Source organism: Rhodanobacter sp. G1 (assembly GCF_055397855.1).
In genome coordinates this window covers 3,932,566-3,988,342 of record NZ_AP039674.1, presented here as the reverse complement: position 1 = coordinate 3,988,342, position 55,777 = coordinate 3,932,566, and the positions used below count along the sequence as shown (strand labels likewise).

Here is a 55,777-nt window from a genome sequence, read left to right as displayed (position 1 = left end):
CGCTGGCGCGCCTCGCAGCGCGCCCAGCTCGCCGAGATTCCCGCGCTGGTGAAGGAGGTGCCGGAAGTCGCGGTGCCCGCGATGGCGCTGATCGAGAACATCCAGCGCCAGGATCTCACCCCGCTGGAAGAGGCCGACGCGCTGAAGCGCCTGATCGAGGACTTCGACCTCACCCACCAGCAGGCAGCCGAGGCGGTGGGCCGCTCGCGCGCCGCGGTGTCCAACCTGCTGCGCCTCACCGAGATGCCCGAGCCGATCAAGAAGCTGCTCGACGAGGGCAAGCTGGAGATGGGCCACGCGCGCTGCCTGCTCACACTCGACGAACCCATCGCCGTGCAGCTCGCCCGCCAGGCGGTGACGCTGGGCTGGTCAGTGCGCGAGTTGGAGGATGCCGCGCGCCGCGCGCAGGCCGCGCCCAAGGGTAAGGCCAAGCGCGCCCCCGCGCAGGATCCCAACATCGCCGCGCTGGAACGCGAGCTGGCCGAACGCTTCGCCACCAAGGTGGAAGTGGCGCACGGCAACGGCGGTCGCGGCAAGCTGGTGATCCACTACCACAGCAACGACGAGCTGGACGGCATCCTCGGCAAGCTGCGCTGATGTACTGGATTGAAAGATGAAACGCCTCGGGCCGGTCTCCTTGTTTGTGAGTCCACGACAACGGCAATTCGAGGCCTTGACCCGCGCCCATGCCGGCGATCTGTACCGTTTCGCCTACTGGCTGTGCGGGCAGGATGCGCTGGCGCAGGACCTGGTGCAGGAAACCCTGCTGCGCGCCTGGAAGGCTCTCGATTCGCTGCGCGAGGCGGAGTCGGCCAAGCCCTGGCTGCTCGCCATCCTGCGCCGCGAACATGCGCGCATCCACGAACGCAAGCCGCTGGACACGGTGGAACTGGACGAAGGCATCCCCGAGGAATCCGCCTGGGCCAGCCCGGAGCGTCACGGCGATGCCGCCGAGTTGCGAGAGGCCATGTCGAAACTGCCGCACAAATACCGCGAACCGTTGCTGCTGCAGGTGCTGGGCGGCATGAGCTGCGAGGAGATCGCCGTCGAGCTGGGCCAGCAGCCCGGCGCGGTGATGACCCAGCTTTTCCGCGCCCGGCAGAAGCTCAAGTCCATCCTGCAGGGCGGCCGCCCGGAGGCGCAGCATGGACTGCCTTGAATTCCGCCGCCGGCTCGGCGCCGAACCGCAGTCGCGCGATCCCGCGCTGCTCGCCCACCGTCGCGACTGCGCGGCCTGCGCCGCCGCGTGGGAGCGCGCGCAGGCCTTCGAGCACGAACTGCTGGCTGCGTTCGACGTGGCCGTGCCCAGCGGCCTGGCCGAACGCGTGTTGCTGGCCCAGGCCACCGGCGAGCGCCGGCAGCAAACCGCGCGCCGACGCTACGCCGGCTATGCGCTGGCGGCTTCGCTGCTGCTCGCGCTGGGCGTGGGCGGCTACGCCTGGCGCCGGCACGACGCGCGTTCGCTGCCGGCGCTGGCGGTGGCGCACATGCCGGGCGAGATCCGCTCGCTCGACCTCGTCCGGCCCATTCCCGCGCAGGCCATCGCCGCCGGCTTCGCCGATCGCGGCGTGCAGTTGCGCGGCCCGTTGCCCGCCGGGGTCACCTACGTGCATGACTGCCCGGTCGGCCCCTACAAGACCGTGCATCTGGTCAGCCGCGTGGGCGGCATGCCGGTGGCCGTGCTCTACGTGCCGGGCAAGCAGGTGGCGAAGGCGCGCGATTTCCGCCGCGGCGGCTGGCAGGGCCGCATCGTGCCGCTGCAGCACGGCACCCTGGTGATGCTTACCGACCGCCAGGGTGCGCGGCCGTTCGACGCGGTTGCGCAGGGCTGGCGGGTGGCCATCGACGGCATGGGCGGCACGGCGCAGGTGGCCGGCGGGCCGGAGCGGCCATCCGGCCTGCAGGCGCCCTGACGCCCGCCGGGGGTCAGCGCCGCCCCAGCGCGCGTCCGAGCAAGGCATCCGCCGATATCCGCCCCGCTCCCAGCGCCACCAGCGCGAGCAGCATCAGGCCCCACGCCTTGTGGTCGTTGAAGTCGGCGCCGAGCAGGCCGTGCCACAGGCCGTTCGGCCACAGCGCGGGGTAGGAGATCACGGCGACGATGTTGTAGACGAACAGCACCGCCGCGACCACGCGGGTGCCCAGGCCGAGCGCGAGGAACCAGGGCAGCACCAGTTCGGTCCACATGCCCAGCGCGGCGGCCACGGCCGGGGCGAGCAGGGGCACGTGGTATTCGTTTTCGAACAGGTAGGCGGTGCCGCTGGGGTCGCTCCACTTCACCACGCCGGCGCGCCAGAAGGCCAACGCCACGAATACGCGGAACAGCAGCAGGGCGAGCGGGGTGAGCAAGGCCAGCCGTGCGGTGAGGCGCGACCAGCGGTCGATGATGGCGTGCATGGGTTTTCCTCGTGGATCGATGGATGGGTCAGGCGGTGAACAGCGCGTGTTCCAGCAGGGGTTGCAGCAGGGCTTCGGGGGGCGTGGCCGCGTCGACGGCTTGCGCGTCGGCCAGCGCATCGGCCAGCGGCGCGCGCTGGCACAGCGCCTGGGCGAAGGCGGCTTGCGCGGGGGCGAGCGCGCGCATCGCCACCTGTGCGCGCTCGCGCCACAGCAGCACGGCCTGCGGCATGGCGGGGTCGGGCGCGGCGACGTCCGGCAGCGACGCGTGGCGCCACAGATCCAGCACCGCCCAGTCCGAACGCAGCACGCGCACGCTCGGGCGCAGGCGCAGCGTGCCGTGCGCGTGAGCCAGCGCGGCAAGCAGGGCATCGGCATCGGCGGGGGCTTCGTCGTCGGACAGCACGACCTGCTGGCGCAGCCATTCCAGCCGCGCCACCTCGCCCAGCCACGGCCAGGCGGCGGTTTCGGGCTGCAGGGCGACGAAGCCGGCGAAGTCGGCGCCATGATCCTGCAGGTTGCCGCTGCGGTTGCCGTGGCGGGCGGCATGCCGGGTGGCGAGGCCGTCGAAGCTGTCCTCGCCGAGCAGCCGGCGCAGCGCGGGGAAGGCGGTGGCCAACGCGTCGACGTGGATGGCGTAACCGGCGTGGCGGTAGATGCGCAGCCGTGCGGCGGGATCGATGCCGCGCGCGGCGATCCAAGGGTGCAGCGCGGGCGCTTCGCCGCCCTGGAGCGCGCGCGCGAAGGCGTGTTGCAGCTCAGGCAGCGAGGGCGGCGCAGGCATCGAGATGCTCCGTGGCGAGCCGCGCCTCGTCCTGCAGCACGGTGAAGTCCGGCAGATCCTGATCCCATTCGATCAGGGTGGGGCGCGCGCCGAGCCGCGCCAGCGCGTGTGCGTACAGCGCCCACACGGCGGGGTCGATGCGGCGGTCGTGCGAGTCGATCAGCAGCGGCTCGTGGCTGCCGTCCTGGCGCAAGCCGTCTTTGCGCGTGAAGCCGGCCAGGTGCAGTTCGCCCACCGCGGCGGCGGGGATGCCGGCGAGATAGGCGTGCGGGTCGAAGCCGTGGTTCACGCTGTTCACGTAGACGTTGTTCACGTCCAGCAGCAGGCCGCAGCCGCTGCGCGCGGCGAGCGCGGCGAGGAACTCCCACTCGGACATGGTCGAATGGGTGAACTGCAGGTAGCTGGACACGTTCTCCAGCAGCACGCGTCGGCCCAGCGCGTCCTGCAGCTGGTCGACGTGCGCCGCCATCGCGTCCAGCGCCTCCTCGGTGTAGGGCAGCGGCAGCAGGTCGTTGTAGTGGCGTCCGCCGATGGCGCCCCAGCACACGTGCTCGGACACCAGCGCGGGCTCGGCGTGGCGCACCAGCGCGCGCAGCGCGGCAAGATGGCCGGCGTCCAGGGCCTCGGCCGAGCCCAGCGACAGGCCCACGCCATGCAGGCTCACCGGGTAGTCGCGGCGCACCGCGTCGAGCAGCTCCCACGAGGCGCCGGGGTGGAAGAAGTTCTCGCTGTGCAGCTCGAAGAACGGCACGGCCGGCCGCTGTTCCAGCACGTGGGCGACGTGCGGCGGCCGCAGCCCGATCCCGACCGCGGTCGGGATCGGCTGCGCAAGCATGGCTTGCGGGGAGCTCACGGCTCAGCTCTTTTTCATGGCGTCGTGCGACATCGCGGCCATCGGCTGCAGCGAACCGCCGTCGATCTTGGAGCACAGGCCGGCAGGCACCGCCACGAAACCCTGCGGATCGCGCGCCTTGCTGTCCTGGCCGGCGCAGGAATGGCCGGGGGTCTGGCAGTCGTTCTTCATCGCGGCGTTGATGCCGTAGCACTTCTCCATGTTCATGTGGCCGGCCATCTTGTCGGCGGCGTGGGCGTTGGCGGCGGCGCCGAGCGCGCCGGCGGCGATGAGGCTGAGCAGGGCGGAGCTGAGGATGGTCTGGGCTTGCATGGGGTTCTCCCGTGGTTGCCGGAGGATTCCGGCTGCCACAGGTGACCCGGGCTGGCGGGATTTCCTTACAGCGGGCCGTGCGCGGCAAAACCGGCGCAGGCGGTAAACTGCGCGCTCGCCGTTGCCGCGGCGCCCCGTTTCCGCTGAAAGGCCGCCCCATGCCGCAACTCTCCGTGGTCGTCCCCGTGTTCAACGAGCGCGACAACATCCCGCCCCTGCTCGCCGAGATCGCCGCCGCGCTGCGCGGCAAGGTGGACTACGAGGTGGTCTACGTCGACGACGATTCCAGCGACGACAGCCGCGCGGTGCTCGATGCGCAGAAGGCGCAGCACCCCGAGCTGCGCGTGCTGCACCACGTCACCCGCAGCGGCCAGAGCACGGCGGTGTGGAACGGCGTGCGCGCGGCGCGCGGCGCGTGGATCGCCACGCTGGACGGCGACGGCCAGAACGATCCGGCCGACATCCCGAAACTGCTCGCCGCGCGTGACGCCGCCGCGCCCGGGGTGAAGCTGTTCGCCGGCTGGCGCACCACGCGGCGCGACAGTTTCAACAAGCGCATCTCTTCCAAGATCGCCAACGCGGTGCGCTCGCGCATGCTGAAGGACGCCACGCCCGACACCGGCTGCGGGCTCAAGCTGTTCGAGCGCGAGGTGTTCCTGCGCCTGCCCTACTTCGACCACATGCACCGCTACCTGCCCGCGCTGGTGAAGCGCGCCGGCTTCCAGAGCACCAGCGTGCCGGTGGGCCACCGTCCGCGCACCGCCGGCGTGTCCAAGTACGGCATGCTCGACCGCCTGTGGGTGGGCTTGGCCGACCTGCGCGGCGTGGCGTGGCTGATGCGCCGGGGCAAGGTCACCGGGGTCGAGGAGCTTTGACCCGGATCACGTCCATGTAATGGCGCGGGCGTATGCTGAAACGCAATTCCTGCGGGAGTTGCGCGCATGAGCATCGCCGTCAAACGTGTCTACGAGCCGCCGGCCAAGTCCGACGGCTACCGTGTGCTGATCGACCGCCTGTGGCCGCGCGGCCTGAAGAAGGACGATGTGCCGCTGGATCTGTGGGCCAAGGAGCTGGCGCCTTCCACCGCGTTGCGCCAGTGGTTCGGCCACGACCCTGCGCGCTGGGAAGGTTTCCGCCAGCGCTACGCCGGCGAGCTGGACAAGCTCGCCGAACACTGGCGTCCGCTGGCCGGGCGCGCCGCGAAGCATCCCGTCACCCTGCTCTACGGCGCCCGCGACGAGGAACACAACAACGCGGTGGTGCTGAAGTCCTACCTCGAAAACTGGCTGCGCACGCACGGGCCGCGCTGAGCTTTTGCGTAGGAGCTTTTAATCTTGCTCGTCATTCCGGCGCAGGCCGGACAAGCGCGAAGCGCGCAGAACGCCCGCAGGGCGGCCCCGAAGGGGCGAGCGAAGCGAGTCATCCAGTGGCCGTGCGGCCTGAGCGAACATGGTCGCTACTGGATCCCGGCCTTCGCCGGGATGACAGTCTGGATAGGTGGTCGTTATCGGAAATGAAGTCGCCTTCCCGCAATGCTTCGTGCAAGCGGCGCGGGCCTTCATCCTTCGACACCATCCCCGGATTATTCCGGACAGCAGTGGGCCTGCGCCGGGATGACGAGCGAAAAAGCGTCCGCATGCAGGATGAACTCCTACCGGGAATCCGCGCCCGATCGCGTCAACGACGTGGTGCGGCGCGGCCAATGCGCCAGCGCCTCGCGAGCCTGCTGCCGGCCCAGCTCGATCAACTCGCGCGCACGATAGAACTCGTAGGCATTGGCCATGTTGCGCGGCAGCTGGATCAGCAGATCCGGCTCGTAGGCGGACAGGCGCAGCCGCGCGAGGTTGGCCTGCATCAGATCCATCGCCTGGGTGAGCAGTTCGAGCGCGCCGGGTTCGCGCGGTGCGTCGGTGCCATCGCCGTGCGGCATCAGCCGGCTGATGAAGGCGCCGACGCGCTGGCGATAGCCCGGCGCGTCGTCCGCTTCCAGCTTGATCGGCGTGGCGGGCGGCGATGCGACGGCCGAGCCGTCCACGCTCACCGCCATCAGGTAATCCGCCGTCTCGCGGATCAGCGGCGTCACCGGCACGGGATTGAGCAGGCCGCCGTCCACCAGCCGGCGGCCGTCGATGTGGTGCGGGCGGAACACGGTGGGGATGGCGATGGAGGCGCGGATCGCGTCGAACAGCGGGCCGCGCGACAGCCACACCTCGCGCTCGCGGTCGATGTCCACCGCCACGGCGGTGAAGGCCAGCGGCAGTTCCTCGATCAGCACGTCGCCGACCAGGCCGCGCAGCGTGCCGATGATCTTCTCGCCCTTGATCAGGCCGCCACCGGAGAAGCTCCAGTCCACCAGCTTGAGCACGTCGAACTTCGCCAGCGCGCACACCCAGTCGCGGTACACGTCCAGCTTGCCTGCCGCGTGGATGCCGCCGATCAGCGCGCCCATCGAGCTGCCGGCGATGGCGGCGATGCGGTAGCCCTGCGCTTCCAGTTCCTCGATCACGCCGATGTGCGCCAGGCCCTTGGCGCCGCCCGCGCCCAGCGCCAGCGCCACGGTGGGTTGGCGCGTCGCGCCGGTGGCTTCGGTGGAGAGTGGAGTGTTCATGCGTACATTCTGCCCCTGCCGCGATGAATGCGTCGTGCGGTTTTGCGCTCGCGCCGCCGTCGCGTAGCATGCGGGTGAAGCCGCTGGGGACAAACCGATGCAGACACCGTCGCCGATCGCACGAACCGGAGCCAGCGCGTGAACTGGCAGGCCTGGGCGGTGGTGGCCGTGGTCGTGGCGGCGATGGCGCTGTTCGCCAGCGAGAAGCTGCGCATCGACCTGGTGGCCCTGCTGGTGCTCGCCGCGCTGGTGGTGCTGGGCATCGTCAGTCCGGCCGAGGCGCTGTCGGGCTTCAGCAACGAGGCCACGGTGACGGTGGCGGCGATGTTCGCGCTCAGCATCGGCATCGAGCGCTCGGGCGTGCTGGAGCCGCTGAGCCGGCTGCTGATGCGCATCAAGCGGCCCTGGCTGCTCACGCTCACCATGATGCTGGCGATCGCGCCGCTGGGCGCGTTCGTGAAGAACATCGCGCTGGTCGCCACCTTCCTGCCGCTGGCGCTGCGCGTGTGCCAGCGCACCGGCACCTCGCCGGCGCGCGTGCTGATGCCGATGGCCTACGCCGCGCAGATGGGCGGCGTGTGCACCCTGATCGGCACCTCGTCCAACCTGCTCGCCGATTCGCTGGCGCAGAAGAACGGCCTGCCTGCCTTCGGCGTGTTCGAGTTCACCGGCATGGGCACGCTGCTGGCGGTGGCCGGCATGACCTACCTGATGCTGGTGGGGCGCTGGCTGCTGCCGCGGCACATCGACGCCGACGAGATCGAAGAGGTGGAGATCGGCAAGTACGTCACCGAGCTGGCGCTCACCGAGCAGTCGCCGCTGCTGGGCAAGAGCATCGGCGAGGCGCAGCTCGGCGAGCGCTACGGCGTGTACCCGTTGGAGCTTTTGCGTGGCGAGCGGCGCATGTGGTCGCCGCGCTCGCAGCAGATGGAGGAAGGCGACGTGCTGCTGGTACGCGGCGACTGGGCGAAGATCGAGGATTTCCAGCGCCGGGCACATCTCACCAACGTGCCGGAAAGCCGCTACGCGCGCGACGCCAGCCATCCGCGCGTGCTGGCCGAGATCATGGTGGCGCCGGCCAGCCTGGCCGAGGGCCGGCGGTTGGACGAGACCGACCTCGGCCGCTGGCCCGGCGCCGCGGTGCTGGCCATCCACCGCCGCGGCCAGGTGCTGCGCGACAAGCTCAGCGACGTCAGCCTCGCGGTGGGCGACGTGCTGCTGGTACTGGTGGACGAGGACGGCATGCCGCAGCTGCGCGGCGACGACGCCTTCATCGTGCTCAGCGAGCGCGACGACGCGCGGCGCATGTCGCGCAAGGCGATCGTGGCGGCGGCGATCATGGCCGGCGTGGTGGCGGTGTCCGGGCTGCACTGGCTGCCGATCCCGGTGGCGGCGATCTGCGGTGCGGCGGCGATGGCGCTCACCGGCTGCTTCGGCCGCAAGGACGTCTACGAGGGCATGGACTGGAAGATCATCGTGCTGCTCGGCGCGATCCTGCCGCTGGGCACCGCGATCGAGAAGACCGGCCTGTCGCAGGAAGTGGTGCAGGCCGGGATGGGACTGGTCGGCAACCATGGCCCGCTCGCCGCACTCCTGATGGTGTACCTGCTCACCGCCCTGCTCACCGAGCTGATGGGCCACAACCCCTCGGTGGTGCTGATGGTGGGCATCGCCGCCAGCGTGGCGCACGCCGTGCACGCCGATCCGCGCCCGTTCGTGGTGGCGGTGGCGTTCGCCGCGGCGACTTCGTTCGCCACGCCCGTCGGCTATCCCACCAACACCATGGTGTACTACGCCGGCGGCTATCGCTTCACCGACTTCATGAAGGTGGGCATCCCGCTGATCGCGCTGTTCTGCGCGCTGTCGATGTGGCTGATACCGCGGTTCTGGCCGTTTCATCCGTAGCCTCGCGCGGCGCCGTCCGCCGCGAACCGCATGGAGGCGCGCCGCTAGTCGTCGTAGGGGCTGACGAGCCCGTGCCCCGACCAGCGCTTGTACTGCCACTGGTACTGGGCGAAGGCCAGCTCCACGCAGGCTTCCACGCCGCCGTTGAGCGCGCGGCAGGCGGTGGCGAGATCGGCGTCGGCCAGACCCTCCGGCGCGGGCAGGAAGTGGATGCGGTAGCCGGCGCCGTGCGGCAGGCGCTCGGCGAAGGCGTACAGCACGGTGGCACCGGTGCGTGCGGCCAGCCGTGGCAGCAGCACCATGGTCAGCGCGTCGCGGCCGAAGAACGGCACGATCTCGCCCTCGCCGGCGCGCGGCTTCTGGTCGGGCAGGATGCCCACCGTGCCGCCGGCGGCCAGCCGCTTGTACAGCGTGCGCACGCCCGCGCCCTCGGCGCGCACCTGCTCCGGCGCCAGCGCGCCGCGCACCTTGCGCAGCAGGCCCTCCATCGCGGCGATGCGCGGCGGGCGGTAGAGGATCGCCATCGGCGTCTTGCGGCACAGCCAGTAATTCAGCAGTTCCCAGCAACCCAGGTGCGGCGCGGCGACGATGACACCCTTGCCCGAAGCCAGCGCGGCGTCGAACAGCGCCTCGCCGCGCACCTCGCGCACCAGCCGCAGCGCGCGTTCGGCGCCCGCGCCCCAGATCTTGATGATTTCGGTGGCCGACTTGCCGCTCTCGGCCAGCGCCTCGCGCAGCAACGCGGCACGCGCGGCTTCGTCCAGCCCGGGCCGGGCGATCGCGAGGTTCGCTGCCACGTGGCGTGCGGTGCGCGTGTGGCGCCCCAGCGCGAGGCGGCCCAGCAGGCCACCCGCGGCGTGCAGCACGCGCAGCGGCAACAGGGCGAGCAGGCGCAGCAGCAGGTAGATCAGGAACATGTCGGCACGCATCCGGCCAGTGTACGGGATCGCCATGCCGCCACCCGCGGGAGGGCGCGCTATGCTGCGCATCCCGCTCGCCAACGAGTCGCCATGATCGCCCTGATCCAGCGTGTGCTCTCCGCCCGTGTCGAGGTCGAGGGCGAAACCGTGGGCGCCATCGGCGCCGGCCTGCTCGCCCTGGTGGCGGTGGAGCCGCACGACGGCGAGCGCGAGGCGCAGCGCATGCTGCAACGCCTGCTCGGCTACCGCGTATTCGGCGACGAAGCGGGCAAGATGAACCGCTCGCTGGCCGACACCGGCGGCGGCCTGCTGCTGGTGAGCCAGTTCACCCTCGCCGCCGACACCCGTTCCGGCATGCGCCCCAGCTTCACCGGCGCGGCGCCGCCCGAGCATGGCCGGCGCTGGTTCGAGCGTCTGCTGGAGCTGGCGCGCGCGGCGCACCCGCAGGTGGAAACCGGGCGTTTCGGCGCCCATATGGTGGTGAGCCTGGTGAACGACGGGCCGGTGACGTTCCGGCTCGACACCGGCTGAACGAATCTCGCTTCAAGTGTGGCGCAAGCCCGCGTTTTGGCGCGATTTTTGCGTCAAGTGCGGTGATTTTTCCCGGCTTGAAATCTGGTCAAAAAAGCAGCACATCGCTATAATGTCCGGTTCTTGAACCCTGCGGCGGTCGGTAATGAACAACAAAGTCCACGAGCAACAGTCCGAAATCAAGGCGCTGATCGCCAAGGGTCTTGAGCAGGGCTATCTGACCTACGCCGAGATCAACGATCACCTCCCCGACGACATCGTCGACGCGGAGCAGATCGAGGACATCATGGCCGTGCTCAAGGGCGTCGGCATCGAGGTGCACGACGCTGCACCTGACTCCGATCCGCTGGCCGACAACGCGCCGGCCGCCAGCGGCGACGACGAGGCCGCCGCCGAGGAAGCCGTCGCCCTGCTCTCCGCCGTGGACGCCGAGGTGGGCCGCACCACCGACCCGGTGCGCATGTACATGCGCGAGATGGGCACGGTGGAACTGCTCACCCGCGAGGGCGAGATCGCCATTGCCAAGCGCATCGAGGAAGGCCTCGCCCAGGTGCAGACCGCGCTGGCCAGCTTCCCGCTGACCATCGAGCTGCTGCTGGAGGAGTACGACCAGCATCTCGACGGCAAGCGCCGCCTCAGCGAAATCCTCGCCGGCTTCCTCGACCTGGAAGCCGCCGCCGACGCCGCGCGCCTGGAGGCCGAGGAGGCCGCCGCCGCCGCTGCCGAGGAAGGCGAGGGCGAGGGCGACGAGGACGACGCGGACGAGAGCGATTCCGAGGAAGAGGAAGCCGGTTCCAGCGGCCCCGATCCGGAAGAGGTCAAGCGCCGCATGGAACTGCTGCGCGACCACTACGGCAAGTTCCAGAAGGCCGCGCCCAAGGCCGCCGGCATCACCGACAAGAAGATCGTCAAGCTGCGCGACCAGATGGCCGAGGAGTTCCTCAAGCTCAAGCTGCCGAGCGCGCTGATCGACGGCTTCGTCAAGAAGCTGCGCGAGGTGGTGGGCGACATCCGCCACCACGAGCGCGTGCTGATGGAAATCTTCGTCAAGCAGGTAAAGATGCCCAAGGCCGAGTTCCTGAAGGCCTTCCCCAGCAACGAGGGCAACCCCGAGTGGGCGGCCGAACTCAGCCGCAAGCGCCAGAAGTGGTCGCCCAACATCAAGACCCACCGCGAGGCGATCGACGCCGAGCAGGAGAAGCTGGCCGCGATCGAGCAGAAGCTGTTCCTGCCGCTCACCGACATCAAGGAAATCAACCGCGCGATGGCTTCCGGCGAAGCCAAGGCCCGCCGCGCCAAGAAGGAGATGGTGGAGGCCAACCTGCGCCTGGTGATCTCGATCGCCAAGAAGTACACCAACCGCGGCCTGCAGTTCCTTGACCTGATCCAGGAAGGCAACATCGGCCTGATGAAGGCCGTGGACAAGTTCGAATACCGCCGCGGCTACAAGTTCTCGACCTACGCCACCTGGTGGATCCGCCAGGCGATCACCCGCTCGATCGCCGACCAGGCGCGCACCATCCGCATCCCGGTGCACATGATCGAGACGATCAACAAGCTCAACCGCATTTCCCGCCAGATGCTCCAGCAGTACGGCCGCGAGGCCACGCCGGAGGAACTGGCCAAGGAAATGGACATGCCCGAGGACAAGATCCGCAAGGTGCTGAAGATCGCCAAGGAGCCGATCTCGATGGAGACGCCGATCGGCGACGACGAGGATTCCCACCTCGGCGACTTCATCGAGGACAGCAACGCGTCCTCGCCGATCGACTCGGCCACCGAAACCGGCCTGATGGAGACCGTGCGCGACGTGCTCGCCGGCCTCACCCCGCGCGAGGCGAAGGTGCTGCGCATGCGCTTCGGCATCGACATGAACACCGACCACACGCTGGAAGAGGTCGGCAAGCAGTTCGACGTCACCCGCGAGCGCATCCGTCAGATCGAGGCCAAGGCGCTGCGCAAGCTGCGCCATCCCAGCCGTTCGGAGCAGCTGCGCTCGTTCCTCGACGTGGATTGAGGCGATCCTTCTCCCTCTCCCGCTTGCGGGAGAGGGTCGGGGAGAGGGCAAGACAACGGCCGCGTAAGCGGCCGTTGTCGTTTGCGCATGCTGAATCCGGTCAGGTTGCATGCCGCTCCCGTTGCCGGATCGTCGCGTCCCTGCTCCGGCCGGCATCCGCCTCGGACTCAGGCTTGCGCCTTGTCCACCACGGTGGAACGGGGCTCGCCGTCGCCCAGGCCCGCATCCGCCCGCTCGGCCAGCAACGAGCTGGCCAGCTGGATCAGCGAGCCCAGGCCCTGCCCGCCGCTCTCGCCGCCCAGCGCGATCTTCGGCACGATGGCGATCTGGCCGTCGCGGATCGCCTCGGCGAACTGCGAGCCCAGCGTGTTGATCAGCTGCAGCCGCGCGCCCTCGCCGGTGAGCGCCTGCGACTTGGCCTGGATCGCCGCCGCTTCCGCCTTGCCGACCGCGGCGATCGCCGAGGCGCGGCCGTCGCCTTCCGCGCTGAGGCGCCGGCGTTCGGCGTCGGCGTTGATGCCGATGACCTCGGCGCGCTTGTTGGCTTCCACCACGGCGGCCTCGCCCACGTTCTTCTTGATCGCGATCTGGATCGACGAGTTGGTCAGCTCCGCCTGGATGTCGGTGGTGGCGCGGGCCTCGCGCAGCGAGCGCTCCTTCATCGCCGACTGCTCCTGCAGCTCGTAGGTGGCCACCTGCTCGATCGCCACCTGGCGGTCGCGCAGCTGGTTGAGGATGGTGTCGATGCGCGCGCCCGAGGCGTTGCCGGCGCTGCCGTGCGGCGTGCCGATCAGCACCTCCTGCAGCTCCAGGTTGTAGGCGGCGAAACGCTCCTTCATCTCGGTGCCGGCCTGCATCTGGATCGCCGCGCGATCCTGGATCAGCTGGATCAGCGTCTTGGTCTGGCCGATGTTCTTGAAGTACGCGCTGACCATCGGATCCAGCGTCTGGTCGACCAGGCGCTTGATGTCGCCGAAGCGCTGCACCACCAGCGGCGCCTTGCGGTAGTCGATGTGCACCACCACCGACAGCGGCAGCAGCGGCTCGAACGCGTCCTTGGTGATCAGCGAAACCTCGGTGAGGTTCTCGTCGAACTTGTGCAGGTTGGTCACCTCCGGCGTCCACTTGAGGATGAAGTTGGTGGTCGGCACCAGCTGGATCTTGCCGGCGTAGGTGTTGAACGCGTACTTGCCCGGCAGCAGCGGCTCCTTCCACACGCCGCGGCAGTCGCTGTCGACCAGCTCGCCGTGCGAATAACCCTCGCCCGAGCGATCCGCGCCGGTTCTGCCGATGTAGGACACGACCACGCCCACCGAGCCCACCGGCACCACGGTCTTGGGAATGAAGTCCACCGTAGCGAACAGGCGGTTGATGTAGTACGTGCCCTCCACCAGCACCTGGTGCTGGCGGCCGCGGTTGCCGCCGGCGCGCAGGAACGCGTCGATGTTCTGGAAGTTGTTGTGGAAGGTGGCGATGCTGGTCGGATCCTGGCCCACGCGAGGCGCCACGATCTCGTCCGGCGGCAGCACCGGGCCGTCATGCACGGTGACCACGCCGAGCATGTCCTGGGTGGTGTCCTCGGTGGCGCCGCGCGCCTGGCCGCTGACGATCACCACCGGCGAGAAGCCGCGGCGCTCGTTCAGCACCGCGCCCATCTTGGCGATGGTGTCGGCCTCCTCGCGCGACAGCAGCAGGCCATGCACGCGGTTGGCGGTGATGATGGCGAACTGCGCCAGGTTCAGCGCGTAGGTGCCCTCGCGCAGGATCGTGCGCTGCGGGCCCTTCTGGCCGCCGCCGCGCAGGAACGCCGTGACGTCCACGATGCCGCCGTCCACGCAGCGGCCCAGTGCCTGGCCATCGGCCAGATCCTTGCCGTCGCGGGCGAACACGTAGCCGATCTCGCCCTGCGGGATGGTGACCAGATCCTCCTTGTGTACCCGGTACTGGAACGGAAAGAAGTAGTGCAGGCCGCCGCGCAGCACCTGCGGCTGGAAACCCACCTCGCCCTTCAGGGCGATCAGCCCCTCCGAGAGCGAAGGCGCGCCCCACAGCCGCTCGACGATGCCGACGCGGTCATTGGGGATGTAGACGATGGCGTTGGAGGCGTACACCAACAGCGCCAGCACGATGACGGCAGCCGCCGTCGCTATGAGCCAGGTCATGGTTGCAAATCCTTTTCTCGGGTGATGCCCGGCGCAGCGCCGGGGCTGGGTGGAAGGGAATGGCTTCGCCGCGCCCGCCCGACGGCGGACGCGCGTCGCCCGTCGCGGCGGCGCGTGCCATCGCGTGGTTCGTCGAGCTCGATGAGTCGGCCGCTTACCCGGTGCCGTGCACGTGCGGCTTCAGGCGCCGCATGCCGTGCACGGCATGCCGGGCCCTGGGGCATTCGAAGGTGGAGCGACGCATGGCGGTACGCCTCAGCGGATCAGTGCGGACAGCGTGTTCAGCGCTTCCACCGCGTTGCGGCCCAACACGTCGAGTTCCTCGACGATGTTGGCCAGCGGCGAGTGCGCCGAAAGCTGGCCGAACAGGATGTAGTCGTTGCCGACCAGCCCCACGTTCGACAGTGGCAGCGTCGGCCCCAGACGAAGGCAGGCCTCGTTGAAGCGCGCCGGCTGTTTCACCGCGCCCTTCTCGCAGAGCACCGTCGTCACGAAAATCTCCTCGTCGCTCACGGCGAGCCGCACCGCCTGGCCGCCGTACTGCGCCAGCGCCAGCGCCACCATCGGCGGCGCGCCTTCAAGGCGGATGTCCGCCAGCGCACCCTGTCGTGCGGCGTCCGCCTTGAGCGCCTCGAACAGGCGCGGCACGCTCCACTTGTCGTGCATGCGCGAGAAGTCCATGCCCTCGATCAGCCGCTCGGTGCGCTCGCCACGGCTGTGGCGCAGGAAAGTCCGCACCATCGCCTGCTCGTCCGCCGTCATGTAGATGCGGGGGATCGTCATGCCCATCGTGCCCATCCGCTCGCGAAAGGCCTTCTGCCGCTTCGCGCCCGGGCTGAGATGCCTGCTGCCGGTCATGGATCGGTGTTTCCCTGTATCGCCTAGTTAGGCGTAACGTTACGCCTAACTATACGCCGGGACTTTGATGCAGGCAAGAAGAGGCGGAACAGGAGAAGGCTGGAGCGTTCGCGCGCAAGGCTGCGTGGCCCCGGCGCGGCAGGGTGCTGCGCAGGCATTCGCATGAACTGGAATGAATCGGCAAGCCACGAAAGTCCCGGCCGGCGCGGCAACGCCATCCGCTTGGCGCATGTCACGTGCTCCCGCTACTATGCACGACCGCCACGCAACGGGCGGCACCCTCACGGGCCTATAGCTCAACGGTTAGAGCAGGGGACTCATAATCCCTTGGTTCCAGGTTCGAATCCTGGTGGGCCCACCAGATGGCCGTCCAGCGACTTATTTTGTGCGCGATCCAGCATTGTTTGTCCGTTTTGGACAGACTTTCATGGACATCCAACAAAATTTGTCCGTCCAGATCGGCGGTCTTCCCAGCAATGACAGTTCGCTAAGGATCGGATTCGACGCCCCCCGCTTTGAGTAGCGGGACGGCTTAGATTCGGGGAATGCAGGAACTCTCAGAACGGCGACCCTAGCCTATCGCTACTTTCCATGTATCTGGGCGCAATTCGAGGAAGTCGATTTGAACTTCGAGGAATTTTTCGATAAGTGATGCATTGGTACGCGAATGATCCGTAGGCGCGGTAGTAGTAAACGAACCGCTACCTGCCAAAGCCATAGGAAGCAGTAGCTGGTCGGCTGCATGGCAGCCCACGGCAACTCCTGCCTTGATGTAGCGCTGAGCCTGTTCGCAAACCTGTTCGGCAACCTGTTCTGCGCTTACGCCCCGCTCACCAAAGGCGGTGAAGCATTCCGTCACATGCTCAGACTCGATACGAATCATCAGTGCATTACCCGGTCCTAGCGCTGGCTTGACCTCGTGCACCTTTATCGTGCTCTCCGTCAGGCCCAGCCGACGTGCAACGACCTGCAGCTCGCGATCAGCCACGCTCGCGCTGAGATTCGAGATCAAGGCTCGCGCCGATATGACACGCAGCTCGCCCCGCTCCATCAGGTGCAGCGGCGCTAGCGCAGGTGCAGGCTGAATGTGCGCATTCAGCACGCCTCCGCCTGCCGGATAAAAGCCGTGACGTTCGAGGCAGATATCCGTCTGCACGCCCATCCTTTTGAGCACGGGTGCGAAGACGTCCACGAGAAAGTCAGCGGGCGGCGCCAGCGGATTGTGCGTACCGCCTTCCAGGCGGATTGTGGATGGCTGGCTTGCGAGGCTTAGCGCGGGCAATACCGTCTGCAATACCAGCGTGGTCGAGCCGGCCGTGCCGATAGGAAAATGGTAGTCGCCCGAGCGTATGGCATTCGGAATGAAGGTGAGTGCTTGCGAGCCCGCGTCGGCGCCAACTACTGCCGCGCCACAGACCTGGCGCGCCGCCTCGACGGCGGTCAGATGCTGGCGCATCAGGCCAGGGCGGTTTCGTTTGGCGCGAATGCCCGTCATCGTGAACGGCGTTGCCGTCACCATGCTCAGGGTCAACGCAGTACGCAGCAACTGGCCGCCACCAGCCGATCCATCTATCTCGATCATTCCCCGTTCCTTGAATCCATTTCTTGTCGCGGTGAAGCGTGTGGGCTACGCCCGCACGCCTTATCCCTTCACACATACCACCTGGCGAAGCGTGTGCACGATCTCTACCAGATCCTTCTGTGCTTCCATCACGGCATCGATCGGTTTGTAGGCCGCGGGCGATTCGTCGATCACGTCGCTGTCCTTGCGGCATTCAACATGCGCAGTTGCCTGCTTGTGCTCGTCCAGCGTAATGCGCTTGCGCGCTTCGGTGCGACTCATCACGCGGCCTGCGCCATGGCTGCAGCTGTGGAAGCTTTCGTCGTTGCCCAGGCCGCGCACAATAAAGCTCTTGGCGCCCATGCTGCCCGGAATGATCCCCAGCTCGCCAGCCTTGGCGCTTACCGCACCCTTGCGCGTCACCATCACATTCTTTCCGTAGTGGTATTCGCGGCTGACGTAGTTGTGGTGGCAATTCACCGCCTCGGCCCACGCATCGAACGGCTTGGGAATGATCTTGGCAACCGCATCGATGACATGGCTCATCATGATGGCGCGATTGGTACGCGCGAAACGTTGCGCCCATTCCACGGCAAACACATAGTCGTCAAAGTGTTCGCTGCCTTCGGGCAGGTACGCAAGATCCTGGTCCGGAAGGTTGATCATCCAGCGGCGCATGTCTTCCTTGGCCAGTTCGATGTAGCGCGAACCGATGGCGTTACCCACGCCACGCGAGCCGGAGTGCAGCATGAACCACACACGATCATCTTCGTCGAGGCAAACCTCCACGAAATGATTGCCGGTACCCAACGTCCCCAGATGGTTGAGATTGTTGGTGCGCGCCAACTTCGGCTGCTTTTCGACGATGCGGCGAAAATCCTGCTCGAGCTGCGCCCAGCCCACGATGGCCGCGGAAGGCGGCATGTCCCACGCGCCCTTGTCGCGACGTCCTACCGTACGACCATGCGGTACCGCGCGTTCGATCGCCGAACGGAGGCTGGCAAAATTGTCCGGAAGATCGGAGGCGGTGAGCGTGGTGCGCGTCGCGATCATGCCGCAACCGATGTCCACGCCGACTGCCGCAGGAACGATGGCGCCGACGGTCGGCACCACGGAACCTACCGTTGCGCCCTTGCCCAGGTGCACGTCGGGCATGACCGCCACCCAGCGATGGATAAACGGTAGCTTGGCGATGTTGATCAGCTGCTGGCGCGCCGACTCCTCGACCGGGACACCGTGTGTCCATGCCTTGATCGGCACACCGCCAGGTACGTTGATGACCTCATAAGCCGTGGTCATGCATCTCTCCTTTGTCGAACGGCGCCTTGGAGCGTTCCGTCGATTGTCTTTCCGATGAAAAGTGCGGCGACAAGTAGTTGATGAAACGCCTGCTCTACCACTGAGCTACAGCACGATAGTTGGACGTGCTGGCGAGATTCGAACTCGCGACACGGGACTTAGTATGTCTTGTAGTTCCACCGGCATTCGCCGCAACGCGAAAGCTGCTCTTCTTAAACTGGCCTGTGACGACAAGTCGGAGTGAACGACTTTGATCTTTCCCAGGCGGCTGCTTGCGCGGCTCTGGGTCGCATCAAATCTTTGACAGAGATTCCTAGTACGTTCACTGGCATTCGCAACAAACCTTCCACAAACCCTTTCTATCCATGTGAAAACAATGGTGCAGCGACAAAGAATGGTGAAACACCCTACGTGGCGTCCGCCGAAGCACACGGTCACGCAAGCGGGATTCGAACCCTATCGCCCGAAGGCTTACCATGTAGTTCCACCTGCATTCGCTGCAAAACAAACTTGTTGAAAACCTGGCCTATCAGGCGAAGCGACAACCCTGTGAGAGATGCCGGAGTCGAACCAGCTGATCCCAAGTAGTCCCTCACGCATTCGCTGCGCCCTCCGGGCCCATCCCCGATGGGCTCTCCCATCGGGGGCCGACAATCAGAGCGCTATCGCCTCGATGCGCTCCACCCAGCGACGCGCATCCGTTCCGTCGGATGCCACGCTTGCCAGCAAGTCGAACACGGCATCGCTGAAACCACCCACGTGCAGCACATCCTTGCTCTCCACGGTCTGACTTGTTGCATACGGCTGAAGGTCGATGCAGACCATCCGGGCCTGCGGGCAACGCAACTTCAGCACTTCCCACTGACGCATGGTTTCCGTCCCACCGCTGGCGCGCGTATCAACCCAGCTCTGGTTGTCCGACACGAGCACCAGCAGATCCACCTTGCTACGCTCCTTGTTCAAGCATTCCAGCGGCGCGCTCACCTTCGTTCCACCGCCGAGCATGGCCACCAGTTGTTGCGCCTGGGTCATCACGCTGTCGCGCGGGTTCAGACGACAAGGACGGACGGCTTCCGCAAACGGGATGACGCGGGTATCGGCGTTCACATGCTTCACGCATGCCGCAATCAAGGCGGCGACCTCGATACAGCGCACCATCGATGTCGCGCCGCGGCGTACCCCGGTCACCGGCGCCTGCATCGAACCCGATACATCCACTGCCACCACCACCCGCCCGTCAACCTTGGGAACGTTGCGAGTCGCGACTTCCATTGCATCTTGCAGGGCCTCAAGGATCGGTGCCGGAATACCCGGAGACGATGCACGAAACGCCATCATCAGCTGGTACGGAAAAGCGCGCGCCCGTTGAATCGCTGCTTCGCTACGCAGTCGTGCCGCGAGACGCGATGTCAGTGCGCCGTCCTCGAATACGCCATGACGTGCGAACGCGTTCAAATTCATGCGCGTTGCCTGCCACGACGCCCGGCTCGCAATATCCTTCCAATGCGCCGCCTTGAGCGGCAGGGCTGTCAGGTACTGGAACGGAAGATCCGGCACATCGTTTCCCTGCTCCTTCTTGAAGGCTTCCAGCACACGAACCTTTTCCGGCAACGCTTCCTGCTTATAGGGCTTGCCTATCAACCATGCGTAGAGCGCTTCGCGCTCGGCGTCCTGCGGCTTGGGGTGAACCATGCGAACCACATCGGCCAACGAAGGCTTTTCGCCGATGGCTGCGCTCATCACTGCGTCGACCGAAGCGTTCTCCAGCCAACGCTGCACCAAACGCTTCGGGCGCGTTCCGAGCGACTTGCGTCCCACCACGCCACTGCGAACGATCTGGACGAAGTTGCGCAACATGCGGCCGTTGTCGATCACCTGATCGAACACCTTCTCCAGGAGATCGCCATCGCGCGCGGCCAGATGCGCCAGCAGCAGCGCCGGCATGTCCTTCATGTAGGCAACCTTGCGGGCGTACAGCGCGACCTTGGCGATGTATGCCGGCGCCACCGCTTCGCAAAGCGCCAGCACCTGACGCAACTGCATGGCGGCGTCGCTGTAGTACGTACTGTTAAGACAGCCCGTCGCGGCATAGAGCGCCAGCGCCGCCTCGGCAGAACGGTTGTAGGCAACACCGCCCGCCTCGTTGCAGGCATCGGCCCTGGGAACCAGGCGGCCGGGTTGGCTGGCGAAGAGTTGTGCGTTGGCCATGGGAATCTCCTGTTGACGTTCCCATGAGTGCAGTTCGCGTGCCAATGCCGGCGACAACAAGTCAACTACATGATTTATATCTTAAATATCCGTACTCAGGCTCGCTGCGTGCCCAATTGAATTCGACAAAATAGATAGCTAGAGATAGCTATTTATCTTATCGTATCGTCATGAAACCCAAAGTCGTGATCGGTTTTCTCGGAACCCAGCTTGACGCCGGCCGCGGTGCCGGTCGCTGGGAGAAATGGCGCCCCTCGGTTTCGCTCGGCATGCACGAGGACTTTGTGGTGAGCCGGTTGGAGTTGCTGGCCGACCAGCGGCGCTATGGCGACGTGGCCGATCAGGTGCGTGCGGATCTAGCCCAGATCTCGCCGGAGACCGACGTGCGGGTGCGAGACACGTACATTGCCGATCCGTGGGATTTCGAGTCGGTCTATTCCGTGCTGCACGACTTCAGTCGCGATTATCCGTTCGATGTGGAGAAGGAGGACTACTACGTCCACATCACCACCGGTACACACGTTGCGCAGATCTGTCTGTTCCTGCTGACGGAGAGTCGCCACTTTCCTGCGCGTCTGCTGCAGACATCGCCACCGCGCAAGCAGCGTGAAGGCGTGAGTGGCGATTACAGCGTGATCGATCTGGATCTATCCAAGTACGACCGCATCGCCGAACGCTTTATCAAGGAACAGCAGACGGATCAGGCCTATCTGAAGAGCGGTATTGCCACGCTCAATCCCGCGTTCAATCGCATGATCGAGCAGATCGAAACCGTGGCGATCCGCTCGGCCGCGCCCATCCTGCTGATGGGCCCGACCGGCGCGGGTAAGAGCCAGCTGGCTAAGCGCATCTTCGAATTGAAGAAGCTGCGGCATCAGCTTCCGGGCAATTTTGTCGAGGTCAACTGCGCGACCCTCCGCGGCGACGGCGCGATGAGCGCTTTGTTCGGTCACATCAAAGGCGCCTATACCGGAGCGGTGCAGGAGCGTGCCGGGTTGCTTCGATCGGCCAACAAAGGGCTGCTTTTTCTCGACGAAATCGGCGAGCTCGGCGCGGATGAGCAAGCGATGCTGCTTCGTGCGCTGGAAGAGAAGCGCTTCCTCCCTGTGGGCAGCGACAAGGAGGTTCAGAGCGACTTTCAGCTTATTGCAGGTACCAATCGCGACCTTGGGCAGCGCGTGAGCGAAGGAAGCTTCCGTGACGACCTCTATGCGCGACTGAACTTATGGATATTCCAGTTGCCGGGCCTGGCTGATCGTGCGGAGGACATCGAACCGAACCTCGATTTCGAACTTGAGCGGTTCGCGGAAGGTAACCAGCGACGGGTGATGTTCAATAGGGAGGCGCGCGACCGTTATCTCGCGTTTGCGATGTCGCCAGATGCTGTTTGGAGTGGCAACTTTCGCGATCTTGGCGCGTCGGTGACACGCATGGCCACGCTTGCCACCTCTGGTCGTATACGCATTGAAGCTGTCGACGAGGAGATTGGCCGGCTCAAGAGACTGTGGGATCCGGCTGGCAGCCGGGACGATCATGGGCTTGCGCGGCTGCTGGGCGATCGTATGCACGACATCGATAGCTTTGATCGTGCGCAGCTGTGTGAGGTGCTCAAGACCTGCCGTAGGGCCAAATCCCTCTCTGAGGCAGGGCGCATGCTCTTTGCCGCCTCGCGGAAGCGCCGGTCGACCACAAACGACGCCGACCGGTTGCGTAAGTACTTGGCGCGCTTCGATTTAAGCTGGGAGGAAGTCGCCGTGCGCGTCTAGCCATGGTGTTGGCCAAACTATGCAAGACGTCTGCGGCCAAACTTTGCTAGGGAAACTCTGATCAACCGCCGCCCAGGCCATCTCCGCGTTCACCTGAGCCCAACCCGTGCGAAAAACACCCCAGCCGGCGGCCCGGGGCCGCCTCCTCGGCGCCGCAGCAGGCCCTTTCGGGCCCCTGCGGACGCAGTAACCCTACGTCGGCTGCACCAACCGCTTGCGCGCCATCCACAGATTGACCAGCGCGAACAGCGTCGTTACCTGCGCGCCATTCTTCGCCAGCCCCTTGTAGCGCGCCTTCACGTAGCCGAATTGCCGCTTGAGCACCCGGAACGGATGTTCCACTGCGGCACGGATCGAGGCCTTGGCATGCTCCAGTTGCTCCGTGATCGCGCGCAGCTTCGGATCGTCGATGGCCATCACCACGCTGCGCTTGGCGGCGATCCAGAACGTCCGGCCGCGCTTGGGTGCGCGTTTTTCCGCGCCGATGTAGCCGGCATCACCGAAGACGTGTTTCTCCCTGCCGTGCAGCAGGTTCGCCACTTCGGTCACGTCCGCCACGTTCGCCGCCGTGCTCACCACCGTGTGCACCAGGCCCGTTTCCTCATCCACCCCGATATGCGCCTTCATCCCGAAGTACCACTGATTCCCTTTCTTCGTCTGGTGCATGTCCGGGTCGCGCGCCTTGGCCTGGTTCTTCGTCGACGGGGCCGCCGCGATGATCGTCGCGTCCACGATGGTGCCTTGCGACAGCTTCATGCCGTGTCGCTTCAGGTGGTCGCCCACCGCCGCGAACAGTTGATCGGCCAAGCCGTGCTTCTCCAGCAGATGCCGGAACTTGCAGACCGTTGTCTCATCCGGTGCCCCTTCCTGGCCCAGGTCGATGCCCACGAACCGGCGCATCGCCGCCGAGTCGTACAACGCCTCTTCCACCCCTGGATCGGACAGCGCGTACCACTGCTGCAGGAAGTGCGCACGCAGCATCCGCTCCTGGCCGATCGGGCGACGGCCACCCTCGCCGGGCTCCGGATCCTTCGGGTAGTACGGCGCGATGATCGCGCACAGCTCGGCCCATGGCACCACCTGATCCATCTCCGCCAGGAACACATCACGTCGCGTCGGCTTGCGGTGCCGCTCGAAACCCGCATCGCACTGCATCGACAGGCTCATCTGCTTGGGGGACATCGACTACGATCCATCCGGGGGGTGGCCTTGAACCGCAGGGCAAAATCAGAGTTTCCCTAGATCGCGCATTGTGCTGGAAACCGTAAAGTGGCCGCCTTGGCCATTTTTTTATGATTTCCCTGAAAGCATGGAGTGACCATTCTTCGTTGCGCGGCCACCGATGCAATGTCGCTAGTTGCGACCGGCGATTTCCGGGCCATCGCGCAACGGTGTCGGATGGGTTGCTTCGTAACGAAAGTGCAAGAAAAGGGACATCCATCCGTTACATCCGGCACCCAAAGTGAGGAATGTCGTTTTGATATTCCCATCGCTTCCAGGGGCCCCCGATCATGCGCATTTCCCAGGCGTCGTCCAGGCGGCTTGCCCGCGCCTTCAGCGTGGCCGCGCTTGCGCTGGCGGCGCAGGCCCACGCTTCCGTTTCGAGTTCGCTGCCCGACGACTTCTTCCACGTCAGCGGCGACGTTCGGCTGTACGACTTCAGCAAGGACTACGGCTCGCGCAACGAGACCGACCAGCATTCATCGGCGATCGGCGGCAAGCTGAAGGTCACCACCTCGCCGTTCCTCGGCGGCTTCGGCGTCGGCGCCAGCCTCTACCACGCCAGCTCGCTGGAGACGTTCGACCACCAGGAAACCACCCTGATGGGCGCGAAGAAGTCGCTCACCGTGGTGGGCGAAGCTTATGCGCAGTTCGCCGGCGACCATGGTCTGCTGATCCGCGCCGGCCGCCAGGAAATCGATACGCCGTGGATGGGGCCGCGCGACTCGCGCATGATCCCGCAGACCTTCCGCGGCATCTGGGCGCAGATCAGCCCGGTCAAGGGCCTGCAACTGATGGTGACGCGCGTCGACCAGTACAAGAGCCGCGATTCCAGCGGCTTCTATCGCGACAACCTCTACTATCCCAAGGGCTTCGACGGCGACGACGCCCTCTACGGCACCACCAAGACCTTCCCCAAGAAGGCCGCGCCGAAGGACGCCAAGGGCACGTTTGCGGCAGGCGCGAAGTATGCCTCCGGCGGTGCGCATGTGCAGGCCTGGCTCTACGACTTCTACGGCTTCGCCAAGACCGTCTTCCTCGACGGCGGCTACACCTTCGGCAATGCGTCGCAGGCGCTGCGTCCCTATCTGGACGCACAGTACATGCGCCAGACCGGCGGCGACATCCTGGTCGACAACAAGGCCACGCTGTTCGGCCTGGGCGGCAAGGTCGACTCCACCCTGTGGGGTGCGCGCGGCGGCCTGAAGTTCGACGGCAACGACGTCTCGCTGTCGTACGACAAGCTGGAGGATCACGCCGGCGCCTACGGAGGTGGAGCCCTGGTGGTGCCTTACGGCGACTTCACCGCGATGTACGCGCAGGTGATGGCGAACAACCTGCTGAAGTTCGGCCCGGGCCAGGCCACCAAACTAGCGTGGAGCCGCGGCTTCTTCGGCAAGAAGGTCAAGCTCACCGCCGCGCTGATGCGCTTCCGCACCAGCTATGGCGGCAACTCGTACACCGAATACCTGGACGCGAGCTATGCCTTCGACGGCAGTCTCAAGGGCCTGTCCCTGCGCGACCGCCTGGCGATCGCCAACGGCGTCGCGGGCAACGACAACCGCGCGCTGATCTACAACCGCGTGATGATGCAGTACCGGTTCTGAGGCAATGGACGACGTGACCGGCCTCGGCGTCAGCGGGCTGACCGTCGAATACGACGGCCAGCCCGTGCTGAAAGACGCGAACCTGCGCATGGCGTCCGGAGAATACGCCTGCCTGCTGGGCCGCTCGGGCTCGGGCAAGAGCACCCTGCTCGGCGCAGTCGCCGGTTTCGTGCAGCCTGGCGCAGGGCGCATCGCGATCGGCGGCCAGGTGGTGTGGGACGCCGCGGCCCGCGTGCGCGTGCCGTCGCGGGCGCGCCGCTTGGGCATGGTGTTTCAGGAGCCGATGCTGTGGCCGCATCTCAGCGTGGTCGACAACATCCTGTTTCCGCTGCGCAGCCGCGGGCGTGCGGCAGCACCGGCGCAGGCCGAGGCCCTGCTCGAACGCGTAGGCCTTGCCGGCCTCGGTCGGCGCAAGCCGGCGGCGCTGTCCGGCGGCCAGCGGCAGCGCGTGGCGATCTGCCGCGCGCTGATCGCCGAACCGTCGCTGGTGCTGCTGGACGAGCCGCTGTCGGCGGTGGACAGCCTCACCCGCGAACAGTTGCGCAGTTACCTGCAGCAGTTGTTCGCCGAGACCCGAACCACCGCCCTGCACGTGACCCACGATCCGGCCGAGGCGTTCGCACTGGGCCACCACGTCGGCGTGATCGACCAGGGCCGGATGATCCAGTGGGGCACGCCGCTGGAGCTTTACCGTCGACCCGATTCCGAGCTGGTGGCGGGGCTCACCGGCGCGTTCCAGTCGCTGGAGGTGCCGGTCGAGCCGCTGGGACAGGGCGAGGCGCGCTGCTGGTTCGACGACCGCGCGTGGATCTGTCCGGCCCACCCCTTGGTGCGCAAGGGCACGGCGCGGCTGGTGCTGCGCCCCGAGTCGGTGCGCTTCTCCACGCAGGCGGGCCATTGGCGGCTGCACCGGCGGCGCTTCGAAAGCGGCCGCTTCCACGTCGAGGTGCGCAATCCGCGCGGCGAAACCATCCAGGGCCGCAGCACCGGGGAACTCGATGCCGAGGCCATCGCGATCGAGCTGTCGCCGGCCGATTGCTGGCTGCTGCCGGCACCGGCACCGGCACCGACGGTGGCCCTGGCCATCCATTGATCGAGAGGAAAGTGACCATGATCCGGAAACTGTGGGTTCTCGTGCTGGCGATGCTGGCCACGAATGCGGCCGTCGCGGGCGACCTGGTGGTCTACAGCAGCGCGCCCGGCTCGCTGGCGAAGCAGCTGGCGGCCGGCTACGAGAAGCAGAGCGGGCAGCACGTGGATCTGTTCGTGTCCAGCACCGGCAAGATCATGGCGCGCCTCGCCGCCGAGGCCTCGCACCCGCACGCCGACGTGGTGATCCTGGCCGACTGGACGGCTGGCCTGGCGATGGCGCAGCAGGGCATGGTGCAGCCCTATCGTCCCGCCGCGCTCGTGAGCCAGTTGCGGCCCAAGCTTGATGCGGCCGGCCCGTTCCTGCCGATCGGCGGCGACGTGGTGAGCCTGGTCGCCAACACCTCGGCGACCGGCGCGCAGGCATTGCCGCAGGACTGGCCGGATCTGGCCACGCCGGCCTGGCGCGGCAAGCTCACCATGCCCGACCCCACCCTCTCCGGCACCGCATCCGACTTCGTGATGGCCTTCGTGGCGGCCCACGGTGACCAGGCCTGGGCGTGGTTCAAGGCGCTCAAGGACAACGGCTGCCTGTGGCCGGGACCGAACGCCGCCGCGCTGCGTCCGGTGGAAATGGGCACGCGCAGCCTGATGGTGGCCGGCGTCGGCCACACCGCGATCAAGGCGAAGCAAGCCGGCAACACCTTGCAGCTGATCCTGCCGCGCAGCGGCGTGCTGCTGATCCCGCGCCCGCTGATCGTGATGAAGAGCAGCGCGCAACAGGCCGCCGCCGAGCGATTCGTGGACTACGCGATGTCGCCGGTCGGCCAGGCCGCGGTGGCGAAGTCGCTGCTGCTGCCGGCGGTGCGCAGCGTCGCGCCGTCGCCGGCGTGGCCCGACATCGACCGCGCCACGCTGCTTTCGGTGGACTGGTCGACGCTGGCGGCCAGGCGAAAGGCGGTGCTCGACCGTTTCAGCCACGACATCCTCGGGCGCTGAATGCGCCGGGGCGGTCTGGCGGCGCGTCCCGACGCGGCCGCGTTGATCCTGGTTCTGCTGCTGCTGATGGTGGCGCCCTTGCTTGCGCTGCTGCGCGAGGCCGCGCACCCGTTCCTGGCCGGGCAGGGCCTGCTGGCCACGCTGCACGGCTGGATCGGCATGGATGCGATGCCGGCATTGCGCGACACGCTGGCGCTGGCGGCGCTGACCAGCCTGTTCGCGATGTTGCTGGGCGGCGGTGCCGGACTGCTGGCACATTTCGCGCCGCCGCGCGGCGCGGCGGTGGTCGAGCCGATGTTGCTGGTGCCGTTCCTGATCCCGCCTTACCTCACCGCGGTGGCCTGGAGCCTGCTGGCCGGGCCCGGCGGGCTGTGGCAGCGCGTACTGGGCTTCGGCGGCGTGCCGCTGGCGCGCGGGCTGTATTCGCTGACCGGCATGGCGGCGGTGATGGCGTTGCACCTGGTGCCGCTGGTCTACGTCATGGTGGCCGGCGCCTTGCGCGGCGTGGACGAGCGCCTGGTCGACTGCGCGCGGGTACACGGCGCGGGCAGGCTGCGGGCGGCGTGGGTGGCCTACCGGCCGACGGTGGTTCCGTCGCTAGCGTCTTCGTCGTTGCTGGTGTTCCTTGCCGCCTGCGAGGAGTTCGGCATGCCGAAGGCGCTGGGCAACTATGCCGACGTGCACGTGCTCAGCGTGGCGGTCGAGCAGTCGATGAGCGTGTGGCCGGTGGATTTGTCGCGCGCGGCGGGCATCGGCCTGATCCTGGCGATGCTGGCGCTCGCGCTGTGGGTGCTGACGCGCCAGGTGCGCAGCGGCGAGCGCGTGGCGATGCACCAGCGCCAGCGCAGGCGTCGCCTGTGGAGTGCGCTGTTGCTGGCTGCGCTGGCGCTGCTGGCGGGAGGACTGCCGCTGGCCGGCATCTTTGTCACGTCGTTGCAGAAGGCGATCACCAACGGCCTGCATGCGGGCAACTGGACGCTGGCGCATTTCGCGGCGGTGCTGCGTCCCGGCGGCGCCGGCCTGCAGGCCCTGTCGATGAGCGTGATGCTTTCCGTCGTCGTGAGCTTCGTGGGCACCGCGCTGGCGCTGCTGTCGGCCTGGGTGCTGGAAACGATGCGCCAGCGCGCTGCGCGCCGGCTGGAGATCCTGGCCTACCTGCCGCAGGCGATTCCCGGCGTGGTACTGGGCACCGGCCTGATCCTGTTCTGGAACGCGTCGTGGAATCCGCTGCCGGTGTACGGCCATGCGGCGATCCTGGCGATGGCCTACCTCACCCTGACCTTTCCGTATGCGATGCGCTACGCGGTCGGCGGCCTGGAGCAGGCGCCGGCTGGCCTGACCCAGGCCGCGGCCGTGCATGGCGCGGGCACGCTGCGCATCCTCGGCCGCATCCGCCTGCCGTTGGCGTGGCCGTTCCTGCTCGGCGGCGGTACCGTGGTGTTCGCGCTGTCGATGCGCGAGGTGGCCGCGTCCAGCCTGCTGCAGCCGCCGGGCGTGCAGGTGGTGTCCACCTACGTGTTCGAGCAGTTCGACCAGGGTAATGCCGGCGAAGGCATGGCGATGGCGGTGCTCGGCGTGCTGAGCACGGCGCTGCTGCTGGGCGCGGCCAGGGCCTTGTTGTCGCGGCGCGGCGGCGAAACGGTGGCGGAGCTCGAATGAAACGTTGCCCGGCCGCGCGCGGCCGGGCACGGGCTCAATTGCCGCTGCAGAAGCCGTTGGGATAGCTCGACGACGTCCGGCTGTAGACCCAGGCGGTCTTGGTCGTGGCGGGCGACAGGTTCCAGCTTCCCAGCGTGGACATCGCCTGCATCAGCACCTGCGAGCGTTGCAGCACGGGCGTGGTGAAGTAATGGTCGTCGTCGGCCTCGACCCGAAACGACAGCTCGGCCAGCGCGGGCGTGCCGCTGCCGTTGACGTACCACAGCGTGAGCGTGAAGTCGGCGTCGGACTGGCCGAGGTCGGAACTGGGGCCGTCGTATTCCTGCTGGGTGATCTGCAGGCCGTTGACGTCCGCCAGCGACTCGCCGCCGTGGGCCGAGAGCACGCTGGCGCCGGAGAACTGCGAGATCAGTTCGTCGATGGTGGCCGGCGTGCCGCTCTTGCCCGGATCCTGCTTGGTGGAGTGCGAGTAGACCAGGCTGAGCGGGGTGACGTCGGTTTCCAGCTTGCTGCTGGCGTTCTTGCCGTTGCCGGTGACGTCGGTGTAGTACGACAGCTCCTCGTCCGGATGGCGGTACTTGAACTCGATGTCGTTGTCGTCGCCGGAGCGCGTGCGCACCGAGTAGCCGGCGTTTTTCAGCGCGCAGTCGCCCGGCGTGTCGTAGTAGGCCACCTGGTCGAGGCCGTCGGCGGCGAAGCTGCCGTCGATGCTCTTGTCGAAATCAAGCTGGTCGAGCCGGACGGCGAGCGCCTGCAGCAGGCTGTTCGCCGCGGTCTGCGGATTGCTTGCGAACTGGCCGGGATCGAGCAGCACCTTGTATTCCTTGCTGTCGACCCGGACGGGGTCGTTGGCGTGCGCGGCCATGCTGCCGCAGAGGCTGGCGAGCACGAGGGCGTAAAGCAGCGGTCGTTTCATGTCGTTGCGCCTTGATGGGTGGAAAGGGCGGTGGCAGTGCGCGACAGAACCGCCGGCGACCTTGCGCATTGCCCAGGCATCGGCATGTGCTGCGAACGGTGGAATGGCGGCGCGGCGCCGGGTCGGTGCGGCTGTCGGCGAAGCCTAGGCGGGCAACCATGACATGGGGGTGTCAGCGGCATGGCGGGCCGGCGCGCGGCCGCGGCGGGGCGTTGTCCTCCCGCCAGCGGCGGCGCGAGGGTTCAGCCGCTGTGGTCGGCGATGTAGACCAACCGGCTATCGTGCTGGCGGAATTCGCTGCGGCCTTCCAGCGCGATGGACTGGCCCGCGCGCACGCCGTTCGGCAGGTCGACTGCGAAGGTGCCCTCGAAGCGGATGTCGGCGTAGCCGCGGCCGTCCGCCTCGCGCCACGCGGTGATGGTCTGCCGGCGCATCGAGAACAGGTGGCGCGAGCTTTCCGCGAGGTGGCGCAGCTCCGCGATGCCGACGGTGCGCAGTGCCAGCACGCCCGCGGTGTAGTTCTCGAACACCACCTCGTCCTGCATCGTCGCCAGCATGGCATCCACGTCCATGCGGTTGTAGGCATCGAGGTAGCGGTCGACGAGGGCGCGCATGGGTCGGTTCCGGGGTGGCGGGCGCGCATTTCAGCACGCGCCCGCCGTGCCTGCCAGTCAGTGCTTCACGTTGTCCGTGCTCTCGATGAAGCTTGCCACGTTGTCGTGCAGCAGCTTCAGCGACGGCACGTGCGCGTACACCATGTGGCCGGACGGGTACCAGTGGTAGGAGATGTTCTGCTGCAGCGAATCGGGGATCGGCAGGTGGCGCATCTCGTACTGCGCCGCGAAGAACGGCGTGGCGAGGTCGTAGTAGCCGCCGTTGAGCATTACCTTGAGGTTCGGGTCGGTCTTCATCGCCGTCGCCAGGTCGGGCATCACGTTGGTGGACTGCTGCAGCGCCTCGTGGCTGCCCGGCGCGCGGTGCGACATGTCCCAGTGGTGGATGTCGGCGTATTCGCGGTAGGTCTGGTCGTTGCCGTACTTCAGATCCTTGCGCACGTAGTCGTTGAACGCGGCGATGTAGGCGGAGCTGATCGCCGAGGACTGCGGGTCGTAGTCGGACTCCTTGCCCAGCGGATCCAGCGCGGGGCCGGAGAAGCGCGTGTCGAGGCGACCAGTGGTGGTGTCGTCGTCCGCCTGCAGTTCGTGCTCGAACATGCCGCCGCTGACGCGCAGGTCGGCCTTCATCCAGTACGCCGCCGGCAGGCCGGTGTACTGGTGCAGCTTCTCGGCGATGGCCTGCTTGCGCGCGGCGTCGAGCTGCGAGCCGGCCATCAGCGCCTGCGCGTATTCGCCGGTGGCGAACTGCTCCACTTCGGCGATCAGGGTTTCCACGTCGGCCGGCGGCGAAGGCAGCTTGTGGTGATACCAGGCGGTGGCCGCATAGGTGGGCAGCGCCAGCCAGTAGGGCTGATCCACGCCGGGGTTGGTCGAGGGGCCGTCGATGCTGTTGTCGAAGCTGAGGATCTGCGAGAGCAGGATCACGCCGTTGAGATCCACGCTGTCGTCGTTGGTGAGGATGTTGGCCACCACCGCCGAGCGCGTGGTGCCGTAGCTCTCGCCGAACAGGTACTTCGGCGAGTTCCAGCGCCCGTACTTCGACAGGAACTGGGTGATGAACTGGGCGAACGCATGGCCGTCGCCGTCCACGCCGTAGATCGCCTTCTCGCGCGCCTTCATCTGTTCGGCGCGCTTGGCAGGATCCTTGTCGTCGGCGATCAGCCGGCTGAAGCCCGCGCCCGGCGCATCGATGAATACCAGGTCGGAGGCGTCGAGCAGGCTGTAGTCGTTGTTCACCAGCTGGTACGGCGCGGCCGGCGTGTGGGTGTCGTCGGCGGTCACCACGCGCTTCGGGCCGAACGCGCCCATGTGCAGCCATACCGTGGCCGAACCGGGGCCGCCGTTGTAGATGAAGGTGACGGGTCGCTCGCTCGCCTTCGCACCCTTCTTGAAATAGGCGGTGTAGAACATGCTCACGGTGGGCTCGTGCTCCTTGTCGCCCGAGCCGTGCAGCACCAGGGTGCCGGCCACCGCCTGATAGCCGATGCTCTTGCCTTCCACGCTCACCGTGCCGTAGCTGGTCGAGGATTGCGGTGTGGCCAGCGCCACTTCGGGCGTGCTGGCCGGTGCGGCCTTGTCGGGCTTCTTGCCGCCGTCGGCGAGCACGGCGGTGCTGAGCAGCAGGGCGGTCAGTGCCGCGGCGAGGGGAAGCTTGCGCATGGGTGGCTCCTCGGGATGGTCGTCGCAGCATAAGGAGTGCTTTCGCGCAGCCGCATGCCCCGGAAGTCACGTCCCGCGCGTCAGCAACCCGATGGCCAGCAGCGCCAGCAGCAAGGCGGCGAGGTTGATGCGGCTCAGCCGCTCGCGAAACAGCAGCGTGCCGGCCAGCGCGCCCAGCACCACCACGCCGAGGTTCATGCTAGCGAACACCAGTGCCGGGTGCTGCGGCAACGTGCGGTGCGCACGCAGGTAGAACAGGATGTTGCCGAAGTTGAGCAGGCCGAGCAGCAAGCCGCCCAGCAGGTTGCGCAGGCCGAAGCGCGCGCCGCCGCGCAGGCGCTGCCACGCAGCCAGCGCGAACGCCACCAGCAGGGCCAGCGCGAACATCGCCAGCAGCGACGTGCCCAGCGGCACGCCTGCCGCCGCCACGCGCTTGAACAGCACGTCGATGGCGCCGAAGCCAACAAACACCAGCAGCGGCCAGCACCAGCCCGCCGCGCCGCCGGCGTCGGGGCCATGCTCCGCGCGCCGCACCATGCCGAGCAAGGCGAGCAGGCCCAGCGCGCAGCCCAGCACCTTCGCCGCATCGAGGCGCTCGCCGAACAGCGCGAACGCCGCCAGCAGGGAGAGCAGCAGCGACAGGCGCTGCGCCGTGTCCGAGCGCACGATGCCGGCGTGCCGCACCGAGGCGCCCAGCGCGACGAAGATCACGGGCAGCAGCACGCCCAGCCCGGCCAGCGCGAACCACGGCGCGCCCGCCATGCGCAGCGGCTGCAGCGAAGGCCGCAGCAACAGCGTCGCCAGCGCGCACGCCGCCACGTAGTTCCACGCCACCATCTGGCCCACGTCCAGCCCGAAGCGCCGCGCCAGCTTCAGCAGCACCGACACCAGCACGCTGCAGATGGCGCTCGCCAGCACGTAGATCATCGAACGGTTCCCGATCCGGAGGACGGGAAGCTTAACGCCTGAGCCCTGGCTTCCATGCGCGCCCACCACCTGAAAGGCCCTGCCTGCGCAGGGCCTTTCAGGCGAACCCTCACCAACCGACGGTGATGGTGGCCACCGTGGGATTCGTGCCGATCAGCGAGGAGCTGAAACCGCGCACGTCGTCGTACGGGAAGCCGTAGGTGAGCCCGTCGATGCTGTGCGCATGCCAGAACGCGGAGTAGGCATTGGTCGGGCTGCTGCCGTAGAAATCCCCGGCCGTGTTCCATTCCGCCGCGTTTTCGGCCACGTGGCGGTTCAGCGCGGCATCCAGCTGCGCCTGGATCTGCAACTGCTTGGCGGTCGCCACGCCTGCCGCGGCGTTGCTGGCGTCGTTGAACACGCCATTGCCCAGCAGCACCTCCTGCGTGGTGGGCGCGTTGTTGATGTAGTACGTGCCCTGGCCGTCCGTGAACACGAACTGGTTGCCGACGACGTGGCCGGTGAAGGTGCCCTGCGCATCGGTGAACACCAGCGACTGGCTGCGGTACTGGTTCCACACGGACTGGATGTAGCTGTCCAGATAGCCGGACTGCGCACCGCCGCTGCCGAAGCTGCCGTGCGCAGGCGCCACGATGCGGTAGGGCGCCTGCACCTGGGCCAGTGACTGGAAGGGCTGCGGAACCTGCGCTACGAATTCCTGGAACAACGCAGCGCGCGTTTCCGTTTCGCCCACGGTCTGGTCGTAGCCGCTGGGATCCTGCAGCCGCAGGCGGATCGGCATCCCGAACTGGTCGACGCGCGTGGTGTTGCCGTAGAAGTTGGTGGCGTTGACGTTCACTTCGACGAAATCGAAGGTCACGTCGATGTTGGGGTCGCTGGGGTTGTCGATGTTCGGCCCGGTGTAGCCGTACACCGGGTTGCCTATCGCCTGGATGTACATCGGACTGCCCACGCTGAGATAGATCCGCGCGGAAAGGATCTGCGGCACGGTGAACGACTTGCATTGCGAGAACGGAATCGAATAGTCGGCGTAGCTCTGGCCGCCCTTGCTCAGCGCGCCGTTGTCGCCGGGCGTCATCGGGATGAGGTCGCCCGCGCAATCGACATGCACGTAAGTGCCTGGCTTGGCGGGATCCTGGCCGACCATCGTCCAGTAGACCTGGCTGTCCGGATAGGCGCCGTTGGTGCCGTTGACCAGGTTGAAGGTGGTGCCGGTCGCCGGGAACGTGGGGCTCGATGGCGAAGGCGGCGGCGCAGGAGCGGGTGCCGGTGCCGTGTAGCTCAACGTCTGCGTGGGCGTGTCCATCGCCGAGCCGTCGCTCTGGCCGATGGTGAACCAGTAGCTCACCTGCTCGCCGCTGGCCAGGCCGGAGATCTGGTAGGTGTTGTCGGTGCCGCTGTTGCTCATGCGCACGTTGAGCTGGCCGCCGCCGGCAACGCTGTAGTGGATGTCGGCCCAGGTGCCGCCGTCGGCATAGAACTGCACCACGCCGCCCGCTTCTGCGGTGGCGCCGTAACTCTGTGTTGGCGGTGGCGGCGCAGGGGCCGGCGCTGGTGCTGGCGCGGGAGCCGGCGAACTGCCGCAACTGCCCTGCGACGTCCATGGCTGGCCGCTGCCGGCGCCGCCATTGTTGCTGGCCGGGTCGTTGCCCTGCGTCCACCAGTTCGCCACGTAGTCGACGCCGTTTTCGCTGGCGGTCTGACCTTGCGTGTATACGGCCGAAGCGTTCCAGGCCGCCGCGCAGGCCGCCTGCGCATGCACCGCCTGCACCGGCATGAATGTCAGCACGGTCGTGGAAAGCCCCGCGCATACCGCGGCGCCCAGCGAACTCAATGCCAGCGTGGGCCAAGCCGTCGATCCATCCCTCTTCTTCTGCATGGACTGTCTCCTCCGCTCTGGGTGAAATCACTACCAAACGATTGGCATCGGCGATCTCACGGCCGCGTCTGGTCGCGGCCATGGGGGGACAGTCGCCGTCAGGAGTTTCTGGTTGTTATGGGGTGGCACGCTAGTCGCGGATACAGGCGCTGTCAATACAAAAGTACAAGCGCTGGTATTTTCTGTGATGGACGTCTGGATGGCCATACACCGGAGCATTCCTGGCCGGCGGGCGCGGGCATATTGACTGCTGCGCTTCGGCTCGGCGCCTCCGGGCGCTCATCGGATTTTGACCAGGGTATTATTGACATCGCATTTGATCCGGGCAAAATGGATGTGCTTTCTACCCGGATCAGGACATGGCTCCGCACGACAACCAGAGCTGCACCGCTTTCGATGGCCATGCGCTGATCGCTTCCGGCACGCTGGCCGAAGTGGCGTCGGCGGTGAAGCGCATGCTCGACAAACACCCGGCGCGCACGCCGGTGATCCTCGACGACGCCACCGGCCAGCCGGTGGAAATCGATTTCCGCGGCAGCGCGGACGATGTGCAGGCGCGCCTGCAGCCCGCCGCGGAAGGCGGTGCGCCACGCGGCGCGGGGCGCCCCCGGCTGGGCGTGGTGGCGCGCGAGGTGACCTTGCTGCCGCGCCACTGGTACTGGCTGAACAGCCAGCCCGGCGGCGCCTCGGTCACGCTGCGCAAGCTGGTGGAAGAGGCCCGGCGCAACGGCAGCGCCAAGGATCGCGCCCGCCTCGCCGGCGACGCCGCCGACCGCTTCATGCGCGTGGTCGCTGGCGACCTGGCCGGCTACGAGGAGGCCTCGCGCGCGCTGTGGCGCGGCGACCGCGACGCCTTCAACCGCCATACGCGCGGCTGGCCGAAGGACGTGCGCGAGCACGCCCGGCGGCTCGCCGCCATCGCCCGCGACGCTCAGGCCGAAGCCGGTTGAATCGCCGCGCGCCTGTGCCATCAGATCCCATCCGACAGGAACGCCCCATGTCCGCCGCTTCCAGCGCCTCGCCGCTCGCCCAGCGCGATTTCCGCCTGCTGTTCGGCGGCAGCACGATCTCCGCGATCGGCGACCAGTTCACCCTGGTGGCCTTGCCGTGGCTGGTGCTCAAGCTCACCGGCAGTCCCGCCGCGCTGGGCCTGGTGCTGGCGACGATGGCGCTGCCGCGCGCGGCCTTCATGCTGATCGGCGGTGCGGTGGTGGATCGCCTGTCGCCGCGCCGCGTGCTGCTGGCGGCGCGCGCGCTGAACGCGCTGCTGGTGAGCCTGCTGGCGGCGCTGGTGCTGGGCGGCGCCATCCACATGTGGCTGGTGTATGCGCTGGCGCTGGGCATCGGCCTCGCCACCGCGTTCGCCTACCCGGCCGGCTCGGCGATCCTGCCGCAGCTGGTGGCGCCGGCGCAGCTGCGCGCGGGCAACGCGCTGTTCATGGCGATGCGCCAGTTGAGCATGCTGGTGGGGCCGGCGCTGGCCGGCCTGCTGATCAGCGCGGGCGCCCATGGCGGCCACGGCAGCATGGCCGACGCCAACGGGCTCGGCCTCGCCTTCGGCGTCGATGCGCTGAGCTTCGTGTTCTCGCTGGCCTCGCTGGCGCTGATCCGCGTCCACGGCGACCGCCATCCGCGCCCGCACGACGGCGGCGTGCTGGCCAACGTCGGTGCGGGCATCCGCGCGGTGTGGACCGACCTGCCGCTGCGCGCCTTCGTGCTCTATGCGGCGGTAGTGTCGGTGTTCGTGGGCGGCCCGATCCAGGTCGGCCTGCCGATGCTGGCCGATACCCGGCTGGATCTCGGCGCCGCCTCGCTGGGCATCCTGATGACCGCGAACGGCGGCGGCATGCTGGTGGGCAGCATGCTGTCCGGCCTCGCCGCGAAACTGGTGCGCAACCGGCTGGGCCTGATGGTGCTGGGCATCGACGGCCTCGCCGGCCTGGCGCTGGCCGCGCTGGGACTCGACCACTCCACGCTGACCGGGGCCGCCCTGCTGGCTACCACCGGCATCCTGGGCGGCATCGTGCAGGTCACCATCGTGAGCTGGATCCAGCGCCGCGTGGCGCCGGAAATGATGGGCCGCACGATGAGCGTGCTGATGTTCACCTTCATGGGGCTGGGGCCGCTCTCGGCGGCGATCGCCGGCAGCCTGCTGAAGCTGGTTTCGCTGCCGACGATGTTCGCGGCTGCGGGGCTTGCGCTCACCGCCATCGCGCTGGGCTGCATGGGCAGCCCGGCGCTGCGCAGCATCGGCACGCCGGCGCGCGTGCCGGAAGCGGCCTGATCAGCGGGCGCGCACGGCCGCGGCTTCGCGCGCCAGCTGCTCGATGCCGGCCCAGTCGCCGGCCTGCAGCTTGTCCTTGGGCGTGAGCCAGGAGCCGCCCACGCAGGCGACGTTGGGCAGGGCGAGGAAATCCGGTGCGCTGGCGAGGCTGATGCCGCCGGTGGGGCAGAAGCGCAGCTGCGGCAACGGGCTGGCCCACGCACCGAGCAGCTTCGCGCCGCCCACCGGCACGGCCGGGAACAGCTTGAGGTGCCGGTAGCCGCGTTCGAGCAGGCTCATCGCCTCACCCGCGGTGGCCACGCCGGGCAGCAGCGGCAGGGCGCTGGCGTCGGCGGCATCGAGCAGTTTTGGCGAGACGCCGGGCGATACCGCGAAGCGCGCGCCGGCCTGGCGCGCGGCTTCGAGCTGCTGGCCGTCGAGCACGGTGCCCACGCCCACCACCGCACCTTCCACTTCGCTGGCGATGGCACGGATCGCGTCCAGCGCCACCGGCGTGCGCAGGGTCACCTCGATGCTGCGGATGCCGCCGGCGACCAGCGCACGCGCCATCGGCACCGCATGCGCCAGCTCGTCGACGATGACCACCGGCACCACCGGGGCGAGCGCGAGGATTTCGGCGAGGGCGGTCTGCTTGTGGTCTTGTGGGGTCATGGGAGCTCGTGGAATGAAGGGATCAAGCGAGATGGGATATCCCGTTCGCGCTGAGCGTAGCTTGCGTCAGCAAGCGGAGTCGAAGCGCCGCGTTGCGATGATCCTTCGACTTCGGCCCTGCGGGCCTACGCTCAGGACGAACGGGGTGGAGGCTGTCGATTCAGGCGCCGGCCGCGTGGCGGTGGTCGTGCTTGGCGAAGATGGTGGCGCCGGCGTCGGCCGAACCCACCGCGTTGCGCAGGGTGGCGAACAGCTCGCGGCCCATGCCGGCGTGGTGGGCGGAGAGATCCGCGTGCACCTGCTCGCGCGCAGCCCACTCGGCAGCGTCGACCTTGGCCTCCAGCGTGCCGGCGATCACGTCGAGGCGGATGAGGTCGCCGTCGCGCAGCTTGCCCAGTGGGCCGGCGTCGATGGCCTCGGGCGTGACGTGGATGGCCGCGGGCACCTTGCCGGAGGCGCCGGACATGCGCCCGTCGGTGACCAGCGCCACGCGGTGCCCGCGCGCCTGCAGCACGCCCAGCGTGGGCGTGAGCTTGTGCAGTTCGGGCATGCCGATCGCCTTGGGGCCCTGGAAGCGCACCACGGCGACGAAGTCGCGGTCGAGCTCGCCGCGGTCGAAGGCTTTCTTCACGTCGTCCTGGTCGTGGAAGATCACCGCGGGCGCCTCGATCACCAGCCGGTCGCCCGGCACCGAGGACACCTTGATCACGGCGCGGCCGAGGTTGCCCTGCAGCACGCGCAGGCCGCCGTCGGCGCGGAACGGCTCCGTGGCCGGGCGCAGCACCTCGCGGTTGCCGCTCTCGCGCACCTCGTGCCACGCCAGCTTGCCGTCGGCGTCCAGCGCGGGCATCCGGCGGTAGGCCTCCATGCCGCGGCCCCATACCGTGTGCGCGTCGCCGTGCAGCAGCCCGGCGTCGATCAGCGAGCCGATCAGGAACGGCATGCCGCCGGCCTGGTGGAAGTGGTTCACGTCGGCGGAACCGTTGGGATACACGCGCGCCATCAGCGGCACGATGCCGGACAGCGCGTCGAAGTCCTCCAGCGTCAGCGCGATGCCGGCCGCGTGCGCCATCGCCACCAGGTGCAGCAGGTGGTTGGTGGAGCCGCCGGTGGCGTGCAGGCCGATCACGCCGTTGACGATGGTGCGCTCGTCGATCATGCGGCCCAGCGGCGTGTGGTGCTCGCCCGGCTCGCTCATGGCGGCAAGGCGATGCACGGCGGCTTCGGTGAGCGCGTCGCGCAGCGGCGTGTTCGGATTGACGAAGCTGGAGCCTGGCAGGTGCAGGCCCATGATCTCCATCAGCATCTGGTTGGAATTGGCGGTGCCGTAGAAGGTGCAGGTGCCGGGCGCGTGGTAGGACGCCGCCTCGGCCTCCAGCAGCTCGTCGCGGGTAGCCTTGCCCTCGGTGTAGCGCTGGCGCACTGCGGTCTTGGCGTCGTTGCTGATGCCGCTGGGCATCGGGCCCGCCGGCACGAAGAGGGTGGGCAGGTGGCCGAAGGCGAGCGCGCCGATCAGCAGGCCCGGCACGATCTTGTCGCAGATGCCCAGCATCAGCGCCCCGTCGAACATGTCGTGCGACAGCGCGATCGCGGTGGCCATCGCGATCACCTCGCGCGAGAACAGGCTCAGCTCCATGCCGGCCTGGCCCTGGGTGACGCCGTCGCACATCGCCGGCACGCCGCCGGCCACCTGCGCGGTGACGCCGGCCGCGCGCGCCGCGCGGCGGATCAGCTCGGGATAGCGTTCGTACGGCTGGTGCGCCGAGAGCATGTCGTTGTACGCGGTGACGACGCCGAGGTTGGGCGCGCGGCCGCTGCGCAGCGCCGCCTTGTCGTCGGCGCCGCAGGCGGCGAAGCCGTGCGCGAGGTTGCCGCAGGAGAGCTGGGCGCGGTGCGGGCCTTCGCGGCGCGCGGCGTCGATGCGCGCGAGGTAGGCGGTGCGGCTGGCGCGGCTGCGCGCGGCGATGCGGGCGGTGACTTCGGCGACGACAGGGTGGAGGGGCATGGCGTGGATCCGTGGCGTTTGGGCTTGCGGGGAAACAGGCCATGGATGGCCTGTCGCGAAGCAGGCGCCAGGCGCCTGCTTCGGCGGAGCCCGTGCCGGACACCGTCCGGCGCGGGCGAGCCGGAAAAGCGCAGGAGCGCTTTTTCGGCATCAGGCACGGCGCTCTTGCTCTGCCGCCATGCTTGCATGAAGGTTTCGATCAAGGACTCCAGTAAACGTCCAGCGGCACGCGCTCCTGCATCACGACGGAATGCACGGGGTACTCCGTCGCTCCTTGCCGCACGTCCGCCAGCAGCACGCGCTTCTTCTCGCCGCACACCAACAGGTACAGCGCACGCGTATCCAGCAGCGCCGGCAGGCTCAGCGTGATGCGCGGTTCACCCGCGCCGGCCGCGCGCATCGGCCAGACTTTCGCCGCGCCGTGCGGATCGGTGGCTTCGGCCAGATGGTCGCCGCCGGGGAAGAACGAGGCGGTATGCCCATCGTCGCCCATGCCCAGCACCACCACGTCGAACGGTGCGGGCAGCGCGGCGATGCGCGCCCCGGCTTCGGCCAACCCTTCCTCCGGCGTGACCGCGCCGGTGTAGAGCGGCACGAAGTCCGCGGCGGCGGCGGCGTTCTGCAGCAGGATGGCTTTCACCAGCTTCGCGTTGGAGCGCTCATCGGTGTCGGGCACCCAGCGCTCGTCCACCAGGGTGACGGTGACTGCCGACCAGTCCAGCGCCTCGTTCGACAGTTGCGCGAAGAACGCCTTGGGCGTGCTGCCGCCGGACACCGCGATCACCGCGCGACCGCGTGCCGCGACGGCTTCGCGCAGTTGCGCGGCGACGCGCCCGGCCAGCGCCGTGGCCTGCGTGGCGGCATCGGGGAAATCGTGCGTGATGATGTCGGCCATGCCCTACTCGTTGTCCTCGTGCCAGGTGCGGCCGTCGCGCTCGATCAGCGCCACCGACGCGCTCGGGCCCCAGCTGCCGGCGGCATACGGGCGCGGCGCCTCGTTGGCGGCGGCCCACGCGGCGAGGATGGGGTCGGCCCAGCGCCAGGCCGCTTCCACTTCGTCGCGGCGCATGAACAGCGTGGGATTGCCGCGCACCACGTCGAGCAGCAGGCGCTCGTAGGCGTCGGGCTGCGCCACGCCGAAGGCCTCGGCGAAGCTCATGTCCAGCGGCACGTAGCGCAGGCGCAGGCCGCCGGGGCCGGGATCCTTGATGGTGAGCCACAGCTTCACGCCCTCGTCCGGCTGCAGGCGCAGCACCAGCCGGTTCTGCGCCAGCGAGCCCACGCCGGCGCCGAAGATCGAATGCGGCACCGGCTTGAACGCCACCACGATCTCCGACACGCGCTCGGGCAGGCGCTTGCCGGTGCGCAGGTAGAACGGCACGCCGGCCCAGCGCCAGTTCTCGATCTCGGCCTTCAGCGCCACGAAGGTCTCGGTGTCTGACTTCGCGCCCTCCAGCTCGTCGGGATATCCCGGCACCGACTGCCCTTCGGCCACGCCGGCGCGGTACTGGCCGCGCACGGTGAGGTGGCCGGCGTTGCTTTCGTCGATGCGCCTGAGCGAGCGCAGCACCTTGAGCTTCTCGTCGCGCACCGCGTCGGGCGACAGCGAGGCGGGCGGCTCCATCGCCACCATGCACAGGAGCTGCAGCAGGTGGTTCTGCACCATGTCGCGCAGCGCGCCGGCGCGGTCGTAGTAGCCGGCGCGGCGGCCCAGGCCCAGCGTCTCGGCCACGGTGATCTGTACGTGGTCGATGTGGCTGGCGTTCCACAGCGGCTCGAACAGCGCATTGGCGAAGCGCAGCGCCAGCAGGTTCTGCACCGTTTCCTTGCCGAGGTAGTGGTCGATGCGGTAGGTCTGCGACTCGGCGAACACCTTGCCCACCGCGTCGTTGATGCGGTTGGCGCTGGCGAGGTCGCGGCCGATCGGCTTCTCCAGCACCACGCGCGAGCGTTCGCCGTTCAGGCCGCACTGGCCGAGCCGGTGGCAGATGTCCTCGAACAGCTCGGGCGAGGTGGAGAGGTAGAACACGCGGATGTGCTCGGGCTGCTCGCCGATCAGCGCGGCGAACGCGTCCCAGCCCTCGTCCTTGCGCGCGTCCAGCGGGCGGTAGAACACCTGCTGCAGGAAGGCGTCCAGCTTCGCGGCGTCGGCGACCTTGCCGGCCAGCGACTCGCGCAGCTGGGCGCGGTAGCCGGCGTCGTCCAGCGGCTCGCGAGCCACGCCGACGATGCGGCTGCCGGCGGGGATCTGGCCGTCGGCGTAGCGATGGAACAGCGCGGGCAGCAGCTTGCGCAGGGCGAGATCGCCGGTGCCGCCGAAGATCACCAGGTCGAACGGATCGACCGTCTGGAAAGTAGCCGTCACGCAATCACCTCGATACGGGGGAACGGCAGGCCGTGGGGTCGCGGCCCGTTCCGTGACGATAGTACCAGTGGGATACCACGGCAAGCACGGCCCTGCATACGAATTCATATGCCCATTTCGCATGGTCATTTCAGCGGCCCGCACGAAATGGACGTCCAGACCGCTTGCGGCCAATGGTTTGCTATTGGTATCTTTGGCAGATGGAAACCGCCCTGGCCCGCGAATACCGCCGCATCTGCCGCGACCCGTCCAGCCACCAGCCGCTGGCCTACCTGCGTTTGCGCAGCGCGATCCGCAACGTGGTGGAGCAGCGCGCGATCGAGCCGGGCCAGGCGCTGCCCAGCGAGCGCGACCTGTCGCAGGCGCTCAAGCTCTCGCGCGTCACCGTGCGCAAGGCCATCGCCGGCCTGGTCGAGGAAGGCCTGCTCACCCAGCGCCACGGCGCCGGCACCTTCATCGCCGAGCGCATCGTCAAGCCGATGTCGCGGCTGTCCAGCTTCACTGAGGATCTGCGCGACCGTGGCCTGCACCCGCGCTCGGAGTTCTTCGAGCGCAGCGTGGGCGAGGTGACGCCGGAGGAGGCGATGGCGATGAACCTGTCGCCCGGCACGCTGGTGGCGCGCCTGCACCGCGTGCGCTACGGCCAGGACGAGCCGCTGGCGATCGAGCGTAGCGTGGTGCCGGCCAGCGTGCTGCCCGACCCCACCGTGGTGCGCGACTCGCTGTACGAGGTGCTGGAGTCGCTGGGCTGCCGGCCGAAGCGCGCCCTGCAGCGCCTGCGCGCGGTGTCGCTGGGCGCGCAGCACGCGCGCCAGCTGCACGTGGCTGCGGGCAGCGCGGGGCTCAACATCGAGCGGCGCAGCTTCCTCGACGACGGCCGCGTGGTCGAGTTCACCTGTTCCTGGTACCGCGGCGACATCTACGACTTCGTCGCCGAATTGCACGCCGACTGACCCCTCATGGAGCTTTCCTCTTTTGCTCGTCATTCCGGCGAAGGCCGGAATCCAGAGTCTCTGCATTTCAGGATTTTCGAGTCGCTGGATTCCGGCCTTCGCCGGAATGACGGAGAAACCCTCGCACCCTGCCCACCTACGAGAACGCCATGCACGCCAGCGACACCCTGATGTTCCGCGAAGCGCACGAATCCGCCGACGTGGTGGCGCGCCAGTTCGCCGCCAACGAGCGCGTGGTGACGGAGCTCGCCGATGCGCTGCGCGCGCAGCCGCCGCGCTTCATCGTCACCTGCGCGCGCGGCAGCTCCGACCACGCTGCGGCCTACGCCAAGTACGTGTTCGAGACCCAGCTCGGCATCGTCACCACCTCGGCCTCGCCCTCGGTGACCTCGGTGTACGCCGCCCCGCAGCAGTGGGAAGGCGCGCTGTTCATCGGCATCTCGCAGTCGGGCAAGAGCCCCGACCTGGTGCGCAACGCGCAGGCCGCCAAGGCCGCCGGCGCGCGCGTGGTGGCGATGGTCAACGTGGAGGATTCGCCGCTGGCGGCAATCGCCGACACGGTGATCCCGCTGCACGCCGGCCCGGAACGCAGCGTGGCCGCCACCAAGAGCTACCTCGCCGCGCTGGCCGCGATCCTGCAGCTGTGCGCGCACTGGCACGGCGACGCCAGGCTGGTCGCCGCGCTGGAAGCGCTGCCCGACGCGCTGCGCAAGGGCTGGGACGCGGACTGGTCGGCGCTGACCGACGGCCTCGCCGATGCGCACAACCTGTTCGTGGTGGGCCGCGGCTTCGGCTTCGCCGCCGCGCTGGAGGCGGCGCTGAAATTCAAGGAAACCTGCGGCCTGCACGCGGAGGCGTTCAGCGCCGCCGAGGTGAAGCACGGCCCAATGGCGCTGGTCGGCCCGCACTTCCCGGTGCTGTGCTTCGCGCAGGACGACGGCACGCTGGACAGCACGCTGGCGGTGGCGGACGAATTCCGCAACCGCGGCGCGCAGGTGCTGGTGGCCGCGCCGGGCCGCAGCGGCGAAGGCTTCCTGCCACTGGCTTCGGGACTGCCCGCGCTGTGCACGCCGCTGCTCACCATCCAGAGCTTCTACCGCGCCACCAGCGCGCTGGCGCTGCGCCGCGGCTTCAACCCCGACGTGCCGCCGCACCTCAACAAGGTCACCGAGACGGTTTGAGCGGCAGCCGCAGGCTGTCGCTCAAACCGGATCCGCGGCCCACGGATGGGCCGCACGTCAGACGCACGCAACGCGTGCGTCTGACGGAGTCCGGGCCAGCCGAAGGCAGGCGCGGGCGAGTCGCGGGAAGTGCCGGATGCACTTCCCGCGACATCGATAAAGGTTCTGGCTCGACCGCATTCTCGCCATAGCGCAACACCCACTCCGTCGCACAGGCGCCGCCCATGACCACCGCCCTCACCCATGCCCGCGTCCTCACCGCCCACGGCTGGCGCGACGATCTCGCCGTGCTGGTGGAGGGCGAACGCATCGCCGCCCTGCTCCCGCACGGCCATCCGCAGGTGCGCGCCGCGCAGGCGCAGGATCTGGCCGGCGCCCTGCTGGTGCCTGGCTTCATCGACACCCAGGTGAACGGCGGCGGCGGCGCCCTGTTCAACGCCGCGCCCACGGTGGAAACCATCCGCACCATCGGCGCCGCGCACCGCCTGTTCGGCACCACCGGCTTCCTGCCCACGCTGATCAGCGACAGCACGGAGACGATGCGCGCCGCGCTGGCCGCGGTCGACCAGGCCTTCGACGAAGGCGTGCCGGGCCTGCTCGGCATCCACCTGGAAGGGCCGTACCTCGCGCCCGAGCGCAAGGGCGTGCATGATCCGAAATGGTTCCACGTGCCGGGCGAGGAAGAGCTCGCCATGCTGTGCGCACCGCATCGCGGCGTGCGGCTGGTGACGCTGGCGCCCGAGCGCGTGCCGCACGAGGCGATCGCGCGGCTGGCCGCCGCCGGTGTGCTCGTCAACGCGGGCCACACCGCCGCCGACCACGCCACCGTCCGCGCCGCGCTGGCCGCGGGCGTGCGCGGCTTCACCCACCTGTTCAACGCGATGACCCCGTTGGGCAGCCGCGAGCCCGGCGTGGTGGGCGCGGCGCTGGACGACCCCGGCAGCTGGTGCGGCATCATCGTGGACGGCCACCACGTGCATCCGGCCAGCCTGCGCAATGCCGTCGCCGCCAAGCCGCGCGGCAAGACCCTGCTGGTCACCGACGCGATGCCGCCGGTGGGCGCGGACGATCCCAGCTACGTGCTCAACGGCGAAACCATCATCGTGAAGGACGGCATCTGCCAGACCGCGAACGGCGTGCTCGCCGGCTCCGCGCTGGACATGGCCGCCGCCGTGCGCAACAGCGTGGAAATGCTCGGCCTGCCGCTGGACGAAGCGGTGCGCATGGCCAGCACCTACCCCGCCGATTTCCTTGGCCTGGGCGCCAGCCACGGCCGCATCGCGGTGGGCTATCGCGCCGACCTCGTGGCGATGGACGAGGGGTGCAACGTGCGCCGCAGCTGGATCGCCGGCAACCCGGCGTAAACGACCCGAACCATTGGGTTGACGTATATGTGCAAGTATACTTGCACATATACGTTGCCGGTTGGAGGTCGCCATGTCGCAAATCACGTTGTACCTGGATGACGCCACGCAGGCTCTGGTGGACGAGGGCGCGCAGGCCAGCGGCCTGTCCAGGAGCCGCTGGGTGGCCGAGGCCATCCGCAAATACGCCGCCCACGAATGGCCGGAGGATTGCCTGGGGCTGGCTGGCCGCTTCGCCGATTTCCCGCTGCGCGAGGACGCGCCCGCCGTGGCCGCGGATACGCCGCGCCTGGGCTTTTGACCGTGCTGGTGCTGGACAGCAACACCATCAGCTACTACTTCCGCGGCGACGCGCAGGTGGTGCCGCGCCTGCAAGCGGTACGTCCGGCCGACCTCGGCGTTCCGGCCATCGTGGAGTACGAACTGCGCTACGGCCTGCTGCGGCTGCCGTCCGAAACGGCGGCCCCGCGCCTCGCGGCATTGACGCAACTGCTGCGCCCCATGCAGGTGCTGCCGTTCGACAGCGAATGCGCGTTGCACGCCGCGCGTATCCGTGTGGCGCTGGAAACCGCCGGCACGCCCATCGGCCCGCACGACACCCTGATCGCCGCCACCGCCTTGCGCCATGGCGCCACGCTGGTGACGCGCAACGAGCGTGAGTTCTCCCGCGTGCCGGGCTTGCGCTGGGTGGATTGGCATGCGGCAGGACGGGCCTGAGTCCGCCTTGCGCGCCGCGGAAGCCGCGGGACGTCCAAATTCGGCGACCTGCTAGACTCTGCGCCGTTCAGGTGTCCCGACGGCCATGCCTTCGGGATGAAACGGGAAGCCGGTGCGTGGTGTTCCACACCGCAAGGCCGGCGCTGCCCCCGCAACGGTAAGCGAGCAAATGCGCGGCCATCCGCCACTGTGCCCCAGGCACGGGAAGGCGCCGCGCAGGACGGTGCATCCATCGTCGCCCGCGAGCCCGGAGACCGGCCCGGACATGACTGCTGGCGCGCGGTGGGCGTGGCCGGACAGACGCGTCCGGCCCCGCCGTGCCTGCCTGTTTCCGAGCCCGCTCCCCCGTCTCCGGCCCATTGAACGCAATGCCGTGCGCGGGTGCGCGGACTAGGAACGAGACGTGAAAAAGACCTTGCTGGCCGCAGCGCTGCTGTGCTGCTTCACCACCGCTTACGCCGCCGACCAGAACGATGCCGGCACGCTGAACCCGGTGGTGGTCACCGCCACGCGCACTGCGGTCACCGCCGACGACGCGCTGTCCTCGGTCACCGTGATCACCCGCGCCGACATCGAGCGCCTGCAGCCGGCGTCGGTGCTGGATCTGCTCACCGGCCTGCCCGGCGTGAACCTCACCCAGAGCGGCGGCCTCGGCCAGACCAGCTCGCTGTTCATGCGCGGCACCAACTCCACCCACACCCTGGTGCTGATCGACGGCGTGCGCATCGGCTCGGTCACCGCCGGCTTCGCCTCGCTGGAACAGATCCCGGTGGAGCAGATCGAGCGCATCGAGATCGTGCGCGGCCCGCGCTCCAGCCTGTACGGCGCCGACGCCATCGGCGGCGTGATCCAGATCTTCACCCGCCACGGCCAGCCCGACGGCGGCGTCGCGCCGTCGCTGAGCGTGACCGCGGGCAGCCACGGCCTGTTCGGCAGCGAGGCGGGGCTCTCCGGCGGCGATGCGCACGCCTGGTACAACGTGAGCCTCGGCGGCGAATACACCAGCGGTTTCCCCAGCTGCAGGATGGGCGCGGCCGAGGCGATGGCCGGCTGCTTCGTGGACGATGCGCGCGACGACGCCTACCGCAACTGGAACGGCGCGGCCAATGCCGGCTACCGCTGGGACAACGGCACCGAGCTGGCCTTCACCTGGCTGCGCAGCAAGAGCGACGTGGAATACGCCGGCAGCCCGTACGGCGGCAACGATGCCGTCAACGAGCAGCGTGTGGCCGGCGCGCGCCTGAGCTTCTCGCCGCTGGAGGCGTGGAAGGTCACCCTGAACGCGGGCCAGAGCAAGGATCTCAAGACCTCTTATTACCAGGGCACGTACTACGGCACGTACTACCCACTGGCGCAGACGGGCTACGTCAACTCGCGGCGCAACCAGTTCTCGTGGCAGAACGACATCGCGCTCACCGCGGATCAGTTGCTGACGGTGGGCGTGGACTACCAGCAGGAACATGCCGCCAGCAGCACCGGCTACCTGGCGGACAAGCGCGACGACACCGGCACCTATGCGCAGTACCTGGGCACGTTCGGCCGCAACGAGGTGCAGCTGTCCGTGCGTCACGACCACAACCAGCAGTACGGCAACCACGATACCGGCGCGGCGTCCTGGGGCTACCACTTCGACCACGGCCTGCGCGTGTACGCCAGCTACGGCACGGCCTTCCATGCGCCCACCTTCAACGACCTGTACTACCCGCCGTACTACGGCATCCCCTCGGCCAATCCCGACCTGAAGCCGGAGAAGTCGCGCAGCGCCGAGCTGGGCGTGGCCCAGCAACTGGGCATCTGGAACTGGGGCGTGAGCGCCTACCAGACCCGCATCGACGACCTGATCCTGCTCGACCCCAGCCAGAACTACGTGCCGTTCAACGTGAGCAAGGCGCGCATCCGCGGCCTGGAAGGCCAGCTCGGCGCGAACCTCGACGGCTGGCAGGTGCAGGGCTACCTCACCCTGCAGCAGCCGAAGGACGTGGGCAACGCCGGCGCCGACGCCAACAGCGGCAACCTGCTGCCGCGCCGCCCGGAGCGCATGGCGCGCATCGACCTCGACCGCCGCTTCGGCGCGTTCGGCGTCGGCGCCACCTGGTACGCCGCGGGCAAGAGCTACGACGATGCCGCCAACGCGCACCGCCTCGGCGGCTACAGCACGCTGGCGCTGCGCGCGAGCTGGCACTTCACGGCGGACTGGCAGGTCGAGGCCAGGCTGGCCAACGCCTTCGACCGCGACTACGAGACGGTGTACTACTACAACCAGCCGGGCCGCACCTGGTACCTCACCCTGCGCTACAGCCCCGCCGCGCGTTGATGCGCGGCGTTTTCGCTCACAGGATGCCCTTGACCCCCGCGCCGAACGCGGTGATCAGCCGCGTGTAGATCAGCTTCGGCGAGATCGCCACGTCGGGGAAGTCGCCCACCGGCGTGTAGCACTGCCGGAACTTCGGGTCGTCGGGGGCGAGCGGGGCGCAGCCGGGCTTGATCTCGTAGCTGGTGGCGTAGCGGAACGGCCACAGGTCGAACAGCGGCAGGCGCGAGGACAGGTTGCCGATGGCGAGGCTGATGTCGCCCAGCACGGGAATGCTGGGCTCGCGCCTGGCGATGGTCCACGCGTTCTGCGGCAGGGTGTCCTCGAGGATGGATTTGCGCACTTCGCTGGCGAAGCGCGGATCCTGCACGATCACGCCGGCCTCGGTGTTGTAGTGGTCGGAGCGCGGGTCGAAGTTGTGCGAGCCCACCATCGCGAAGCGGCCGTCCACCACCATCGACTTGGCGTGCAGGCTGTAGCGGCGGCCGCCGCTGTGCAGCGGGGCGGGACGGTTGCGCTTGCCGTGGCTGCCGAACACGCCGGGGCGGCGCTCGTTGCCGGGGAAGCGGCGGCGCGGCTTGCCGGCCTGCGCGATGGGCTGCCCGGCGGGGCCGTCGTCGCCGGCTTCGTTGGCCTCCTCGAACGCTTCCTCGGCGCTGTCGGCGTGCGGCTTCAGCTCGTGGATCTGGAAGCCGTACTGGGTGAGGTAGCGGCGGCGATGCTTGTAGGAGAGCGCGTAGACCGCGAACGCGTCGGTGGCGGCCAGCGAGTTGGTGGAGACGATGATGTCCGGCGCCGGCTGTTGCTTGTGCAGGCGCTTGAAGAGGGTCTGCGCGCGATGGCTCATCACCAGGTAGGGCGTCTGCAGCACCACCTCATGCTTGGCGCCGGCGACCATGGCCATCAGGTGCGCGGTGAGCTCGCGCGCTTCGCGCTTGTGCGGCTCGTCGGTCTTGGCCGGCAGGTCGCTGAAATAGTTCACCTGGCTCACGCGCAGGGTGTTGTCGCCTATCCACGCGGCGAGCCAGTCGGGATCTTCGGCTTCCGCCTGCACGCGCGCCACGCGTGCAGGATCGGTGTAGTGCGGCGCGGGCCAGCCGGGCGGCGCGTCGTCGTCGCGGATGCGCCGGTTGACGTCGCGCAGGCGGATCAGCGGCACGGAGCGCCGGTGGTTCCAGAACAGCGCGAAGCTGTCGGCCATCTCGCGGCCCACCGGGCCGCCGGCCATCACGTCGCGGTCGAGGTAGTCGAAGTCCGGATCCCAGTTGAAGTAGCGGTTCTGGTAGTTGCGCCCGCCGGTGATGCCGACGGTGTCGTCCACCAGCAGCAGCTTGTTGTGCATGCGCTGGTTGAACTTCATGAAGCAGCACACGACGCCGGCGGCGAATTCCAGCGGCGGCGTCTGCGCGTCGTGGAAGGTGGGGTTGTACAGCTTCACCTCGAGGTTGGGGCTGACCCGGGCGAGCCGGTCGAGCAGGCCGAGGTCGTCGAAGGAGAACAGCTGGTCGGCGAGGATGCGCACCTTCACGCCGCGCCGCGCGGCCTGCACCAGTTCGTCCAGCACCAGCTGGCCGATGTCGTCCTCGTCCCAGATGTAGGTCTGCACGTCGATGCTGTGCTGCGCGGCGCGGATCAGGCTGATGCGCGCGGCCAGCGCGGCCTCGCTGTCGTCGAGCAGGGCGACGGTGTTGACCGGGTGGCCGGGGGTGGAGTCGGCCAGCGCCTGTTGCGCGGCGGCCAGCAGGGGCGAGGGCTTGGCGCAGCGGTCGGCCTGCCGGCAGGTGTCTGCGCGGCCGGGGCTGGCGGCGACGATCGCGCTGGCCTGGCGGATCTGCGCGCGGCTGAGCGTGCAGCCTTGCAGCAGCGCGACGAGCAGCAACAGTAAAAGCAGTGACCAGCGGAACGGCATGAACGATGGAGTTGGCGAGGCGTCATGCCCCGGGGCGGGTCGCGTTGAGACAGGGCCGGGGCAGTTTGGTTCGGTCGCCAGGGAGCGGCGACCGCGGGCGGAGGGCTTCAGCGCGGCGACCAGAACGCGTCCAGCCGCGCGCAGGCCGGTTCCAGCGGGCCGCTGAGGTGCAGCACCGCGAGGCCGCCCGGCGGCATGCCGCGGAACTCGTCCGAGCGGCCTTCCACCAGCAGCGCCACCAGCCGTTCGATGCCCGGGTTGTGGCCCACCAGCATCACGGTGCCGGCGTCGGCGTGCTGGTCGAGCAGGGCCAGCAGTTCGCCGGGCGTGGCGTCGTAGATTTCGCCGGCTTCCTGCGCCGCCGGCGCGTCGGCCAGCGCGGCCAGCGCCAGCTGCGCGGTTTCCACGGTGCGGCGCGCGGGCGAGCACAGCACGCGCTGCGGCCGTGCGCCGTGGCCGGCCAGCCACGCGCCGGCGTCCTGCGCCTCGCGCCGGCCATGCCCGCTCAACGCGCGCTGGCGGTCGTCGCCGCCGTCGGCGGGCAAGGCTTCGGCGTGGCGCAGCAGGATCAGTTCGTGCATGGAAAACTCCGTGGAAAGGTGATGGCGAGGCGCGCTCAGGCGGCCTGGCGCTTGATCCAGCGCAGCAGCGGCTTCCAGTCTTCCTGGTGGCTGCGCACCTGCTCGGACTGGTAGTCGAAGATGCCCTTGCCCAGCGCGGCCAGCAGCACATAGGCCTGGCTGTCGCGCAACTGGGCGACGATAGGGAACGGCGATTCGGCGGCCAGCTGCTCCACCGCGTCCTGGCTGGCGCGCGTCCACGGCTTGAGCCGGTTCGCCACCAGCGCCACCGGCAGCTTGCCGGCCTTGATGCGCTTGATCGCCTGCAGCTCGCCGAGGAAGTGCGCGGTGGCGTCGAGGTCGAAGCTGGACGGCAGCACCGGCACCAGCAGCACGTCGGCGACGTCGAGGAAGGGTTCCAGCTCGCGTTCGCCGACGCCGGCGGGGGTATCGATTAGCAGCTGTTGCGTATCCGAAGGCACCTTCTGCAGTGCCTTGCGGCCGCCCTCCAGCCCCAGCACGCCGCGCACGTTGTCGGGGCGGCGGGTGGCCCAGCGGTAGCTGGAACCCTGGCGGTCGGCGTCCACGATGGCGGTGTTCTGCCCGGCCTGCGCCCAGTGTGACGCCAGTTGCGTCGCCAGCGTGCTCTTGCCGCACCCGCCCTTGCTGCTTGCCACCAGCGTCGTAAGCATGGGACACCTCGTCGCGAAGGTGGCCCAAGCCTAACCGTTGTTGTCCTTCAAGGGGAGTGTGCCGCTGCCGGGGTGTCCGCCGCCTGCGGCTGCCAGCTGCCCGGCGCGGTGAGCGAGACGCCGCGGGCGCGCAGTACCGCGGCGATCTGGCTCATCTCGGTACCGCCCTGCCTGGCAGTGGCCAGCAGCAGTTGCGCCAGCGCGGGATCGTCCTGCACGCGCAAGGCCAACTGCGAGTAGTTCTGCACCTGCCAGGTCAGGTCGCGGCGCTGCTGTTGCGCGGTGGCCTGCTCGGCGGCGTCGCCCAGCGCTTCGTACAGGTGCAGGCCCAGCGAGCGCGACAGCGGGCTGGAGCCCCAGGCCAGCAGCTTGGCGAGCTTGAGGCAGTCGGCCTTGAGCGCCGCGTCGTCGCCGGCGCCTTCGCACATCTGCGCCGCCACCGGCAGCGCGGGCCGCGGCTGCAGCCTGGCGTTGGCCAGCACCATCAAGGCCTGCACGCCGACGGGGCCGGCGGCGTCCTGCGTGGCCGGCGGCGGGGGCAAGGTGCCCACCACGCTGGCCAGGGCGGTGAGGCTGCTGCCGGCGTAATCGTCGTAAAGCTGGCTGGCGGCGGCCTTGGCGAGGTCGTCGCGTGCGGCCTTGGACTTCATGTCGCGCGTGTCGACGTCGAGCTTGAGCAGCCACACCGCGGCGTTGTCCGGTGCCTGTTCGGTGAGCTTGCGCAATGCGATCCCGTTGGGACAGGCGTCGCCCTTGGCATCGCAATCGGCAAGGCGCGCCCACTGCACGGCAGGGCCGGCGTCGCTGGCCGCGACGGCGCGGCTGATCAGCGCGTGGAAGCTGCCGGTCTTGCCGGGCTTCGGCAGCGGGCGGGCCAGCAGCGCCGCACCGAGCAGCGGCTGCGCTTCGGCGCGCAGCGCCAGCACGCTGACCAGGTCGCGCTGGAACGATTGCAGCGCCTGTGCGCGGGTGTTGCCGGTGGCGGCCGGGTTCGTGTCGCCCGCTGTGGCGGGTGCGGCGGCCAGCGACAGGGCGCCGGCAAGGGCGAGGCAATGCCATCCACGCATGGAGTGCTCCAGCAATCACGAAAGCCGCCAGCTTAGCGGCCGCGCCTTGAGGATGCTCTGAATGGTTTCTGAGTCGCGGGCTGCGATGGCGAGCCCATCCGTAGCCGGGTTGTTAGGATGGCCGTCTTAATCTTATCGCGCGTACGCGCGCTGCACCCGAGACAAGGGGGGCGGAAGACAGCTGTGGATCATTTTTCGAGCTTTGTGGATGGCGCGCCGTGGTTTGCCGGCTGGGGCACGCTGGCGCTCATCAACGCGGGCCTGGCCCAGGGCAAGAACCGCAGCGGCTTGCTGTGGTTCCTGCTGTCGCTGCCGTTCGGCCCGCTGGCGACCCTGGTTCTGGTGGTACTGCCGAAGCAGCGGGCGAAGATGTTTTGAGGGGTGAACCTGTTGGCCCGAGGTGAACCCCGGCACCATCAGAGCGCGCTTGCTCTAGGCCGCGCTCCGGCGATCCGTACCGTGTCTATTTGAAGCTTTTGGCTTATTCGCCAAAAGCTTCGCGCATGAATTCCGGCTGCGCCAGCGCGGCCTTGTGGATCTCGGCGTTGTAGTACTTGGTGGGGAAGTTCTTGCTCAGCGCGCCGCGCTCGCGGAAGCCGCTGAGGTCGCCGCCCTTGCGCGCCATGGTGCAGCTCCACCAGCCGGTGGGGTAGCAGGGCTGCGGGAACGGCAGCGTCTTCACGGCGCTGAAGCCGGCGGTGCGCATCGCCGCGCGCATCGACTTGATCAGCTCCAGGTGCGCCAGCGGCGATTCGCTCTGCTGCACCAGCAGGCCGCCGTGGCGCAGCGCCTTGAAGCAGCTGGCGTAGAACGCGGCGTTGAACAGGCCTTCGGCCGGGCCCACCGGGTCGGTGGAGTCCACGATCACCAGGTCGATCGACTCCGGCTCGGCCTCGGCCATGTACTTGATGCCGTCGATGAACAGCAGCTCGGCACGCGGATCGTTGTTGGACTCGCACAGCTCGGGGAAGTACTGCTCGGCCAGGCGGGTGACGCGCTCGTCGATCTCCACCTGCGCGGCGTGCTCCACTTCCTCGTGCTTCAGCACCTCGCGCAGCGTGCCGCAGTCGCCGCCGCCGATGATCACCACGCGCTTGGCGCGCGCGTGGGTGAACAGCGCCGGGTGGGTCATCATCTCGTGGTAGAGGAAGTTGTCGCGGCTGGTCAGCATCACGCAGCCGTCGATCACCATCAGCTTGCCCCAGTCGGTGGTCTGGTGGATCTCGATGGTCTGGAACGGGGTCTTTTCCGCGTGCAGCAGTTGCTCGGTGCGGAAGCCGATGGAGGAGCCGGAGGCCTGGTGGGCCTCGGTGTACCAGCTGATCTGCTGCGACATGGGTGTTCCTGGGGGATGAGCGCGGATATGGCCAGTCATTGTAGCCGAGCTGTCGCGGATGGGCTGTTACAATGCCCGCTCCGGTGCGCAATGCGCCCGGCTGGCGCGATCGGCCCCGCGGCGTGCGAGGCTTCCGGCCCATCGTGCTTACCTGCGTCAAGGCTCGCCGCTGCGACGACATGCATTCCGTTTGCACAAGGAGACTCTTCATGTCGAAGCCCTGGAGCGTGGCCGATGCCCGCCATACCTATGCCGTGGCCCACTGGGGCGACGGTTACGTCGACGTAAGCGAGGCCGGCGAGATTGCGATACGCCCGCATGGCGCGCGCGGCCCCGCGCTGTCGCTGCCCGCGATCGTGGAGCGCGCCCGCGCCGAAGGCCTGCGCCTGCCCCTGCTGGTGCGCTTCCCCGACATCCTCGCCGACCGCCTCGCACGCCTGCAGGCCGCGTTCGCCAAGGCCATCGGCGAGTGGAACTACGCGGGCGGCTATACGGCCATCTACCCGATCAAGGTGAACCAGCAGCGCGGCGTGGCCGGCGAACTGGTGGCCGCGGGCGCCGAGGGCTTCGGCCTCGAGGCCGGCTCCAAGCCCGAGCTGATGGCGGTGCTGGCAATGGCGCGGCCCGGTTCCATCGTGATCTGCAACGGCTACAAGGATCGCGAGTACATTCGCCTCGCGCTGATCGGCAAGAAGCTCGGGCTGCGCGTGCACATCGTGATCGAGAAGCTGTCCGAGCTCGACCACGTGTTCGCCGAGGCGAAGGCGCTGGGCGTGGAGCCGCTGCTCGGCGTGCGCGTGCGGCTGGCCTCCATCGGCGCCGGCAAGTGGCAAAACACCGGCGGCGACAAGGGCAAGTTCGGTCTCTCGCCGGCGCAGGTGCTCACCCTGATCGAGCGGCTGGACAAGGCCGGCCTCAAGCACACGCTGAAGCTGCAGCACTTCCACATGGGCTCGCAGATCTCCAACGTGCGCGACATCGCCAATGGCATGCGCGAGGCCACCCGCTACTTCGTCGAGCTCACCCGCATGGGCGTGCCGCTGGAGATCGTCGACGTGGGCGGCGGCCTGGGCGTGGACTACGAAGGCTCGCGCTCGCGCAGCCACAACTCGATCAACTATTCCATCGAGCAGTACGCGGCCACCATCGTGCAGTCGCTGGCCGAGGCGGTGGAGGCGGAAGGGCTACAGGCGCCGCATATCCTCACCGAGGCGGGCCGCGCGATGACCGCGCACCATGCCGTGCTGGTGGTCAACGTGAGCGAGGTGGAAGAGGTGCCGCAAGGCGCGATCCCCGCGCCGGGCACCGACGAGCCGGCCGTGCTGCGCCGCCTGCGCGAAGTGCACGACGAATTCGACCGGCGGCCGCCGCTGGAGCTGTTCCACGAGGCCCAGCACCACCTCGCCGAAGGCCAGGCGCTGTATGCGCTGGGCCAGCTCACGCTGGCCGACCGCGCGCGGCTGGACGAGATGTACTACGCCATCGCCAACGCGGTGCGCGGGCGCCTGCTGCCCGGCGAGCGCTCGCATCGCGCCGCGCTGGACGAGCTGGACGAGAAGCTGGTGGACAAGTACTTCGTCAACTTCTCGGTGTTCGAGTCGGTGCCCGACATCTGGGCGATCGAGCAG

General features: G+C 68.4%; 49 protein-coding genes, 1 tRNA gene and 1 riboswitch (2 of these 51 running past the window's edge). Of the genes, 24 read left to right on the top strand and 26 right to left on the bottom strand.

Annotated elements, in window-relative coordinates; all coding sequences use genetic code 11:
• The 3 genes from ACZ5Z2_RS17710 to ACZ5Z2_RS17700 all read left to right on the top strand — a co-directional run.
• Positions 1-597, top strand: the 3' portion of a protein-coding gene (locus ACZ5Z2_RS17710; protein WP_464759904.1) for a ParB/RepB/Spo0J family partition protein. Its footprint begins 270 nt before the window's first position; 597 of the gene's 867 nt are visible here — the last part of the coding sequence; its start codon lies off the left edge, out of view; its stop codon occupies positions 595-597.
• 76 nt (positions 598-673) lie between these two features.
• Complete coding sequence (locus ACZ5Z2_RS17705) at positions 674-1,159, top strand: sigma-70 family RNA polymerase sigma factor (protein WP_464759903.1); 486 nt, start codon at positions 674-676, stop codon at positions 1,157-1,159.
• Positions 1,146-1,913 carry a DUF3379 family protein gene (locus ACZ5Z2_RS17700; protein ID WP_464759902.1) on the top strand — a complete coding sequence of 256 codons (768 nt, stop codon included), beginning with the start codon at positions 1,146-1,148 and terminating at the stop codon, positions 1,911-1,913. The genes ACZ5Z2_RS17705 and ACZ5Z2_RS17700 overlap by 14 nt, the downstream gene beginning before the upstream one ends.
• Before the next feature lie 13 nt (positions 1,914-1,926).
• Here ACZ5Z2_RS17700 and ACZ5Z2_RS17695 read toward each other — a convergent pair whose 3' ends face one another.
• The 4 genes from ACZ5Z2_RS17695 to bufA1 are packed head-to-tail and all read right to left on the bottom strand — an operon-like array spanning position 1,927 to position 4,346.
• Positions 1,927-2,397 (bottom strand): DoxX family protein, encoded by a 471-nt coding sequence (locus ACZ5Z2_RS17695; protein WP_464759901.1) that lies wholly within the window; start codon positions 2,395-2,397, stop codon positions 1,927-1,929.
• 28 nt (positions 2,398-2,425) lie between these two features.
• A complete protein-coding gene (locus tag ACZ5Z2_RS17690; protein ID WP_464759900.1) occupies positions 2,426-3,181 on the bottom strand; it encodes an HvfC/BufC family peptide modification chaperone in 756 nt (251 codons plus the stop codon).
• On the bottom strand, positions 3,156-4,034 hold the full coding sequence (bufB, locus tag ACZ5Z2_RS17685) for an MNIO family bufferin maturase (RefSeq protein ID WP_464759899.1): 879 nt from the start codon (positions 4,032-4,034) through the stop codon (positions 3,156-3,158). The genes ACZ5Z2_RS17690 and bufB overlap by 26 nt, the downstream gene beginning before the upstream one ends.
• A 3-nt stretch (positions 4,035-4,037) precedes the next feature.
• On the bottom strand, positions 4,038-4,346 hold the full coding sequence (gene bufA1, locus ACZ5Z2_RS17680) for a BufA1 family periplasmic bufferin-type metallophore (protein WP_464759898.1): 309 nt from the start codon (positions 4,344-4,346) through the stop codon (positions 4,038-4,040).
• 158 nt (positions 4,347-4,504) lie between these two features.
• Here bufA1 and ACZ5Z2_RS17675 point away from each other — a divergent pair, with 158 nt between their 5' ends.
• Both ACZ5Z2_RS17675 and ACZ5Z2_RS17670 read left to right on the top strand, forming a co-directional pair.
• Entirely contained in the window at positions 4,505-5,221 is a 717-nt protein-coding gene (locus ACZ5Z2_RS17675; RefSeq protein ID WP_464759897.1) for a glycosyltransferase, read from the top strand.
• A 66-nt stretch (positions 5,222-5,287) separates the two neighbouring features.
• A complete protein-coding gene (locus ACZ5Z2_RS17670) occupies positions 5,288-5,656 on the top strand; it encodes a DUF488 domain-containing protein (protein WP_464759896.1) in 369 nt (122 codons plus the stop codon).
• A gap of 341 nt (positions 5,657-5,997) precedes the next feature.
• On the opposite strand, the gene ACZ5Z2_RS17665 is transcribed toward ACZ5Z2_RS17670, so the two are convergent.
• Positions 5,998-6,954 (bottom strand): patatin-like phospholipase family protein, encoded by a 957-nt coding sequence (locus ACZ5Z2_RS17665; protein ID WP_464759895.1) that lies wholly within the window; start codon positions 6,952-6,954, stop codon positions 5,998-6,000.
• Positions 6,955-7,092: 138 nt separating this feature from the next.
• Between ACZ5Z2_RS17665 and ACZ5Z2_RS17660 the strand changes: the two genes are divergently transcribed.
• Positions 7,093-8,859, top strand: coding sequence for an SLC13 family permease (locus tag ACZ5Z2_RS17660; protein WP_464759894.1), 1,767 nt, complete (start codon positions 7,093-7,095; stop codon positions 8,857-8,859).
• A 44-nt stretch (positions 8,860-8,903) separates the two neighbouring features.
• Here ACZ5Z2_RS17660 and ACZ5Z2_RS17655 read toward each other — a convergent pair whose 3' ends face one another.
• Entirely contained in the window at positions 8,904-9,788 is an 885-nt protein-coding gene (locus ACZ5Z2_RS17655) for an LpxL/LpxP family acyltransferase (protein ID WP_464761738.1), read from the bottom strand.
• 81 nt (positions 9,789-9,869) lie between these two features.
• Between ACZ5Z2_RS17655 and dtd the strand changes: the two genes are divergently transcribed.
• Both dtd and rpoD read left to right on the top strand, forming a co-directional pair.
• Positions 9,870-10,310, top strand: coding sequence for a D-aminoacyl-tRNA deacylase (dtd, locus tag ACZ5Z2_RS17650; RefSeq protein WP_464759893.1), 441 nt, complete (start codon positions 9,870-9,872; stop codon positions 10,308-10,310).
• 145 nt (positions 10,311-10,455) lie between these two features.
• Positions 10,456-12,327 carry an RNA polymerase sigma factor RpoD gene (gene rpoD, locus ACZ5Z2_RS17645; protein ID WP_464759892.1) on the top strand — a complete coding sequence of 624 codons (1,872 nt, stop codon included), beginning with the start codon at positions 10,456-10,458 and terminating at the stop codon, positions 12,325-12,327.
• 167 nt (positions 12,328-12,494) lie between these two features.
• On the opposite strand, the gene ACZ5Z2_RS17640 is transcribed toward rpoD, so the two are convergent.
• Positions 12,495-14,489: an SPFH domain-containing protein gene (locus tag ACZ5Z2_RS17640; RefSeq protein ID WP_464759891.1), complete on the bottom strand. Its 1,995-nt coding sequence runs from the start codon at positions 14,487-14,489 to the stop codon at positions 12,495-12,497.
• Between the two features lie 255 nt (positions 14,490-14,744).
• Positions 14,745-15,347, bottom strand: coding sequence for a DUF2170 family protein (locus ACZ5Z2_RS17635; RefSeq protein ID WP_464759890.1), 603 nt, complete (start codon positions 15,345-15,347; stop codon positions 14,745-14,747).
• Positions 15,348-15,632: 285 nt separating this feature from the next.
• On the opposite strand from ACZ5Z2_RS17635, the gene ACZ5Z2_RS17630 reads away from it, so the two are divergent.
• Positions 15,633-15,708: transfer RNA gene (locus tag ACZ5Z2_RS17630), tRNA-Ile, on the top strand.
• 210 nt (positions 15,709-15,918) lie between these two features.
• On the opposite strand, the gene rtcA is transcribed toward ACZ5Z2_RS17630, so the two are convergent.
• From rtcA to ACZ5Z2_RS17615, 3 genes are all read right to left on the bottom strand, one after another.
• A complete protein-coding gene (gene rtcA / locus ACZ5Z2_RS17625) occupies positions 15,919-16,929 on the bottom strand; it encodes an RNA 3'-terminal phosphate cyclase (protein ID WP_464759889.1) in 1,011 nt (336 codons plus the stop codon).
• A 60-nt stretch (positions 16,930-16,989) separates the two neighbouring features.
• Positions 16,990-18,207, bottom strand: a complete 1,218-nt coding sequence (locus tag ACZ5Z2_RS17620; protein ID WP_464759888.1) for an RtcB family protein — start codon at positions 18,205-18,207, stop codon at positions 16,990-16,992.
• 654 nt (positions 18,208-18,861) lie between these two features.
• Positions 18,862-20,415, bottom strand: coding sequence for a vWA domain-containing protein (locus ACZ5Z2_RS17615; protein ID WP_464759887.1), 1,554 nt, complete (start codon positions 20,413-20,415; stop codon positions 18,862-18,864).
• Between the two features lie 170 nt (positions 20,416-20,585).
• Here ACZ5Z2_RS17615 and rtcR point away from each other — a divergent pair, with 170 nt between their 5' ends.
• Positions 20,586-22,181 carry an RNA repair transcriptional activator RtcR gene (gene rtcR, locus ACZ5Z2_RS17610; protein ID WP_464759886.1) on the top strand — a complete coding sequence of 532 codons (1,596 nt, stop codon included), beginning with the start codon at positions 20,586-20,588 and terminating at the stop codon, positions 22,179-22,181.
• 192 nt (positions 22,182-22,373) lie between these two features.
• Here the strand turns inward: rtcR and ACZ5Z2_RS17605 are convergent, their stop codons facing one another.
• On the bottom strand, positions 22,374-23,336 hold the full coding sequence (locus ACZ5Z2_RS17605; protein WP_464761737.1) for an IS5 family transposase: 963 nt from the start codon (positions 23,334-23,336) through the stop codon (positions 22,374-22,376).
• A 356-nt stretch (positions 23,337-23,692) separates the two neighbouring features.
• Between ACZ5Z2_RS17605 and ACZ5Z2_RS17600 the strand changes: the two genes are divergently transcribed.
• Genes ACZ5Z2_RS17600 through ACZ5Z2_RS17585 form a run of 4 tightly spaced genes read left to right on the top strand, consistent with a single transcriptional unit; the run spans position 23,693 to position 28,756 of the window.
• The gene (locus tag ACZ5Z2_RS17600; RefSeq protein ID WP_464759885.1) at positions 23,693-25,009 is read left to right on the top strand and encodes an OprD family outer membrane porin; all 1,317 of its coding nucleotides are present in this window, start codon (positions 23,693-23,695) and stop codon (positions 25,007-25,009) included.
• A gap of 4 nt (positions 25,010-25,013) precedes the next feature.
• A complete protein-coding gene (locus ACZ5Z2_RS17595) occupies positions 25,014-26,102 on the top strand; it encodes an ABC transporter ATP-binding protein (RefSeq protein WP_464759884.1) in 1,089 nt (362 codons plus the stop codon).
• A 17-nt stretch (positions 26,103-26,119) separates the two neighbouring features.
• A complete protein-coding gene (locus tag ACZ5Z2_RS17590; RefSeq protein WP_464759883.1) occupies positions 26,120-27,097 on the top strand; it encodes an ABC transporter substrate-binding protein in 978 nt (325 codons plus the stop codon).
• Positions 27,098-28,756, top strand: coding sequence for an ABC transporter permease (locus ACZ5Z2_RS17585; protein ID WP_464759882.1), 1,659 nt, complete (start codon positions 27,098-27,100; stop codon positions 28,754-28,756).
• Between the two features lie 34 nt (positions 28,757-28,790).
• On the opposite strand, the gene ACZ5Z2_RS17580 is transcribed toward ACZ5Z2_RS17585, so the two are convergent.
• The 5 genes from ACZ5Z2_RS17580 to ACZ5Z2_RS17560 all read right to left on the bottom strand — a co-directional run bounded on the left by ACZ5Z2_RS17580 (position 28,791) and on the right by ACZ5Z2_RS17560 (position 34,754).
• On the bottom strand, positions 28,791-29,672 hold the full coding sequence (locus tag ACZ5Z2_RS17580) for a hypothetical protein (protein ID WP_464759881.1): 882 nt from the start codon (positions 29,670-29,672) through the stop codon (positions 28,791-28,793).
• Positions 29,673-29,914: 242 nt separating this feature from the next.
• Positions 29,915-30,286, bottom strand: coding sequence for a nuclear transport factor 2 family protein (locus tag ACZ5Z2_RS17575; protein WP_464759880.1), 372 nt, complete (start codon positions 30,284-30,286; stop codon positions 29,915-29,917).
• Between the two features lie 57 nt (positions 30,287-30,343).
• Positions 30,344-31,948 carry a S10 family peptidase gene (locus ACZ5Z2_RS17570; RefSeq protein WP_464759879.1) on the bottom strand — a complete coding sequence of 535 codons (1,605 nt, stop codon included), beginning with the start codon at positions 31,946-31,948 and terminating at the stop codon, positions 30,344-30,346.
• 66 nt (positions 31,949-32,014) lie between these two features.
• Positions 32,015-32,875, bottom strand: coding sequence for an EamA family transporter (locus tag ACZ5Z2_RS17565; RefSeq protein WP_464759878.1), 861 nt, complete (start codon positions 32,873-32,875; stop codon positions 32,015-32,017).
• Between the two features lie 109 nt (positions 32,876-32,984).
• A complete protein-coding gene (locus tag ACZ5Z2_RS17560; RefSeq protein ID WP_464759877.1) occupies positions 32,985-34,754 on the bottom strand; it encodes a beta-1,3-glucanase family protein in 1,770 nt (589 codons plus the stop codon).
• 359 nt (positions 34,755-35,113) lie between these two features.
• On the opposite strand from ACZ5Z2_RS17560, the gene ACZ5Z2_RS17555 reads away from it, so the two are divergent.
• Both ACZ5Z2_RS17555 and ACZ5Z2_RS17550 read left to right on the top strand, forming a co-directional pair.
• A complete protein-coding gene (locus ACZ5Z2_RS17555; RefSeq protein ID WP_464759875.1) occupies positions 35,114-35,704 on the top strand; it encodes a DUF2239 family protein in 591 nt (196 codons plus the stop codon).
• A gap of 47 nt (positions 35,705-35,751) precedes the next feature.
• Complete coding sequence (locus tag ACZ5Z2_RS17550; RefSeq protein WP_464759874.1) at positions 35,752-37,038, top strand: MFS transporter; 1,287 nt, start codon at positions 35,752-35,754, stop codon at positions 37,036-37,038.
• Here the strand turns inward: ACZ5Z2_RS17550 and eda are convergent, their stop codons facing one another.
• From eda to zwf, 4 genes are all read right to left on the bottom strand, one after another.
• Positions 37,039-37,689: a bifunctional 4-hydroxy-2-oxoglutarate aldolase/2-dehydro-3-deoxy-phosphogluconate aldolase gene (gene eda / locus ACZ5Z2_RS17545; RefSeq protein ID WP_464759873.1), complete on the bottom strand. Its 651-nt coding sequence runs from the start codon at positions 37,687-37,689 to the stop codon at positions 37,039-37,041.
• A 160-nt stretch (positions 37,690-37,849) separates the two neighbouring features.
• Complete coding sequence (gene edd, locus ACZ5Z2_RS17540) at positions 37,850-39,694, bottom strand: phosphogluconate dehydratase (RefSeq protein ID WP_464759872.1); 1,845 nt, start codon at positions 39,692-39,694, stop codon at positions 37,850-37,852.
• 199 nt (positions 39,695-39,893) lie between these two features.
• Complete coding sequence (gene pgl / locus ACZ5Z2_RS17535) at positions 39,894-40,589, bottom strand: 6-phosphogluconolactonase (RefSeq protein ID WP_464759871.1); 696 nt, start codon at positions 40,587-40,589, stop codon at positions 39,894-39,896.
• Positions 40,590-40,592: 3 nt separating this feature from the next.
• On the bottom strand, positions 40,593-42,059 hold the full coding sequence (zwf, locus tag ACZ5Z2_RS17530; protein ID WP_464759870.1) for a glucose-6-phosphate dehydrogenase: 1,467 nt from the start codon (positions 42,057-42,059) through the stop codon (positions 40,593-40,595).
• 200 nt (positions 42,060-42,259) lie between these two features.
• Between zwf and ACZ5Z2_RS17525 the strand changes: the two genes are divergently transcribed.
• From ACZ5Z2_RS17525 to btuB, 6 genes are all read left to right on the top strand, one after another.
• Complete coding sequence (locus ACZ5Z2_RS17525) at positions 42,260-43,012, top strand: GntR family transcriptional regulator (RefSeq protein ID WP_464759869.1); 753 nt, start codon at positions 42,260-42,262, stop codon at positions 43,010-43,012.
• Positions 43,013-43,161: 149 nt separating this feature from the next.
• Positions 43,162-44,193, top strand: coding sequence for an SIS domain-containing protein (locus tag ACZ5Z2_RS17520; RefSeq protein ID WP_464759867.1), 1,032 nt, complete (start codon positions 43,162-43,164; stop codon positions 44,191-44,193).
• Positions 44,194-44,417: 224 nt separating this feature from the next.
• On the top strand, positions 44,418-45,557 hold the full coding sequence (gene nagA, locus ACZ5Z2_RS17515) for an N-acetylglucosamine-6-phosphate deacetylase (protein ID WP_464759865.1): 1,140 nt from the start codon (positions 44,418-44,420) through the stop codon (positions 45,555-45,557).
• A gap of 73 nt (positions 45,558-45,630) precedes the next feature.
• Complete coding sequence (locus ACZ5Z2_RS17510) at positions 45,631-45,858, top strand: ribbon-helix-helix domain-containing protein (protein ID WP_464759863.1); 228 nt, start codon at positions 45,631-45,633, stop codon at positions 45,856-45,858.
• A gap of 2 nt (positions 45,859-45,860) precedes the next feature.
• On the top strand, positions 45,861-46,274 hold the full coding sequence (locus ACZ5Z2_RS17505; protein WP_464759862.1) for a PIN domain-containing protein: 414 nt from the start codon (positions 45,861-45,863) through the stop codon (positions 46,272-46,274).
• A gap of 52 nt (positions 46,275-46,326) precedes the next feature.
• Positions 46,327-46,551, top strand: a riboswitch (cobalamin riboswitch).
• 126 nt (positions 46,552-46,677) lie between these two features.
• Positions 46,678-48,588 (top strand): TonB-dependent vitamin B12 receptor, encoded by a 1,911-nt coding sequence (btuB, locus tag ACZ5Z2_RS17500; RefSeq protein ID WP_464759861.1) that lies wholly within the window; start codon positions 46,678-46,680, stop codon positions 48,586-48,588.
• A gap of 16 nt (positions 48,589-48,604) precedes the next feature.
• Here btuB and ACZ5Z2_RS17495 read toward each other — a convergent pair whose 3' ends face one another.
• The 4 genes from ACZ5Z2_RS17495 to ACZ5Z2_RS17480 form a co-directional block, all read right to left on the bottom strand.
• Complete coding sequence (locus ACZ5Z2_RS17495; protein ID WP_464759860.1) at positions 48,605-50,494, bottom strand: phospholipase D-like domain-containing protein; 1,890 nt, start codon at positions 50,492-50,494, stop codon at positions 48,605-48,607.
• Between the two features lie 107 nt (positions 50,495-50,601).
• A complete protein-coding gene (locus ACZ5Z2_RS17490) occupies positions 50,602-51,075 on the bottom strand; it encodes a SixA phosphatase family protein (RefSeq protein ID WP_464759859.1) in 474 nt (157 codons plus the stop codon).
• A gap of 35 nt (positions 51,076-51,110) precedes the next feature.
• Entirely contained in the window at positions 51,111-51,746 is a 636-nt protein-coding gene (locus tag ACZ5Z2_RS17485) for a nucleotide-binding protein (RefSeq protein WP_464759858.1), read from the bottom strand.
• A gap of 47 nt (positions 51,747-51,793) precedes the next feature.
• Positions 51,794-52,813 (bottom strand): hypothetical protein, encoded by a 1,020-nt coding sequence (locus ACZ5Z2_RS17480; protein WP_464759857.1) that lies wholly within the window; start codon positions 52,811-52,813, stop codon positions 51,794-51,796.
• A 183-nt stretch (positions 52,814-52,996) separates the two neighbouring features.
• Between ACZ5Z2_RS17480 and ACZ5Z2_RS17475 the strand changes: the two genes are divergently transcribed.
• Entirely contained in the window at positions 52,997-53,191 is a 195-nt protein-coding gene (locus ACZ5Z2_RS17475) for an antitermination protein NusB (protein ID WP_464759856.1), read from the top strand.
• Between the two features lie 103 nt (positions 53,192-53,294).
• On the opposite strand, the gene speE is transcribed toward ACZ5Z2_RS17475, so the two are convergent.
• Positions 53,295-54,149: a polyamine aminopropyltransferase gene (gene speE / locus ACZ5Z2_RS17470; RefSeq protein WP_464759855.1), complete on the bottom strand. Its 855-nt coding sequence runs from the start codon at positions 54,147-54,149 to the stop codon at positions 53,295-53,297.
• Positions 54,150-54,358: 209 nt separating this feature from the next.
• On the opposite strand from speE, the gene speA reads away from it, so the two are divergent.
• Positions 54,359-55,777: the 5' portion of an arginine decarboxylase gene (speA, locus tag ACZ5Z2_RS17465; RefSeq protein ID WP_464759854.1), read on the top strand. Its footprint extends 471 nt past the window's final position; 1,419 of the gene's 1,890 nt are visible here — the first part of the coding sequence; it begins with the start codon at positions 54,359-54,361; the stop codon falls past the right edge of the window.

What these genes read in the sequence shown, in the direction of transcription:
- ACZ5Z2_RS17700 (WP_464759902.1), top strand. Translation starts at nt 1,146, where the DNA reads ATGGACTGCCTTGAATTCCGCCGCCGGCTCGGCGCCGAACCGCAGTCG.
- ACZ5Z2_RS17695 (WP_464759901.1), bottom strand. Translation starts at nt 2,397, where the DNA reads ATGCACGCCATCATCGACCGCTGGTCGCGCCTCACCGCACGGCTGGCC.
- ACZ5Z2_RS17690 (WP_464759900.1), bottom strand. Translation starts at nt 3,181, where the DNA reads ATGCCTGCGCCGCCCTCGCTGCCTGAGCTGCAACACGCCTTCGCGCGC.
- bufA1 (WP_464759898.1), bottom strand. Translation starts at nt 4,346, where the DNA reads ATGCAAGCCCAGACCATCCTCAGCTCCGCCCTGCTCAGCCTCATCGCC.
- ACZ5Z2_RS17675 (WP_464759897.1), top strand. Translation starts at nt 4,505, where the DNA reads ATGCCGCAACTCTCCGTGGTCGTCCCCGTGTTCAACGAGCGCGACAAC.
- ACZ5Z2_RS17670 (WP_464759896.1), top strand. Translation starts at nt 5,288, where the DNA reads ATGAGCATCGCCGTCAAACGTGTCTACGAGCCGCCGGCCAAGTCCGAC.
- ACZ5Z2_RS17665 (WP_464759895.1), bottom strand. Translation starts at nt 6,954, where the DNA reads ATGAACACTCCACTCTCCACCGAAGCCACCGGCGCGACGCGCCAACCC.
- ACZ5Z2_RS17655 (WP_464761738.1), bottom strand. Translation starts at nt 9,788, where the DNA reads ATGCGTGCCGACATGTTCCTGATCTACCTGCTGCTGCGCCTGCTCGCC.
- dtd (WP_464759893.1), top strand. Translation starts at nt 9,870, where the DNA reads ATGATCGCCCTGATCCAGCGTGTGCTCTCCGCCCGTGTCGAGGTCGAG.
- rpoD (WP_464759892.1), top strand. Translation starts at nt 10,456, where the DNA reads ATGAACAACAAAGTCCACGAGCAACAGTCCGAAATCAAGGCGCTGATC.
- ACZ5Z2_RS17640 (WP_464759891.1), bottom strand. Translation starts at nt 14,489, where the DNA reads ATGACCTGGCTCATAGCGACGGCGGCTGCCGTCATCGTGCTGGCGCTG.
- ACZ5Z2_RS17635 (WP_464759890.1), bottom strand. Translation starts at nt 15,347, where the DNA reads ATGACCGGCAGCAGGCATCTCAGCCCGGGCGCGAAGCGGCAGAAGGCC.
- rtcA (WP_464759889.1), bottom strand. Translation starts at nt 16,929, where the DNA reads ATGATCGAGATAGATGGATCGGCTGGTGGCGGCCAGTTGCTGCGTACT.
- ACZ5Z2_RS17620 (WP_464759888.1), bottom strand. Translation starts at nt 18,207, where the DNA reads ATGACCACGGCTTATGAGGTCATCAACGTACCTGGCGGTGTGCCGATC.
- ACZ5Z2_RS17615 (WP_464759887.1), bottom strand. Translation starts at nt 20,415, where the DNA reads ATGGCCAACGCACAACTCTTCGCCAGCCAACCCGGCCGCCTGGTTCCC.
- rtcR (WP_464759886.1), top strand. Translation starts at nt 20,586, where the DNA reads ATGAAACCCAAAGTCGTGATCGGTTTTCTCGGAACCCAGCTTGACGCC.
- ACZ5Z2_RS17605 (WP_464761737.1), bottom strand. Translation starts at nt 23,336, where the DNA reads ATGCAGTGCGATGCGGGTTTCGAGCGGCACCGCAAGCCGACGCGACGT.
- ACZ5Z2_RS17600 (WP_464759885.1), top strand. Translation starts at nt 23,693, where the DNA reads ATGCGCATTTCCCAGGCGTCGTCCAGGCGGCTTGCCCGCGCCTTCAGC.
- ACZ5Z2_RS17595 (WP_464759884.1), top strand. Translation starts at nt 25,014, where the DNA reads ATGGACGACGTGACCGGCCTCGGCGTCAGCGGGCTGACCGTCGAATAC.
- ACZ5Z2_RS17590 (WP_464759883.1), top strand. Translation starts at nt 26,120, where the DNA reads ATGATCCGGAAACTGTGGGTTCTCGTGCTGGCGATGCTGGCCACGAAT.
- ACZ5Z2_RS17585 (WP_464759882.1), top strand. Translation starts at nt 27,098, where the DNA reads ATGCGCCGGGGCGGTCTGGCGGCGCGTCCCGACGCGGCCGCGTTGATC.
- ACZ5Z2_RS17580 (WP_464759881.1), bottom strand. Translation starts at nt 29,672, where the DNA reads ATGAAACGACCGCTGCTTTACGCCCTCGTGCTCGCCAGCCTCTGCGGC.
- ACZ5Z2_RS17575 (WP_464759880.1), bottom strand. Translation starts at nt 30,286, where the DNA reads ATGCGCGCCCTCGTCGACCGCTACCTCGATGCCTACAACCGCATGGAC.
- ACZ5Z2_RS17570 (WP_464759879.1), bottom strand. Translation starts at nt 31,948, where the DNA reads ATGCGCAAGCTTCCCCTCGCCGCGGCACTGACCGCCCTGCTGCTCAGC.
- ACZ5Z2_RS17565 (WP_464759878.1), bottom strand. Translation starts at nt 32,875, where the DNA reads ATGATCTACGTGCTGGCGAGCGCCATCTGCAGCGTGCTGGTGTCGGTG.
- ACZ5Z2_RS17560 (WP_464759877.1), bottom strand. Translation starts at nt 34,754, where the DNA reads ATGCAGAAGAAGAGGGATGGATCGACGGCTTGGCCCACGCTGGCATTG.
- ACZ5Z2_RS17555 (WP_464759875.1), top strand. Translation starts at nt 35,114, where the DNA reads ATGGCTCCGCACGACAACCAGAGCTGCACCGCTTTCGATGGCCATGCG.
- ACZ5Z2_RS17550 (WP_464759874.1), top strand. Translation starts at nt 35,752, where the DNA reads ATGTCCGCCGCTTCCAGCGCCTCGCCGCTCGCCCAGCGCGATTTCCGC.
- eda (WP_464759873.1), bottom strand. Translation starts at nt 37,689, where the DNA reads ATGACCCCACAAGACCACAAGCAGACCGCCCTCGCCGAAATCCTCGCG.
- edd (WP_464759872.1), bottom strand. Translation starts at nt 39,694, where the DNA reads ATGCCCCTCCACCCTGTCGTCGCCGAAGTCACCGCCCGCATCGCCGCG.
- pgl (WP_464759871.1), bottom strand. Translation starts at nt 40,589, where the DNA reads ATGGCCGACATCATCACGCACGATTTCCCCGATGCCGCCACGCAGGCC.
- ACZ5Z2_RS17525 (WP_464759869.1), top strand. Translation starts at nt 42,260, where the DNA reads ATGGAAACCGCCCTGGCCCGCGAATACCGCCGCATCTGCCGCGACCCG.
- ACZ5Z2_RS17520 (WP_464759867.1), top strand. Translation starts at nt 43,162, where the DNA reads ATGCACGCCAGCGACACCCTGATGTTCCGCGAAGCGCACGAATCCGCC.
- nagA (WP_464759865.1), top strand. Translation starts at nt 44,418, where the DNA reads ATGACCACCGCCCTCACCCATGCCCGCGTCCTCACCGCCCACGGCTGG.
- ACZ5Z2_RS17510 (WP_464759863.1), top strand. Translation starts at nt 45,631, where the DNA reads ATGTCGCAAATCACGTTGTACCTGGATGACGCCACGCAGGCTCTGGTG.
- ACZ5Z2_RS17495 (WP_464759860.1), bottom strand. Translation starts at nt 50,494, where the DNA reads ATGCCGTTCCGCTGGTCACTGCTTTTACTGTTGCTGCTCGTCGCGCTG.
- ACZ5Z2_RS17490 (WP_464759859.1), bottom strand. Translation starts at nt 51,075, where the DNA reads ATGCACGAACTGATCCTGCTGCGCCACGCCGAAGCCTTGCCCGCCGAC.
- ACZ5Z2_RS17485 (WP_464759858.1), bottom strand. Translation starts at nt 51,746, where the DNA reads ATGCTTACGACGCTGGTGGCAAGCAGCAAGGGCGGGTGCGGCAAGAGC.
- ACZ5Z2_RS17480 (WP_464759857.1), bottom strand. Translation starts at nt 52,813, where the DNA reads ATGCGTGGATGGCATTGCCTCGCCCTTGCCGGCGCCCTGTCGCTGGCC.
- speE (WP_464759855.1), bottom strand. Translation starts at nt 54,149, where the DNA reads ATGTCGCAGCAGATCAGCTGGTACACCGAGGCCCACCAGGCCTCCGGC.